57 protein-coding genes, 2 tRNA genes and 1 riboswitch (2 of these 60 cut by a window edge) are annotated in these 55408 nt (G+C 54.1%); of the genes, 30 read left to right on the top strand and 29 right to left on the bottom strand.

The features are described from left to right. The 7 genes in view from AAHF05_RS07735 to AAHF05_RS07705 are tightly spaced (at most 12 nt apart) and all read right to left on the bottom strand, a layout consistent with a single transcriptional unit that may run on beyond the window. Positions 1 to 569: the 5' portion of a cobalt-precorrin-4 methyltransferase gene (locus tag AAHF05_RS07735; RefSeq protein WP_129324437.1), read on the bottom strand. It extends 205 nt beyond the left edge of the window; 569 of the gene's 774 nt are visible here — the first part of the coding sequence; the start codon lies at positions 567 to 569; its stop codon lies off the left edge, out of view. Next, entirely contained in the window at positions 562 to 1131 is a 570-nt protein-coding gene (locus tag AAHF05_RS07730; RefSeq protein ID WP_129324436.1) for a decarboxylating cobalt-precorrin-6B (C(15))-methyltransferase, read from the bottom strand. The genes AAHF05_RS07735 and AAHF05_RS07730 overlap by 8 nt, the downstream gene beginning before the upstream one ends. Beyond that, positions 1121 to 1726: a cobalt-precorrin-7 (C(5))-methyltransferase gene (locus tag AAHF05_RS07725; RefSeq protein ID WP_129324435.1), complete on the bottom strand. Its 606-nt coding sequence runs from the start codon at positions 1724 to 1726 to the stop codon at positions 1121 to 1123. Before AAHF05_RS07725 ends, AAHF05_RS07730 begins: the two co-directional genes overlap by 11 nt. After that, the gene (gene cbiD / locus AAHF05_RS07720; RefSeq protein ID WP_129324434.1) at positions 1720 to 2859 is read right to left on the bottom strand and encodes a cobalt-precorrin-5B (C(1))-methyltransferase CbiD; all 1140 of its coding nucleotides are present in this window, start codon (positions 2857 to 2859) and stop codon (positions 1720 to 1722) included. Before cbiD ends, AAHF05_RS07725 begins: the two co-directional genes overlap by 7 nt. Beyond that, positions 2856 to 3488, bottom strand: a complete 633-nt coding sequence (locus AAHF05_RS07715; RefSeq protein ID WP_049008368.1) for a cobalt-precorrin-8 methylmutase — start codon at positions 3486 to 3488, stop codon at positions 2856 to 2858. The genes cbiD and AAHF05_RS07715 overlap by 4 nt, the downstream gene beginning before the upstream one ends. 12 nt (positions 3489 to 3500) lie before the next feature. Continuing rightward, a complete protein-coding gene (gene cbiB / locus AAHF05_RS07710) occupies positions 3501 to 4460 on the bottom strand; it encodes an adenosylcobinamide-phosphate synthase CbiB (protein WP_129324433.1) in 960 nt (319 codons plus the stop codon). Beyond that, positions 4457 to 5836, bottom strand: coding sequence for a cobyrinate a,c-diamide synthase (locus AAHF05_RS07705; protein WP_129324432.1), 1380 nt, complete (start codon positions 5834 to 5836; stop codon positions 4457 to 4459). Before AAHF05_RS07705 ends, cbiB begins: the two co-directional genes overlap by 4 nt. A 99-nt stretch (positions 5837 to 5935) precedes the next feature. Beyond that, positions 5936 to 6111, bottom strand: a riboswitch (cobalamin riboswitch). Positions 6112 to 6563: 452 nt separating this feature from the next. Between AAHF05_RS07705 and AAHF05_RS07700 the strand changes: the two genes are divergently transcribed. Further along, positions 6564 to 7430 (top strand): L-threonine kinase, encoded by an 867-nt coding sequence (locus tag AAHF05_RS07700; RefSeq protein ID WP_129324431.1) that lies wholly within the window; start codon positions 6564 to 6566, stop codon positions 7428 to 7430. Here the strand turns inward: AAHF05_RS07700 and AAHF05_RS07695 are convergent. From AAHF05_RS07695 to AAHF05_RS07680, 4 genes are all read right to left on the bottom strand, one after another. Further along, positions 7422 to 8069, bottom strand: a complete 648-nt coding sequence (locus tag AAHF05_RS07695) for a bifunctional precorrin-2 dehydrogenase/sirohydrochlorin ferrochelatase (RefSeq protein ID WP_129324430.1) — start codon at positions 8067 to 8069, stop codon at positions 7422 to 7424. The two genes, AAHF05_RS07700 and AAHF05_RS07695, sit on opposite strands and share 9 nt — an antisense overlap. A gap of 3 nt (positions 8070 to 8072) precedes the next feature. After that, complete coding sequence (cobD, locus tag AAHF05_RS07690) at positions 8073 to 9143, bottom strand: threonine-phosphate decarboxylase CobD (RefSeq protein WP_028019182.1); 1071 nt, start codon at positions 9141 to 9143, stop codon at positions 8073 to 8075. Positions 9144 to 9181: 38 nt separating this feature from the next. Then, positions 9182 to 9952 (bottom strand): uroporphyrinogen-III C-methyltransferase, encoded by a 771-nt coding sequence (cobA, locus tag AAHF05_RS07685; protein ID WP_129324429.1) that lies wholly within the window; start codon positions 9950 to 9952, stop codon positions 9182 to 9184. Between the two features lie 232 nt (positions 9953 to 10184). Next, positions 10185 to 10385 carry a hypothetical protein gene (locus AAHF05_RS07680; RefSeq protein WP_129324428.1) on the bottom strand — a complete coding sequence of 67 codons (201 nt, stop codon included), beginning with the start codon at positions 10383 to 10385 and terminating at the stop codon, positions 10185 to 10187. 85 nt (positions 10386 to 10470) lie between these two features. On the opposite strand from AAHF05_RS07680, the gene glmS reads away from it, so the two are divergent. The 10 genes from glmS to cobO all read left to right on the top strand — a co-directional run bounded on the left by glmS (position 10471) and on the right by cobO (position 21561). Further along, complete coding sequence (glmS, locus tag AAHF05_RS07675) at positions 10471 to 10920, top strand: methylaspartate mutase subunit S (RefSeq protein WP_028019184.1); 450 nt, start codon at positions 10471 to 10473, stop codon at positions 10918 to 10920. Further along, positions 10920 to 12308 (top strand): methylaspartate mutase accessory protein GlmL, encoded by a 1389-nt coding sequence (gene glmL, locus AAHF05_RS07670; protein WP_129324427.1) that lies wholly within the window; start codon positions 10920 to 10922, stop codon positions 12306 to 12308. The genes glmS and glmL overlap by 1 nt, the downstream gene beginning before the upstream one ends. A gap of 18 nt (positions 12309 to 12326) precedes the next feature. Next, complete coding sequence (locus AAHF05_RS07665; protein WP_129324426.1) at positions 12327 to 13772, top strand: methylaspartate mutase subunit E; 1446 nt, start codon at positions 12327 to 12329, stop codon at positions 13770 to 13772. Next, positions 13772 to 15013, top strand: coding sequence for a methylaspartate ammonia-lyase (locus tag AAHF05_RS07660; protein WP_028019187.1), 1242 nt, complete (start codon positions 13772 to 13774; stop codon positions 15011 to 15013). Before AAHF05_RS07665 ends, AAHF05_RS07660 begins: the two co-directional genes overlap by 1 nt. 3 nt (positions 15014 to 15016) lie before the next feature. After that, the gene (locus AAHF05_RS07655) at positions 15017 to 16387 is read left to right on the top strand and encodes an acyclic terpene utilization AtuA family protein (protein WP_129324425.1); all 1371 of its coding nucleotides are present in this window, start codon (positions 15017 to 15019) and stop codon (positions 16385 to 16387) included. After that, positions 16384 to 16701: a DUF4387 domain-containing protein gene (locus tag AAHF05_RS07650; RefSeq protein ID WP_129324424.1), complete on the top strand. Its 318-nt coding sequence runs from the start codon at positions 16384 to 16386 to the stop codon at positions 16699 to 16701. Before AAHF05_RS07655 ends, AAHF05_RS07650 begins: the two co-directional genes overlap by 4 nt. A gap of 165 nt (positions 16702 to 16866) precedes the next feature. After that, positions 16867 to 18159, top strand: coding sequence for a dicarboxylate/amino acid:cation symporter (locus AAHF05_RS07645; protein ID WP_049008338.1), 1293 nt, complete (start codon positions 16867 to 16869; stop codon positions 18157 to 18159). Positions 18160 to 18213: 54 nt separating this feature from the next. Then, complete coding sequence (glsA, locus tag AAHF05_RS07640; protein WP_129324423.1) at positions 18214 to 19215, top strand: glutaminase A; 1002 nt, start codon at positions 18214 to 18216, stop codon at positions 19213 to 19215. Between the two features lie 81 nt (positions 19216 to 19296). Then, complete coding sequence (locus tag AAHF05_RS07635) at positions 19297 to 20949, top strand: class I fumarate hydratase (RefSeq protein WP_129324422.1); 1653 nt, start codon at positions 19297 to 19299, stop codon at positions 20947 to 20949. Positions 20950 to 20958: 9 nt separating this feature from the next. Further along, positions 20959 to 21561, top strand: coding sequence for a cob(I)yrinic acid a,c-diamide adenosyltransferase (gene cobO / locus AAHF05_RS07630; RefSeq protein WP_129324421.1), 603 nt, complete (start codon positions 20959 to 20961; stop codon positions 21559 to 21561). A 47-nt stretch (positions 21562 to 21608) separates the two neighbouring features. On the opposite strand, the gene AAHF05_RS07625 is transcribed toward cobO, so the two are convergent. Further along, positions 21609 to 22514: a LysR substrate-binding domain-containing protein gene (locus AAHF05_RS07625; protein ID WP_129324477.1), complete on the bottom strand. Its 906-nt coding sequence runs from the start codon at positions 22512 to 22514 to the stop codon at positions 21609 to 21611. Positions 22515 to 22759: 245 nt separating this feature from the next. On the opposite strand from AAHF05_RS07625, the gene AAHF05_RS07620 reads away from it, so the two are divergent. Continuing rightward, positions 22760 to 22954, top strand: a complete 195-nt coding sequence (locus AAHF05_RS07620; protein WP_129324420.1) for a hypothetical protein — start codon at positions 22760 to 22762, stop codon at positions 22952 to 22954. 41 nt (positions 22955 to 22995) lie between these two features. Here AAHF05_RS07620 and AAHF05_RS07615 read toward each other — a convergent pair. Further along, positions 22996 to 23083 (bottom strand) — tRNA-Ser (locus AAHF05_RS07615). A 279-nt stretch (positions 23084 to 23362) separates the two neighbouring features. Here AAHF05_RS07615 and AAHF05_RS07610 point away from each other — a divergent pair. The 6 genes from AAHF05_RS07610 to AAHF05_RS07585 all read left to right on the top strand — a co-directional run bounded on the left by AAHF05_RS07610 (position 23363) and on the right by AAHF05_RS07585 (position 28498). Beyond that, positions 23363 to 24499: a D-alanyl-lipoteichoic acid biosynthesis protein DltD gene (locus AAHF05_RS07610; protein WP_028019195.1), complete on the top strand. Its 1137-nt coding sequence runs from the start codon at positions 23363 to 23365 to the stop codon at positions 24497 to 24499. Further along, positions 24496 to 24618, top strand: a complete 123-nt coding sequence (locus tag AAHF05_RS07605) for a hypothetical protein (protein WP_256371422.1) — start codon at positions 24496 to 24498, stop codon at positions 24616 to 24618. The genes AAHF05_RS07610 and AAHF05_RS07605 overlap by 4 nt, the downstream gene beginning before the upstream one ends. Before the next feature lie 9 nt (positions 24619 to 24627). Next, positions 24628 to 25746: an MBOAT family O-acyltransferase gene (locus tag AAHF05_RS07600; protein WP_049008462.1), complete on the top strand. Its 1119-nt coding sequence runs from the start codon at positions 24628 to 24630 to the stop codon at positions 25744 to 25746. After that, the gene (locus tag AAHF05_RS07595; protein ID WP_129324419.1) at positions 25743 to 27176 is read left to right on the top strand and encodes an AMP-binding protein; all 1434 of its coding nucleotides are present in this window, start codon (positions 25743 to 25745) and stop codon (positions 27174 to 27176) included. The genes AAHF05_RS07600 and AAHF05_RS07595 overlap by 4 nt, the downstream gene beginning before the upstream one ends. Before the next feature lie 17 nt (positions 27177 to 27193). Further along, on the top strand, positions 27194 to 27412 hold the full coding sequence (locus AAHF05_RS07590) for an acyl carrier protein (RefSeq protein ID WP_008499867.1): 219 nt from the start codon (positions 27194 to 27196) through the stop codon (positions 27410 to 27412). Between the two features lie 249 nt (positions 27413 to 27661). Continuing rightward, entirely contained in the window at positions 27662 to 28498 is an 837-nt protein-coding gene (locus AAHF05_RS07585; RefSeq protein WP_129324418.1) for an alpha/beta fold hydrolase, read from the top strand. A gap of 44 nt (positions 28499 to 28542) precedes the next feature. On the opposite strand, the gene AAHF05_RS07580 is transcribed toward AAHF05_RS07585, so the two are convergent. The 3 genes from AAHF05_RS07580 to AAHF05_RS07570 form a co-directional block, all read right to left on the bottom strand. Next, complete coding sequence (locus tag AAHF05_RS07580) at positions 28543 to 28800, bottom strand: YjhX family toxin (RefSeq protein WP_028019199.1); 258 nt, start codon at positions 28798 to 28800, stop codon at positions 28543 to 28545. Between the two features lie 289 nt (positions 28801 to 29089). Next, positions 29090 to 29177 (bottom strand) — tRNA-Ser (locus tag AAHF05_RS07575). Positions 29178 to 29307: 130 nt separating this feature from the next. Beyond that, a complete protein-coding gene (locus tag AAHF05_RS07570; protein WP_129324417.1) occupies positions 29308 to 30936 on the bottom strand; it encodes an ABC transporter substrate-binding protein in 1629 nt (542 codons plus the stop codon). A 268-nt stretch (positions 30937 to 31204) separates the two neighbouring features. Between AAHF05_RS07570 and yccA the strand changes: the two genes are divergently transcribed. Next, a complete protein-coding gene (yccA, locus tag AAHF05_RS07565; RefSeq protein WP_023335168.1) occupies positions 31205 to 31864 on the top strand; it encodes an FtsH protease modulator YccA in 660 nt (219 codons plus the stop codon). 87 nt (positions 31865 to 31951) lie between these two features. After that, on the top strand, positions 31952 to 32281 hold the full coding sequence (gene tusE / locus AAHF05_RS07560; protein WP_028019201.1) for a sulfurtransferase TusE: 330 nt from the start codon (positions 31952 to 31954) through the stop codon (positions 32279 to 32281). Here tusE and yccX read toward each other — a convergent pair. From yccX to AAHF05_RS07545, 3 genes are read right to left on the bottom strand one after another with little or no spacing between them, the layout of a single operon-like run. Then, entirely contained in the window at positions 32278 to 32559 is a 282-nt protein-coding gene (gene yccX, locus AAHF05_RS07555) for an acylphosphatase (protein WP_049006717.1), read from the bottom strand. The genes tusE and yccX overlap by 4 nt on opposite strands. An 11-nt stretch (positions 32560 to 32570) precedes the next feature. Then, complete coding sequence (locus AAHF05_RS07550; protein WP_049006715.1) at positions 32571 to 33359, bottom strand: AraC family transcriptional regulator; 789 nt, start codon at positions 33357 to 33359, stop codon at positions 32571 to 32573. A 10-nt stretch (positions 33360 to 33369) separates the two neighbouring features. Continuing rightward, the gene (locus AAHF05_RS07545) at positions 33370 to 33927 is read right to left on the bottom strand and encodes a kinase inhibitor (RefSeq protein ID WP_129324416.1); all 558 of its coding nucleotides are present in this window, start codon (positions 33925 to 33927) and stop codon (positions 33370 to 33372) included. Positions 33928 to 34100: 173 nt separating this feature from the next. Between AAHF05_RS07545 and rlmI the strand changes: the two genes are divergently transcribed. Next, entirely contained in the window at positions 34101 to 35291 is a 1191-nt protein-coding gene (rlmI, locus tag AAHF05_RS07540; protein WP_129324415.1) for a 23S rRNA (cytosine(1962)-C(5))-methyltransferase RlmI, read from the top strand. A gap of 60 nt (positions 35292 to 35351) precedes the next feature. Then, positions 35352 to 35669, top strand: coding sequence for a heat shock protein HspQ (gene hspQ, locus AAHF05_RS07535; RefSeq protein WP_008499919.1), 318 nt, complete (start codon positions 35352 to 35354; stop codon positions 35667 to 35669). 36 nt (positions 35670 to 35705) lie between these two features. Here the strand turns inward: hspQ and AAHF05_RS07530 are convergent, their stop codons facing one another. Next, on the bottom strand, positions 35706 to 36119 hold the full coding sequence (locus AAHF05_RS07530; protein WP_032666992.1) for a CoA-binding protein: 414 nt from the start codon (positions 36117 to 36119) through the stop codon (positions 35706 to 35708). 173 nt (positions 36120 to 36292) lie between these two features. On the opposite strand from AAHF05_RS07530, the gene AAHF05_RS07525 reads away from it, so the two are divergent. Both AAHF05_RS07525 and mgsA read left to right on the top strand, forming a co-directional pair. Further along, complete coding sequence (locus AAHF05_RS07525) at positions 36293 to 36955, top strand: DUF2057 family protein (protein WP_028019207.1); 663 nt, start codon at positions 36293 to 36295, stop codon at positions 36953 to 36955. An 80-nt stretch (positions 36956 to 37035) separates the two neighbouring features. Continuing rightward, positions 37036 to 37494: a methylglyoxal synthase gene (gene mgsA, locus AAHF05_RS07520; protein ID WP_049006707.1), complete on the top strand. Its 459-nt coding sequence runs from the start codon at positions 37036 to 37038 to the stop codon at positions 37492 to 37494. Positions 37495 to 37552: 58 nt separating this feature from the next. Here mgsA and helD read toward each other — a convergent pair whose 3' ends face one another. Beyond that, on the bottom strand, positions 37553 to 39607 hold the full coding sequence (gene helD, locus AAHF05_RS07515; RefSeq protein ID WP_129324414.1) for a DNA helicase IV: 2055 nt from the start codon (positions 39605 to 39607) through the stop codon (positions 37553 to 37555). 123 nt (positions 39608 to 39730) lie between these two features. On the opposite strand from helD, the gene AAHF05_RS07510 reads away from it, so the two are divergent. Together AAHF05_RS07510 and yccS are read left to right on the top strand one after the other, a co-directional pair. Then, complete coding sequence (locus AAHF05_RS07510) at positions 39731 to 40177, top strand: YccF domain-containing protein (RefSeq protein ID WP_023335159.1); 447 nt, start codon at positions 39731 to 39733, stop codon at positions 40175 to 40177. A 19-nt stretch (positions 40178 to 40196) separates the two neighbouring features. Next, positions 40197 to 42359 carry a YccS family putative transporter gene (gene yccS / locus AAHF05_RS07505; RefSeq protein ID WP_028019210.1) on the top strand — a complete coding sequence of 721 codons (2163 nt, stop codon included), beginning with the start codon at positions 40197 to 40199 and terminating at the stop codon, positions 42357 to 42359. On the opposite strand, the gene AAHF05_RS07500 is transcribed toward yccS, so the two are convergent. Next, positions 42316 to 42942, bottom strand: a complete 627-nt coding sequence (locus tag AAHF05_RS07500) for a TfoX/Sxy family DNA transformation protein (RefSeq protein WP_028019211.1) — start codon at positions 42940 to 42942, stop codon at positions 42316 to 42318. The genes yccS and AAHF05_RS07500 overlap by 44 nt on opposite strands. A 216-nt stretch (positions 42943 to 43158) precedes the next feature. On the opposite strand from AAHF05_RS07500, the gene sulA reads away from it, so the two are divergent. Then, positions 43159 to 43668, top strand: a complete 510-nt coding sequence (gene sulA, locus AAHF05_RS07495; RefSeq protein WP_028019212.1) for an SOS-induced cell division inhibitor SulA — start codon at positions 43159 to 43161, stop codon at positions 43666 to 43668. A gap of 355 nt (positions 43669 to 44023) precedes the next feature. Next, entirely contained in the window at positions 44024 to 45079 is a 1056-nt protein-coding gene (gene ompA / locus AAHF05_RS07490; protein WP_108090330.1) for a porin OmpA, read from the top strand. A gap of 63 nt (positions 45080 to 45142) precedes the next feature. Here ompA and matP read toward each other — a convergent pair whose 3' ends face one another. Beyond that, a complete protein-coding gene (gene matP / locus AAHF05_RS07485; RefSeq protein WP_008499929.1) occupies positions 45143 to 45595 on the bottom strand; it encodes a macrodomain Ter protein MatP in 453 nt (150 codons plus the stop codon). Positions 45596 to 45780: 185 nt separating this feature from the next. On the opposite strand from matP, the gene AAHF05_RS07480 reads away from it, so the two are divergent. After that, positions 45781 to 47541 (top strand): Lon protease family protein, encoded by a 1761-nt coding sequence (locus AAHF05_RS07480; protein WP_129324413.1) that lies wholly within the window; start codon positions 45781 to 45783, stop codon positions 47539 to 47541. Positions 47542 to 47609: 68 nt separating this feature from the next. Further along, positions 47610 to 48128: a 3-hydroxyacyl-[acyl-carrier-protein] dehydratase FabA gene (gene fabA / locus AAHF05_RS07475; RefSeq protein ID WP_008499931.1), complete on the top strand. Its 519-nt coding sequence runs from the start codon at positions 47610 to 47612 to the stop codon at positions 48126 to 48128. 71 nt (positions 48129 to 48199) lie between these two features. Here fabA and rmf read toward each other — a convergent pair whose 3' ends face one another. From rmf to rlmKL, 6 genes are all read right to left on the bottom strand, one after another. Then, a complete protein-coding gene (gene rmf, locus AAHF05_RS07470; protein WP_013097261.1) occupies positions 48200 to 48367 on the bottom strand; it encodes a ribosome modulation factor in 168 nt (55 codons plus the stop codon). 255 nt (positions 48368 to 48622) lie between these two features. Continuing rightward, positions 48623 to 49189, bottom strand: a complete 567-nt coding sequence (gene pqiC / locus AAHF05_RS07465; protein WP_028019216.1) for a membrane integrity-associated transporter subunit PqiC — start codon at positions 49187 to 49189, stop codon at positions 48623 to 48625. Further along, a complete protein-coding gene (gene pqiB / locus AAHF05_RS07460; RefSeq protein ID WP_129324412.1) occupies positions 49186 to 50826 on the bottom strand; it encodes an intermembrane transport protein PqiB in 1641 nt (546 codons plus the stop codon). The genes pqiC and pqiB overlap by 4 nt, the downstream gene beginning before the upstream one ends. A 4-nt stretch (positions 50827 to 50830) precedes the next feature. Continuing rightward, entirely contained in the window at positions 50831 to 52084 is a 1254-nt protein-coding gene (gene pqiA, locus AAHF05_RS07455) for a membrane integrity-associated transporter subunit PqiA (RefSeq protein WP_129324411.1), read from the bottom strand. Between the two features lie 13 nt (positions 52085 to 52097). After that, positions 52098 to 54005: an ABC transporter ATP-binding protein gene (locus AAHF05_RS07450; protein WP_028019219.1), complete on the bottom strand. Its 1908-nt coding sequence runs from the start codon at positions 54003 to 54005 to the stop codon at positions 52098 to 52100. A gap of 12 nt (positions 54006 to 54017) precedes the next feature. Beyond that, positions 54018 to 55408, bottom strand: the 3' portion of a protein-coding gene (gene rlmKL / locus AAHF05_RS07445; protein WP_028019220.1) for a bifunctional 23S rRNA (guanine(2069)-N(7))-methyltransferase RlmK/23S rRNA (guanine(2445)-N(2))-methyltransferase RlmL. The gene runs 718 nt beyond the window's last position; only the last 1391 of its 2109 coding nucleotides appear in the window; the start codon falls outside the window, past its right edge — the gene reads right to left on this strand; it ends in the stop codon at positions 54018 to 54020.

Below are 55408 nucleotides of genomic sequence, written 5' to 3'. Positions count from 1 at the left end.
TCTGGATAACCGCCTTCAATCAGACGTTCCGCCACCCGATGAATACGCTGGACCGAAAGATAAATCGCCATTGAGGTCTGATGGCTGGCAAATGACTCCAGCTGTTCACGCTCCGGCACCGGCGTACGACCTTCGAGGCGGGTAATAATCAGGCTCTGCGAGACTTCAGGCACGGTGTACTCCACCCCAAGCTCCGCCACGGCGCCGAGGAAAGCGCTGACGCCGGGCACCACCTGCCAGGCGATTCCGCGTTTGGTCAACTCTTCACCCTGTTCCCGGACGGAGCCGTAGAGGGAGACATCACCGGTCTGTAAACGCACCACCGTTTTTCCGGCCATTACGCCCGCCGCCATCAGGTCGATTATCTGTTCTAAATGGAGTTCCGCGCTGTCGTGGCATTCGGCTCCCTGTGGGCAATAGGCCAACAGTTCGGTATTGATAAGCGAGCCGGCATAGATGACCACCTGCGCCTGCTGCAGCAGCCGGTATCCCTTGAGCGTAATGAGCTCTCGATCGCCGGGACCAGCACCGACAAACCACACGCAACGGGAATCAAACGTCTCAGACATGGTGTTCTTCCTTCTGACAGGCGATAACAAAAACGGGATTGTTCGGTTTGAAATAGTGGCCGCTGCCAAGCGGGGCCAGTGCGGAGACCTGCATTTGCAGGCAATCAATGTCCTGCGCGCCGATCTGCTGCAGATGGGCCAGCGCGGTTGTGAGGTTTTCCATCAGGATAAACGTCATCACCAGACGTCCGCCTGGATGTAACTGGCGCATGGACCAGTCAATAAGCGATGTCAGATGGCCACCGCTGCCGCCCATAAATACCGCATCGGCCTTATCCGCCACCGGCAACGGCGCTACGCCCGGCAAAATAGCGATATTGCGACAGGCAAAATGCTGGCGATTTTCTGCAAGCAGCTGCAGAGCCGCAGGGTTACGTTCAATGGCCGTCACGCGCAGCGAGGGAAACTGCAGCGCCGCCTCTATCGACACGCTCCCTGTCCCCGCGCCGACATCAATCAGGTGGCTGGCGCGGTGCAGCGCAAGCTTTGCGATGGCCAGGGCGCGTACCGCCTCTTTGGTCATCGGCACCGTTTCGCCGCGCAAAAACAGTTCATCTTTCATCGAGGATCACCACTGCATTCATTTCATAGTCGGCACTGACCTCACTGACGGGCAGCCAGTGGATCCGTTCGTTTTCCATTGCCAGGTTTTCACCAATCACCATCCAGCGATGGCCCTTACCGCGTGCCACCAGCTGAGCGGCAATCTCTTTCGGCCCGTACTGGCTATCGGTGACCATCGCCACTTTGCGATGCCGTGCCAGTTCGTCCACATTCACGCTGCGACCATGGCTGCTGGTGAGCCACATCTCATTCATATCAATGCCCGCCTGCGCACACAGGTACTGCACCGCGCTAATGCCGGGAATAATCTGCACGCGCGCAATACCGAAATGCGCCACCATTCGCGATCCGATGCCGTAAAACAGCGGATCGCCGGAGGCGACAATCACCACCTTTTTCGCCTGACGCGCCTCTATCCAGGCCAGCAGCGCCGGAATGTTAGCGCCCAGGACAAACGTCTCGCCGCAAAACGCCGGGAACTGCAGCAGATGACGTTTTCCGCCGACCAGCGCATCGGCACACTCAATGGCTTCACGCGCAGCGGGAGTCATCAGATGCAATCCCGCAGGCCCCATTCCCACGACCGTTAGCATTGCAGCTCCCGGGCAATCGCCTCGACCGGGCGGTTGCTACCCAGCACCTGGTTATCAAAGGAAAACAGAATGGCATCACAGGTCGGCGGAGTTTTGGTAAAGCGCAGCATCTGCATCACACGCAGGCAGATACGTTTGGCGAGGTGGCTGTAAATAGGCTGAAAACCCCAGGTTTCGATATGCTCCATCGCCGCCTCGGTGGTATCGCAATCGCTGACGAGGGTCAGTAACTCCAGCGGCGCGCCGAGCAGCGCCAGATGCGCCACCAGCGTTTCCATGCGCGCATCGGCGATATGGCTGTGGGTGTGGAAAATCCCGGCGGCAATTTTGATGAGCTTGCCGGGATGGCCGACCAGCACTATCTGGCGAAATCCCAGCCGCACCGCCTCTTCGATCATGTAGCCGACAAAGTTGCTCATGGTGACCACGACATCTTCATCAATGCCCATCTGCTCGCGCACAAAACGCTCGCCATGATTGCCCGGCACCAGCACGACCCGTTCCAGCCCCGCCGCACGTTTAATCTCCAGCTCAAGAGAGAGCGAGCGTTTCCAGCTCTCCTCTGACATCGGTGTGACAATACCGGTGGTCCCGATGATCGAAATCCCGCCCAGGATCCCGAGGCGTGAGTTGTAGGTTTTCTGCGCCCGCGCTTCACCTTCAGGCGCAAAGATCTCAACGTCAGCCCCGCGCGTCGGGCCAATCGCCTCGCGCACTGCGGACTCAATGGTGTGACGCGGCGTGCGGTTGATCGCCGCACTGCCGATGGGCAGGCCAATTCCTTTACGCGTGACGGTCCCCACGCCTTCGCCACCCGAAAGCGTAATCTCGCCGCTGTCGTTGAGCATCACGCGGGCGAAAATCAGCATGCCGTGTGTGGCGTCGACGTCATCACCCCCGTCTTTGCGGATGGCCGCAATCGCCTGCTGACCTTCAATGTGCGGCGACTCCACGTTCAGACATAGCGTGACGCCGGAAGGGGTCACAATGGAGATCTGATGAATAAGATGCTGGCGCAGCACCATCAGTGCGGCGACTTTCGCTGCCGCGGTCGCGCAGGAACCGGTGGTGTAGCCTTTACGTAACGCCTTCCCGTTATGCCATACCGGGGCATCGAAGGTTGAATCGCTCATCGCGCCCCCTGCAGGTAATAGAGCATGGCGTTCACAATCGCCGCCGCCACATTGCTGCCGCCTTTGCGCCCAAGGGCCGCAATCGCGGGCAAATTGCTGTGCGTCAGCGCCTCTTTCGATTCCGCCGCCCCTACAAAACCCACCGGAACACCCACCACGCCGCTGACAGCAACATCATGCTCAAGCAGGCGAAACAGCGCCGTTGGCGCATTGCCAAAGACGAAGACCTTCTCGCTCTCTTCCGTCACCGCGATATCCACCGCCGCCATCGAGCGGGTTATTCCCTGCGCTTTCGCCTGCGCCACCACCCGCGGATCGCTGATATAGCAGCGACATTCACCCCCGAATGTCGCCAGCAGCGTTTTGTTGATCCCGGAGAGCGCCATCGTGGTATCGGTATAGATAACTGACGGGCGACGGAGCGCCGCGCAAAGCTGTTCCAGCGCATCATCTGAAAACCAGAGAATATCCAGCCAGTCAAAATCTGCGGTGGTATGGATCACCCGCTTGACGATCGCCTCATGCAGCGGGCTGGCAAACCGGTATTCCGGCCGCGTTTCGCGAATGATTTCGCCAATGATGTCGAAACTTTTGGCTTCAATCGCCTGGGGTTGCTGGATGTATTGCATTGTCTCTTGTCCTCAGGCCACGCCAACCATCAACCAGCGTGCTGCGATAAACAGCGCCAGCGCCAGGGTGGAGGAAACCCACATCAGTCGAATCGTTCGGGAAATGTCGTCTACCGCAATCGGGCGCTGCGCGTCGCCAATCCACGGCTTTTCTACGCGCTGACCAAAATAGTCGTTGGGTCCGCCAAGCCGGATGCCCAGCGCGCCGGCGACCGTCGCTTCTGCCCACGCGCAGTTGGGGCTGCTGTGGTTGTAGCGGTCGCGCCAGCCGACGCGCAGCGCGCGGGAGAAATCGTCACGGCATAGCCACGCCGCGATGCTCAGCAGAAGCCAGCTCAGACGAGCGGGGATATAGTTCGCCAGGTCATCCATACGGGCGCTGACCATGCCGATCGCACGGTATTTTTCGTGCTTGTAGCCCACCATTGAATCGAGGGTATTCACCGCCTTATAGGCCATCGCCAGTGGCGCACCGCCCAGCATGAGGAAAAACAGTGGGGCGATAACGCCATCGACCGTGTTCTCCGCGACGGTCTCCACCACCGCCCGGTTGATCTGTTCCGGCTGAAGTTGAGACGTATCGCGTCCCACTATCCAGGAGAGTTTTTCGCGGCTTTCATCAAGGTCGCCCGCTCGCAGAGGACGTTCAACGTCCCGTGCAGCGTTTGCCAGGCAGCGCCCGGCCAGCACGGTAAACATCATCCACACTTCAATCGCCCAGCCCAGCCAGGGATGAACCATCCGTCCGAGCGCCAGTACGCCCCAGGATATGCCCCAGGTCAGCCCCACTACCGCCAGCCACATGACGCCGCCGCCAACGCGTAGCGCCGTGTCGCTATGACAGCAGCGGCGAATACTCCGCTGCATCGCATTGATCAGGTTGCCTATCCAGCGCACCGGATGCGGCCAGTTTTGCGGGTCGCCGATAGTGACATCGAGCAGCCACGCGACGCACCAGGCCAGCAGGGTCATAGCGCCCCCCTCGCCGCCGTCAGCCAGCGGTTGAGCATCATGGGGCGTTGGGCAAAGTGGAGGTGCAGGTAGCTTGCGAACGTGTTGCCAACCTGCCAACCGCCCGCCCACTCCTGCATCGTTACGCCATCGCGTACTTTGCGACACGCCAGTACCGCGGGGGTTTGGGGAGAGAAGTCGGAATAGTGAAACTCATGCCCACGCAGCACCTCTCCGCTATCGGCCAGCAGCGTGGGCTGGCGCGCCTGCGCCTCACAATAGCCAAAACGGGTCAGCCGTTTACCCATCCTGCTGTGGCCAGGGATAACATTGGCCATCCGGTGGATGACCCCCTCGCTATCTTCGAGCGTGCTGCCGAGATACATCAGCCCACCACATTCGGCGTAAATCGCTACGCCTCGCCGGTGCGCCTCCCGCAGGCTGGCAAGCATCGTGGTGTTTTCCGCAAGCCGTGCCGCGTACAGCTCCGGGTAACCGCCCCCAAGCCAGACCATCTGGCAGTCAGGTAAATGGGTATCGCGCAGCGGGCTAAAGCGGATAATGTCGACCCCGGTACGTTCGAGCAGCGTGATGTTATCCGCGTAATAGAAGTTGAAGGCCTCGTCATCGGCCATCGCGAGCGTCAACCCGCGCCCGGCGTCCCCGTCAGGGAGCGCGGGCCAGGAGCCCTGCGGCAGCGACGCCATCTGGCTGAGCGCGAGAAGTTGCCCGATGTCCAGCGTACGTTCGAGAATGGCGGAAAAATTCTGCCAGGTCTGCAGGTCCGCGACCGACTCCCGGGCGGTGACCAGTCCCAGATGGCGCTCGGGCAAACCGACGCCTTCAACGCGGGGTACATAACCCAGGACGGGTACCGTGCAGTAGTGTTCAATTGCCGTTTTGAGCAACTGATAATGTGGTTCGCTGTTGACGCGATTGACAATCACCCCAGCAATATTGAGGGTGGGATCAAATCGCTGAAAGCCCATCACCGTGGCGGCAATTGAGGTCGAGACCGCCTTGCCATCCACCAGCAGAATCACCGGGCAGCCCAGCTGTTTTGCCATCGCGGCGGTGCTGCAATAGTTCGGGTCGGTGCCGTAGCCGTCATACAGCCCCATCACACCTTCAATCACCGCGATATCCGCCTGCTGCATATGCTCGCAGAACAGCGCGTTGAGTATCGGCTCAGGAAGCATGAAGCTGTCGAGGTTGCGGGAGGACGTACCGCTGACTTTGGTATGCCAGCCGGTATCAAGGTAGTCAGGGCCCACTTTATATGGCTGGACGCGTAACCCACGCTGTTTTAACAGACTCAACAGGCCTAGCGTCACCGTGGTTTTACCACAACCGCTTCCGGTACCTGCAAGAACAAACGCGTACTGCTTTGCCGCCATGGCCCTGATCCTGTCCAGGGTGGTCGGGAGGTATAGATACACGTAACCCCAGTCTTTCGACTGTATGATGCATCAGTACAACCCACTTCCCACCGAAGTTGTTGAACGTTCCCGACAGGCAGGTCTTCTGGCTTAGCGTCTTCCTCGCCCGTCCTTCCCAATCTCACGATCAGTGGTCATTACGGGGTCGTCAGCATCACAGCAGCGGGGGCTGCGGGGGATTATCACCCCCTTCCCTACCACAAATGTGGCAAACCGGTCGGCTTACATAATGAGAAAATAGCGCGTTATAAAACAGCAATGCTATTTACGGCGTTTCACTTCACCTTAGGCAAATACTTAACCGTAATGAAATACACGCTAAGTAAAATGTGGCGCCAGAATAATTGACGCCTTCCTCAATAACTCAACGTTTTATCACAAAAAATTAAAAGCAAAGATAATTACGCTTAAAATCTCAATATTTATTGCGCTATGACAAGTTATTGCACCACTTGATATTTTTTCATTTTATCGTGATCAAAATTCATTAAGGCATTAAAACCTGGCTATCACATAATATTGCTATTCAACGTAAGTTCGTGTGGCTTTATTGATGCGTTACGTATTCAGCAGAATCGCAGAATAATATGTAGATTATCCAGGCGGGAATTTGCGGTATATCAAGGTACGAGGGATATCCTCATGACACTATGCTTCAGAATTTGCAGACCAGAAAGGTGGAAACGTGGCTGTTGCGCAATGCCCCGCGTCATGCGGTGAGCTTATCCAGGGCTGGATTTTGGGCAGTGAGAAACTGGTCTCCTGCCCTGTCGAATGGTACAGCACGGTTGAGGTGAGCTACGGCTCAGCCCTGGCGGATGAACGCCCGCTGTCGCGCGCGATGGTCGAGCGGTTATTGCAGCACTGGCACTACCCGGCGCAGTTGAGCCAGGATATCCGCATTGATGTGCATTCGACCATCCCGATTGCCAAAGGGATGGCCAGCAGCACCGCAGATATTGCCGCCACCGCCGTCGCCACCGCCCACCATCTGGGGCATCAGCTTGACGAAAGCACACTGGCAACGCTTTGCGTTTCGCTCGAACCCACCGACAGTACCGTGTTTCGCCAGTTGACCCTTTTCGATCATAACGACGCCTCCACGCAGATTGCCTGCGACGCCCAGCCCAATCTCGATCTGCTTGTTCTCGAAAGTCCGCAAACGCTGCGCACGGCAGATTACCACCGCATCCCGCGTCAGGCGGGGTTATATGTCGGTGCGCCAGCGCTGAAACGCGCATGGGAGAAAGTACAGGAATCCTGTATGACGCAAAACCCTTACCGGATGGGAGAAGCGGCAACCCTCAGCGCCATCGCCAGCCAGACGCTGTTGCCTAAACCGGATTTTGACGCACTGCTCTCACTGGTGGAGGAGTGCGGTATCTACGGGGTGAACGTGGCGCACAGCGGCAGCGTCGTGGGGCTGATGCTGGACAGAAATAAAGACGATGTCGATTATGTGAAATGGCTGTTAGCGAAAAAACAGCTCACCCGCCACTGGCCTGAACAACACCTGCTGCGGATGGTAAAAGGCGGCGTGACGCTACTCTGACAGCAACTTGTGCTGAATGAGCCACTCGACCTGCTGCTTAACCTCTTGCTCGTGTTCCTGCGCTAAAGCCTCTTGCAGCGGAACATGCCGGAAAAACGCGTCCCAAAATGCACGCTTGCGCTCCCGATCACTGCACGCGCTATTTACCCTTTCACGCAGCGCCCCCGCCAGCCGCACGCTTTCCCGCATGCCAGGGGGAAGATGGGCTGCGACATGCGCTTTGAGGATCTTGCTGTACACCGGCGCATTGCCCCCGCAGCTCAGCGCAATAATGATCGGCGAATGGTCAATAATGGCCGGCGAGATAAAGGTGGCAGCAGAAGGGTCGTCTGCGACATTGCAAAACAGACGCTCCGCGCTGGCGTCCCTGGCGACCTGACGGTTCACCTGCGGATCGCTGGTTGCGGCAATAACCAGCCAGCATGATTGCAGATACTGCGGCGCAAACGTCGCCGGGACCCACTCGATGTCACCGCACGCGTGCAGGCTGGCGAGTTCCGGCGTCAGGGTAGGCGCAACCAGACGCAGCTCTGCCCCGGCAGCCAGTAGCCCCTTTGCCTTATGCGTCGCCACCTGCCCACCACCGACGATCAGGCAGCGTTTACCCTTCAGATTGCAAAAAATCGGGAAATAGTCCATCGCCTAGCCTTGTAAAACGTCAGTCAGCGCGGCAATAAACCGACGGTTCTCCGCTTCAGTACGCACGGCAATCCGATAGTAGTCGCGATCGAGCCCGGGATAGTTTTCGCAGTGGCGAATAAGGATATGATGACCAAGCAGTGCCGCTTTCAGGTCGAAACCCTGACGCAGGCAGCGGAAGAAAATAAAGTTGGCCTGCGGCTCCCAGACCACCAGCGATGAAAAACGCGTCATCGCCTGCCACAGGAAATCCCGCTCCCGGGCGATAAAGGCGTGGCTGCGAGCAATATAGTCTTCATCCAACAGCAAATGTTGCCCCACAAGCGCCGAGAAGGCATTCACGGACCAGGGCTCGCGGGTGCGTTTCAGCTGGCGAATAGTCTGCGTATTTCCGCTCAGCAGATACCCAAGGCGCAGCCCTGGAATAGCAAAAAACTTGGTCAGAGAACGCAGCAGGTAAAGATAACGTGAGTCAGCCAGCCGTGGCGCCAGCGTGGAGCCCTGCGGCAGAAAATCGATGAACGCTTCATCCACAATCAGCGAAATCTCCAGCGTTTCGCACAGCGAGGCCAGCCGGGCGAGAAGATCGGCATCAGGCATGAGTCCGGTAGGGTTATTCGGCGTTGCGATAAACAGGCAATCGGGCCTGTGCGCACGAACGGCGTCCAGTATGGAAGCATCCACCTGGAACCCGTTCTGCTCACTCAGCGCATAGTCGATTATCTCGCAACCCTGCTGCTGTAATGCCCGGCGATATTCAGCGAAGCCCGGCACCAGCAGCATCGCCCTGCGAGGGGCAAGCGTTCGCACCAGGCCATAGATCAACTCCGTTTCGCCATTTCCGGCAATCGTCTGGTCGTAGTCACACCGACTGGCGCTGGCCAGCGCCAGATGAAGATGGCGGTATTCAACGTCCGGGTACTGCGTAATGATATCCAGATGGGACACAATGAGCGACCTGACGCGCTGGGGCAGGCCTAACGGATTGATGTTCGCGCTAAAATCCAACAGCAACTCGGGAGCGATCCCCAACTGCAGCCCCGTTTCCAGGACATTACCACCATGCTCACTCATTCGTTTCACTCGGCCATTTCGAAAATGTCAGAATAACATCAGACAACAACCTGATTCAGCGCGATATGCGATGCAGAAAACGCCAGTATCTCCTGCAGGTTGACCACCTCACCGACGACAATCAGCGCAGGAGCATGCAGTTGTTGACGCTCAACCTCGAGGTGGATATCGGTCAGCGTACCTTTGGCAATCTGCTGACGAGACTGGCTGGCATACATCACTACCGCCACCGGCGTCTCAGTGGACATGCCTCCCTCAATGAGCTGCTGGCAGATTTCCGTCAGCCGGGTCATTCCCATCAGAACGATCAGCGTTCCGTTGATTTGCGCCAGCGCATGCCAGTTTTGCGGGTCGTTCCCCTGGCACATATGACCGGTCACAATATGAAAACTGGAGGCGTAATGACGGTGCGTGACCGGGATCCCGGCATAGGCCAATCCGCCAATCGCGGAGCTGATCCCCGGCACGACTTCGAACGCCAGGCCGTCTTTTGCCAGCTGCTCGGCCTCTTCACCCCCGCGGCCAAAAACGTAGGGGTCACCACCTTTCAGACGCACCACCTGCCGCCCTTCCCCGGCATGCTTAACCAGCAAGGCATTGATTTGTTCCTGAGGTACCGGATGATGACTTGGGGTTTTACCAACATCAATAATCAGACAGCTTGCCGGAGCCTGAGCCAGAAGCTCAGGGTTAACCAGGCGATCGTGGACAATCACCTCCGCGTGGCGGATACAGTGCAGACCTTTTACCGTTATCAGAGACGCATCACCAGGCCCTGCCCCTACAAGCCAAACCTTCCCTTTACTCATCGTTATATCCTCAGATTAAATATTCAAAGATGCAAGAAAACGGGTAATTAAAATTAGCGCTGAATTATACCCACCTCCACATGCCAAAAATTTGATGTATTTATCACTCTCCCTTAATTGTACGAATGGCGTTTATGACCAATATCAATAAAACAGTAAATACCCTCTCACCAATGTCTGCATGGCAATAGCCCTCCACTTATAAAAGTCAAAAAAAATATATTTTCTACTCTCAACAATAAAACAGGCGCTCGATCACAAATATCACAATGCTTTTGTCACCAACGTTTACAGATAAATACCAAACCCAAAACAAACCCCACCCAACAGATTGAATTAAAATGATTTTCCATGATGCATCATTACCATCATCATTTTGGGAAGGATTTTTTGAAAATAGATCAATTGCTTCCTTTTCGTCTTCAAAAGACACTCCAATACTATTAACAGACCGAATATCCATTAACTATTTTTAATACCCATAATATTTTTACAATCAGCCCTACAGAGGATTACCCATGAAGAAATCAACACTTGTTATTGGCGTCATTGGTGCTGACTGCCATGCGGTAGGCAATAAAGTTCTGGACCGTGTTTTTACTTCCCATAATTTTCACGTAATCAATCTTGGTGTGATGGTGAGCCAGGATGAATATATTGATGCGGCCATCGAAACCGGGGCTGATGCTATTGTCGTTTCATCCATCTACGGCCATGGCGACATCGACTGCCTGGGGCTGCGTGAGCGCTGCATCGAACGCGGTATTGGCGACATCCTGCTTTTTGTTGGCGGTAATCTGGTCGTGGGTAAGCACGATTTTGCCGATGTCGAAGCCAAATTCAAAGAGATGGGTTTCAACCGCGTTTTCGCCCCAAGCCACGACCTGGAAGACGTCTGTCAGCTGATGGCGAACGATATACAGCAGCGTCAGCGCGTTGAAGAGCTTTGTCTTGAAGAGGGTTTCTGATGCAAATCGTCTCAGTCGACATAGGTTCGACGTGGACCAAAGCAGCGCTCTTCACACCAGAGGGTGATGCGCTAACGTTGGTCAACCACGTTCTGACCCCGACGACGACCCACCATCTGGCGGAGGGGTTCTTTACCAGCCTGAACCAGGTGCTAAACGTTGCCGATGCGCGACCTTTGCTGAACAGCGGGGACGTTACGCTGAAATACTCCTCGTCGGCAAAAGGTGGGCTCGCCGTTGCCGCAATGGGTCTGGTGCCGTCGATAACCCTGGAATCGGCCAAAGTCACCGCCCATTCGGCAGGTGCCAAAATCGCCCAGTACTACTCCTACAAACTGAACCGCCACGATATTCGGGCGCTGGAGGATTCTCCACCGGACATTCTGCTGTTCACAGGCGGTACGGATGGCGGAGAAGAGAGCTACGGTCTTGCCAATGCTCGCGCGCTGGCAGCGTCAAAGCTGGATTGCGCCATTATCTACGCTGGAAACCGCGATATTCAGGACGACGTGCAGGCTATTCTTGGCCACAAAGATCTGATTACGGTCGACAACGTTTTGCCTGACCTCGATCACCCGAATCCGTATGCCGCCCGCAAGGCCATCTGCGATGTCTTTCTGTCCCGCATTGTGAAGGGGAAAGGACTGGACGTTATCGTCGGGGAAACCGGCGAGGAGCCGATGCCAACACCGTGGACCGTCTACGAACTGGTGAAAGCGATCAGCGACGTCGACAGCTCGTGGAAAGAATTCATGCTGATCGACATGGGCGGTGCCACCACCGACGTCTATTCCGCCAGCGCCAACATGCTCTCCCCGGATACCGTTCTGCACGGTGTGCCTGAGCCATTTGTTAAACGCACCGTAGAGGGAGACCTCGGTATGCGTGTCTCAGCGGTGGTTGTCGGCGAAAGTACCCAGGAACTGGTGAACGCGGTGTTCGCCCATCAGCCTCAGCGCAAGGAAGCGTTTTATCGCTATCTGCGCCATCTGGTCGCCCACCCGGATTATCTGCCGGTCACCGAAGAAGAAAAACATTTCGACACGCTGCTGGCCGGGCTGTGCGTTGGGTACGCCAGCGAGCGCCATGCCGGCACTAAAAAACAGGTCTGTACCTGCGTAGGTAACGTCGATTTGCAGGTGGGGCGCGATCTGACCACCGTGCGCAAAGTGGTGGGCTCCGGGGGATGGCTCTCCCGCGCCAGCCAGTTTGATGTTCACCGCTGGCTGAAGTACCGCGAGCTGGACGACAGCAGCAGACGTGTGCTTTTACCCGGGCAGTTTGACTATTACCGCGATGCAAAAGGTCTGCTTCCTCTGCTGGCGAATGTCGCCAGGCTGGACCCGCAGGCGGCGGCTCGCACCAGTATTCATTGTTTAACCCTATAAAACCTAAGGCAGCAACGAATGGAACTTCGAAATAAAAAGCTAACCCATGACGAATTCATGACTGAGCGGCAACAGGTCTTACAAACCTGGCATACCGGCAAGGACGTTGAGAACTTCGAAGATAGCGTGAAGTACCAGCAAACCATTCCTGAGCAAAAACGCTTTTCTCACGCTCTACTGAAGGCGGACCAGGAAGGTAAAACCCTGAGCCAGCCGCGCGCTGGCGTAGCGCTCATGGATGAACATATCGCCCTGCTCAAAACGCTGCAGGAAGAGTGCGATTTGCTGCCCAGTACCATTGATGCCTACACCCGTCTGAATCGCTATGAAGAGGCAGCGGTAGGGATCCAAAAATCCATCGAAGCGGGCACCTCCAAGCTTAACGGCTTACCGGTCGTTAACCACGGCGTCGCCGCCTGCCGTCGCATGACTGAAGCGCTGGAGAAACCGATTCAGGTACGTCACGGCACGCCGGATGCGCGCCTGCTGGCAGAGATCGCAATGGCCAGCGGCTTTACCAGCTACGAAGGCGGCGGTATCTCGTACAACATCCCGTACGCTAAGCGCGTCACTCTGGAAAAATCCATCCGCGACTGGCAGTACTGCGACCGCCTGATGGGCCTGTACGAAGAGAACGGCATCCGTATCAATCGCGAACCGTTTGGCCCGCTGACGGGCACCCTGATCCCGCCGTTTGTGTCCCACTCGGTGGCGATTATCGAAGGTCTGCTGGCGCTGGAACAGGGCGTGAAGTCAATCACCGTCGGCTACGGCCAGGTTGGTAGCCTGACGCAGGATATCGCCGCCATTCAGGCTCTGCGCGAACTCTCCCACGAATATTTCCATAACCACGGCTTTGACGATTACGAGCTGAGTACCGTCTTCCACCAGTGGATGGGCGGCTTCCCGGAAGATGAGTCAAAAGCATTTGCCATTATCTCCTGGGGTGCAGCGGTTGCCGGTATGTCCGGAGCGACCAAAGTGATCACCAAGAGCCCGCACGAAGCGTTCGGTATTCCGACCGCTGCCGCAAACGCCCAGGGGCTGAAGGCCTCGCGTCAGATGCTCAACATGGTCAGCGATCAGAAATTCCCACCGTGTGCCGCCGTCGAGCAGGAAGTCGAGCTCATTAAGAGCGAAGTCCGCGCCGTGCTGAAGAAAGTCTTCGAGCTGGGCAACGGCGATGTCGCGCGCGGAACGGTGCTGGCGTTTGAAGCTGGCGTGCTGGACGTACCGTTCGCGCCCGCCTCCTGCAACGCGGGCAAAATCCTGCCGGTGCGTGATAACGCCGGTGCGATTCGCGTGCTGGAAGCCGGCGCGGTTCCGCTGCCGAAAGATATTCTCGCCCTGCATCACGATTACGTCGCCGAGCGCGCGCGTTTTGAAGGACGTAAGCCCTCATTCCAGATGGTTGTTGATGACATCAACGCTGTATCCCACAGTAAATTAATAGGAAGACCATAATGAAAATTAAACAGGCCCTTTTCACCGCAGGCTACTCCTCATTCTATTTCGACGATCAGCAGGCCATCAAAAACGGTGCCGGGCATGACGGGTTTATCTATACCGGCGCTCCGGTAACGCCTGGATTTACGTCCGTTCGTCAGGCGGGTGAATGCGTATCCGTACAGCTGATTCTGGAAAACGGCGCGGTGGCGGTGGGCGATTGTGCAGCGGTGCAATATTCAGGTGCAGGCGGTCGCGATCCGCTGTTCCTGGCTGAACACTTCATTCCATTCCTTAACGATCACATCAAACCGCTGCTGGAGGGCCGTGACGTTGACCGGTTCCTGACGAACGCCCGCTTCTTTGACGAACTGCGTATAGATGGCCATCTGCTGCATACCGCCGTGCGTTATGGCCTGTCGCAGGCGCTGCTCGACGCGGCAGCCCTGGCGACCGGTCGTCTGAAAACGGAAGTCGTTTGTGACGAGTGGCAACTGCCGTGCGTCCCGGAAGCCATTCCATTATTTGGTCAGAGCGGTGACGACCGCTATATCGCCGTCGACAAAATGATCCTCAAAGGCGTTGATGTACTGCCGCATGCGCTTATCAACAACGTGGAAGAGAAGCTGGGCCTGAAAGGTGAAAAACTGCGTGAGTATGTACGCTGGTTATCCGACCGCATCTTAAGCCTGCGTACCAGCCCGCGCTATCGCCCGACGCTGCACATTGACGTGTACGGCACTATCGGTCTGATTTTCGATATGGACCCGGTCCGTTGCGCCGCGTATATCGCCAGCCTCGAAAAAGAGGCCCAGGGCCTGCCGCTGTACATTGAAGGGCCGGTGGATGCGGGTAACAAGCCGGACCAAATCCGCCTGCTGACCGCCATCACCCACGAGCTGATGCGTCTGGGTTCCGGCGTGAAAATCGTTGCCGATGAGTGGTGTAACACCTATCAGGACATTGTGGATTTCACCGATGCGGGCAGCTGCCACATGGTGCAGATCAAAACCCCGGATCTGGGCGGTATTCACAACATCGTTGATGCGGTGCTGTATTGCAACAAACACGGCATGGAAGCCTATCAGGGCGGTACCTGTAACGAAACGGAAATCAGCGCCCGCACCTGCGTGCACGTGGCCCTCGCCGCTCGCCCGATGCGCATGCTGATCAAGCCGGGCATGGGCTTCGATGAAGGTCTTAACATCGTGTTTAACGAAATGAACCGCACCATCGCACTGTTGCAAACTAAGGATTAAAAGATGGCACGTACATTTAAGATCTTATCGCCAACGGCAATCCTGGGCTATGGCTTCCCGGAAGAGAGTTTTCGTAAAGCTATGGAAGAATCGCCGGATCTTATTGCTGTTGACGCGGGCTCTTCCGACCCTGGCCCCCACTACCTGGGGGCAGGTAAGCCTTTCACCGACCGGGCGGGGGTAAAACGCGATCTGCGCTATATGATCGTGGCTGGCGTGAAGCACAATATTCCGGTGGTGATCGGTACCGCGGGTGGCTCCGGTGCCGCGCCGCATCTGGAGTGGTGCCGGCAGATAATCCTCGAGATTGCTCAGGAAGAGAAACTCTCATTCTCTATGGCGCTGATCCCGTCGGATGTCGATAAAGCCACTGTGCATCAGGCGCTGGACAACGGGAAAATCACTGCCCTGGATTTCGTCCCGGAGCTGACCCACGAGGCCATCGAGGAGAGCACCTATATTGTCGCGCAGATGGGTATCGAGCCTTTCCAGCGGGCTCTTGCGGCCGGGGCGCAGGTGGTGCTGGGCGGACGGGCATACGATCCGGCCTGCTTTGCCGCACTGCCTGTCATGCAGGGCTTCGATGAAGGTCTGGCGCTGCATTGCGGTAAGATCCTTGAGTGCGCGGCGATTGCTGCTACGCCGGGATCTGGCTCCGACTGCGCGATGGGCATCATTGACGATAACGGCTTTACGCTGAAAACGTTTAATCCGAAGCGTAAATTCACCGAAACGTCGGCCGCGGCGCACACCCTGTATGAGAAATCCGACCCGTATTTCCTGCCGGGACCGGGCGGCGTTCTGAACCTGAAAGGGTGCAGCTTCAAAGCGGTCAACGAGGGCGAAGTGTACGTCAGCGGTTCCCGTCACGAAGAAACGCCGTATGCGCTGAAGCTGGAAGGTGCCCGCCGGGTCGGCTTCCGCTGTCTGACCATTGCCGGTACGCGTGACCCGATCATGATTGCCGGGATCGATAATATCCTCGAAGAAGTGCAGGTCAGCGTGAAGCGCAACCTCTCGCTGAATGACGACAGCATCCGCATGACGTTCCACCTGTACGGAAAGAACGGCGTGATGGGCAACCATGAGCCGATGCAGTCTGCCGGGCACGAACTGGGAATTTTGCTGGACGTGGTGGCCCCCACCCAGGATATCGCCAACAGCGTCTGTTCGCTGGTGCGCTCTACCCTGCTGCACTACGGCTATGAAAAACGGATCGCCACAGCGGGCAACCTCGCGTTCCCGTTCTCCCCTTCCGATATTCAGAGCGGCCCGGTGTATGAGTTCTCAATCTATCACCTGATTGAAGCGAGTGACGCGCTACGGTTTGATTTCCACATCGAGCAGGTCACGCCAGAAGGAGTTCAGTTATGAAACACGGTATTTGCTCACTGGCGCAGGTCATTCGTTCTAAAAATGCGGGGCCGTATGAGCTGGTTCTTGATATTTTATTTAAAACGCGTGAAGACTATCAGCGGGTAAAAGCCTCGGAGCAATTAACGCCACAGCTTATTGCCCGTTTATATAACGTTAAGCCTGACTTTATACATCGCATTATCTGGTTCGACCCGGCCAATGCGGTCAAAATTGTCATGCCTCGCGATATTATCTCCGGCAACGTCGGTGACAATGATGTTTATGGTGCCCAGCAGCATGCGCCGTTATTAAGTATTGAGTTTGAGCTGTAACACTACAAATACAACAACGTCCATTGGGATATAGATATTTGCTGTATCACTGTATTCCAGATAATTCATGCGGTTGGTCACAACAAACGTGCGTCTGAGCGGTTCGTCATGGCTCAGACGCACGCGACCCTACACATTAACCAACCTTTATCCGATGGAGTAAACATGAAAAAAATAAGCTTAACGAAAATGATCATATTAGGTTTGATACTCGGCATGATAGCCGGGGTGGTCATTAATAATATGGCATCAGCAGATACAGCAAAATCGTATTCACAAGATATTTCTATTTTCACCACTATATTCTTACGTATGGTGAAAATGATTATCGCCCCACTGGTCATTTCAACCCTGGTGGTCGGCATAGCCAAAATGGGTGATGCTAAAACACTCGGCCGTATATTCTCCAAAACCTTTTTCCTTTTTATTTGTGCCTCGCTGCTGTCGATCGCGCTGGGGCTGGTTATCGTCAATATCTTCCAGCCTGGCGCAGGCATTAACTTTGTCGCCCATGACGCCGGGGCCGTTGCGGCCGTTCAGTCCGAGCCGTTCACGCTGAAAGTGTTTATCTCTCACGCGGTACCGACCAGCATCGTTGATGCTATGGCCCGCAACGAGATCCTGCAAATCGTGGTGTTCTCGATTTTCCTCGGCTGCAGCCTGGCGGCCATTGGCGAGAAAGCCGAGCCCATCATTAAGGTGCTCGACTCTCTGGTGCATGTGATGCTGAAGCTGACGGGCTACGTCATGCTGTTTGCACCGCTGACCGTGTTTGCCGCGATCTCCGGACTGATTGCCGAACGCGGTCTGGGTGTGATGGTCAGCGCAGGTATTTTCATGGGCGAGTTCTACATGACGCTCGGCCTGCTGTGGGCGATTCTGATTGGCCTGTCCACGATGATTGTCGGTCCGTGCATCAGTCGTCTGACAAAAGCGATCCTCGAACCTGCGCTGCTGGCCTTTACGACCTCAAGTTCAGAAGCGGCTTTCCCGGGCACGCTGAACAAACTGGAAAAATTCGGCGTCTCCTCCAGGATTGCCAGCTTTGTCCTGCCCATCGGCTACTCCTTTAACCTGGTCGGCTCAATGGCCTACTGTTCGTTTGCTACCGTGTTTATCGCCCAGGCGTGCAACATCGAACTGAGCATTGGCGAGCAGATTACCATGCTGCTGATCCTGATGCTGACCTCGAAAGGGATGGCGGGCGTGCCGCGTGCATCGATGGTGGTTATTGCCGCCACGCTCAACCAGTTCAACATTCCGGAAGCGGGCCTGATTTTGCTGATGGGCGTCGATCCGTTCCTCGACATGGGCCGTTCCGCCACCAACGTGATGAGTAACGCGATGGGTGCCGCTATCGTCGGGCGCTGGGAAGGCGAACACTTCGGCGTCGGCTGCCGCGGCAAGGTTCCGGCCAAAGAAAGTACCACTTCAGACACAGAAATCGCCATGTATTGATTACAAAGGCCAACCGTCGTTGGCCTTTTATCTTCCGATTTACAGGATAGCCCCATGAAGATAAATATTTTCGGCGTCAGCCTCTTATCCGTCAGCCTGTTATTTAGCGCCGCCGCGCTGGCGCAACCCGCCCCGGACTACGCGCAGTTGCTTGAGCAGGCTCACCAAAAATTTAAAGGTAATCATGAGGGGAAAGTCGCCGATTACATCCCTGCCCTGGCGACCTATAGCCCCAACAATTTCGCCATCACCCTTGCCACGGTCGACGGCAACATTTACCAGGTTGGCGATGTCAAAAAAGCGTTCCCAATGGAGTCGCTGAGTAAAGTGTTCACCCTGGCGCTGGCGATGGAGCAACGTGGCCCGCAGGAGGTGCTGGATAAACTCGGTGCCAGTGCGACCGGTCTGCCCTTCAACTCCGGCTTAGCGATTGAGCTGACCAAAGGTGCGCCGGAAAACCCGCTGGTAAATGCGGGGGCGATGAGCACGGTAAGCCTGATTGAGGCGAAAGATAAGACCGACCGCTGGAACAAAATCCTCAATAACCTGAATGCGTGGGCCGATGCCTCGCTGACCGTCAACGAACCGGTGTTCAAATCTGAAATGGAGACCAATCAGCATAACCAGGCGCTGGCGATGCTGATGGCGTCCTACAACAGCTTTTATGGCGATACCCGGGAAGCTGTCGAAATCTATACCCGCCAGTGTTCCGTAGATATCACCGTTGAGCAGCTCGCCAAAATGGGCGCAGTGCTGGCGAACAAAGGCAAATCACCTTTCAACGGTAAGCAATTGCTGAATGAACGCTACGTACCGCAGGTTCTGGCGGAAATGGCGATTGCCGGGCTGTACGACGGTAGTGGCAAATGGCTGTACACCGTTGGGATCCCGGCGAAGAGCGGTGTCGGCGGCGGCATGGTTGCCATCGTGCCCGGGCAATACGCCATCGCGGTCTATTCGCCACCGCTGGATGCCGCCGGGAATAGCGTCCGCGCCCAGCAGACGATTGCGTACGTCGCTGAGGCGACGCAGGCCAATCTCTTTTTAGCCCATTGACCCAACCGGCTGTGATTTTGTAAGCCGGGCGTGGCAGCTGCGCCAGCGCCCGGCAAAAACGACCACAAAGTGAGAAGTATTATGTCTAAACCATTTGTCTGGCAGGAATTGTTTGTTCAAAGTAACGATACGACGGAATATGAACTCCTCAGCACGCAACACGTTACGGTGACGGAGTTAGAGGGCGAGGAGGTCATTAAGGTGGCGCCTGAGGCATTGACCCTGCTGGCCCAGCAGGCCTTTTATGAAGCCTCATTTTTCCTGCGCGCCGGACATTTAACGCAGATAGCCAGCATCCTGCACGACCCGCAGGCCAGCAGTAACGATAAGTATGTCGCCCTGCAGCTGCTGCGTAACGCCGAGGTATCGGCAAAAGGCGTTCTGCCAAACTGTCAGGATACCGGCACGGCCACCGTTGTGGCGAGCAAAGGCCAGCACGTCTGGACCGGCGGTGATGACGCCGAAGCGCTGAGCAAAGGGGTTTATGCCACCTTTAGCGAGTGTAACCTGCGCTACTCGCAAAACGCACCGCTGGACATGTATACCGAGGTCAACACCCAAACCAACCTGCCGGCGCAGATAGACATCAGCGCCACGCCGGGGAGCGAATATCGCTTCCTGTTCGTCAATAAAGGCGGCGGTTCGGCTAACAAAGCCGCGCTTTTCCAGGAAACGAAATCCATTCTGCAGCCGGAGAAGCTCACCGCGTTCCTGATCGAGAAGATGAAGTCGCTCGGTACCGCGGCCTGCCCACCGTATCACATTGCCTTTGTGGTCGGCGGCCTCTCTGCAGACCAGGCGCTGAAGGTGGCGAAGCTGGCCTCAACAAAATATTATGACAACCTGCCCACCAGCGGGAACGAGCTGGGCCAGGCGTTCCGCGATACGGCGCTGGAAGCCACGCTGCTCAACGCCAGCCGCGAATTCGGCATCGGCGCCCAGTTTGGCGGCAAGTACTTCGCGCACGATATCCGCGTCATCCGTCTGCCGCGCCACGGCGGTTCCTGCCCTGTCGCCATGGCACTCTCCTGCTCCGCCGACCGCAATATCAAAGCGAAAATCAACAAACACGGTATCTGGCTGGAGAAGCTGGAACATAACCCAGGGAAATATATCCCGGAGGCCAGCCGTGATGAAAACGACGCCCGTGCCGTACAGATCAACCTGAACCGCCCGCTGCGTGAGATCCTGCGCGATATGTCCGCCCTGCCGATCGGCACCCGGCTGTCGTTAAGCGGCCCGATTGTGGTCGCCCGCGATATCGCACACGCAAAAATCAAAGCGCGGCTGGATAACGGCGAGCCGATGCCGGAGTACATGAAAAACCATATTGTCTATTACGCCGGGCCGGCGAAAACACCGGAGAATCAGGCCTGCGGCTCCCTCGGTCCAACCACCGGCGGGCGCATGGACGGCTATGTCGATACGTTCCAGGCCGCGGGCGGAAGCCTGATCATGCTTTCCAAAGGTAACCGCAGCCAGCAGGTCACCAATGCCTGCCATAAACACGGTGGCTTCAACCTCGGCAGTATCGGGGGTGCGGCGGCTCTGCTGGCACAGCAGTTCGTTAAAAGCCTGCGCTGCCTGGAGTATCCCGAACTGGGCATGGAGGCGGTGTGGATGATGGAGGTCGAAAATCTGCCCGCCTTTGTGCTGGTTGACGACAAAGGGAATAATTTCTTCAGCCAGTTTGAGCAGCTGCATCGCTGCGCATCCTGCCCTGCCGGACATTAAGGAGCCATTATGGAAGCGCGAGCTAACGCAGACAGACACCGCCAACGGCAGCAAAAGCGTAAAGAGCAGGTTGATACCCTCGTAGCGGCGGCGACAGAGAAGAGAGGAATTCTGATCGTCTTCACTGGCAACGGAAAAGGCAAGTCCACTGCTGCCTTCGGCACGGCAACGCGTGCCGTCGGACACGGTAAAACCGTTGGCGTCGCGCAGTTTATTAAAGGTCAGTGGGATAATGGCGAATACAACACCCTGCATCCGCTCGGCGTCGAGTTTCACATTATGGGCACCGGCTTTACCTGGGAGACACAAAACCGGGAGACGGATATTCAGGCCGCAACGGCTGTGTGGCAGGAGAGTAAACGCATGCTGGCTGACCCGAGTTACGACCTGGTGGTCCTGGATGAGCTCACCTATATGCTGGCTTATCACTATCTGGATGCTCAGGAAGTGATCGCGGCGGTTGAGAACCGTCCGGTGCAGCAGACCGTGATCGTCACCGGACGCGGCTGCCACTCGCAATTACTGGCGCTTGCCGACACAGTTAGCGAAATGCGCCCGGTAAAGCACGCATTTGACAGCGGTATTCAGGCACAGGAAGGCATTGACTGGTAAGCATGCCGGTACAGGATGGCGCGCTATGCTGCCGCCATCCGGTATTTTTACTCCACCGGAGACACTACTGATTTTTGAAGTAGCCACTCGCGGAAGGTCTGTAACGGCAGGGACTGAGCCTTTTCCTCCCGCCATGTCATGATGAAGCGGTTACCGGTGCGGATAGGAACATCACAGGGGATAACCATCTCGCCACAGTCCAGGTCATGCTGGATGGCGAAGCGGGGAAGCAGCGCGACACCAAGGTTCGATCGTACTGCGGCAATCAGCATCGAAAGGAGGTCAAAACGCGGGCCAAGATTCACTTCCGGACTGGTAATACCGGAAAGCGCAAACCACTCCTGCCAGCCATTGATGCGAGTGCTTTGGTGTAACAGTGGAAATTCCCTTAGCAGCTCCTCAACCCCCAGTTTCTGCTCCGCACTGGGGAGCAAGCTTCGGCTGCAGACCGGCAGGATCTCCTCTTCAAATAAATAATCGACCTCCGACCACGGAGGACAAAAATCTGCGCGCATAATAGCCGCATCGTACTCACGATTTAAAAAATCGCCGATATTAGCCAGCGAGTGAATGTTAACAATAATATCAGGATTTAATTTATTAAACTCCCATAAATTAGGGATCAGCCAGTGCGTACTGAAGGTAGGATTTACCGCTAACTCCACCACCTGAACGGCAGGCTGCCAGCTCATTATCATATTTGTATCGCGCTCCAGCCTATTAAGCGTCTCTTTCACGATATTCAGATAATGCTTTCCAGCTGCATTTAGAAAAATCCGTTTTTTGGCATGGTTAAATAATGAGGTGTGTAAAAACTCCTCCAGGGCCGTCACCTGTCTGAACACTGCACTCTGCGTTAACGCCAGTTCTTCTGCCGCGCGGGTATAGCTTTCGTGACGCGCCACAACTTCGAACGTCACCAGCAACTCGCTCTTGGGGATTTTTCCTCTCATCATGTCTTCCATTCATGGTGGATAATAGTAATTTTTTGAAGCGAATAAACCCTGCTTCAGAACGATACCGCCATTATATTTTAGTTATGTTCTGTCGGCAGTGATCCACACCATGATTTAATCAGTTTTGCGTGTCAGACCAAACTATTTGCAGAAAATTAAATGAAACATGAAAAATTATTAAGAACCTGTTCACTTTTATGTCTCACGTAATGGAGACAGCGTCTTATTATACGAAAAACCGTATGGGCATTAAAAATAGTAATAGCCAGGGCTGGACGTTAAAAAATATAAAACAAAACATTATGCTAAAAATTGAGCAGGTTTTTTGTCCTGTTGACAACACGCTGCGCGCCCTGCAGCTGATACACACTGTGTATGGAAGAACACCGTTCCAGCGCCACATCAGCATGACTGAATCGCATGCTGAAACCGGCTAAAACAAAAAACCCAGGTCGCATAACGACCTGGGTTTCGAATTTGGCGGAAGCGTAGAGATTCGAACTCTAGAACCCTTTCGGGTCGCCGGTTTTCAAGACCGGTGCCTTCAACCGCTCGGCCACGCTTCCAAAGTGAGGCGCACTATAAACATCTATTAGCGCCTTGTAAAGCAGGAATTTTTCTATTTTTACCCGCAGGCGTTTAACTGCGCAAAAAGTCACCCAGCTGCTTACCTCACATCAGTCTCTGCGCCCTTGTACATACCGTAACACAGCAACGCTCATCTGTTTAAATCGCTCTGGTATAGAATGCCACATAAACAGACGGCCTTTTGTTGTGTAATTGTTATAAATCGAAATGACAACAGACTTCAAAAAATTACTGTCATGTAATCTTACTGGTTGATGATGAAAATCAAAAATACGCTTTGCTTACACATCCTGATGGCGACACTGGCCATTTTGTTCCTGTGTGTTCACCCGTTGGTGACAAGCTTCGATCCGCCCCTCGCCTTTCAGCCACTGATTAAATCAATGGCGGGCACACCTAAAGAACAAGCGGAAAAAATAGCCACCATTTCCCATGCCTTAGAAGGGAATGCTATTTTCTTCATCGGTGCATCAGAGGTCGCCACCTCTGAAGATGAACATTACGCTGTATATAATTACTTTAATAAGCAATTGCACAAGCCCGTCGTGGCGTATGGCGATGCATTTGTCGATGACGAAACGCAATTCTTACTGTTCTCACGTTTTAAAAATAGCCTTAACGCAAACAGTAAAGTTGTGTTGCTTCTGGCACCTGACAGTTTTTACTCAAAAGGTCTGCCTCCTGCTATCTATGCCGATAATTTCCCCGGTTCTATTTTTAATCCGCTGATGAAAGATCCGCAGGCGCGACCGCTGCTGGTTAATTATTTAAAGCATATTGATAGTAAAGACATAAGCCATTTAACCTTTGGCCAAATGCGTGTCTTTGGCTGGCACCCCGATCTGATGTGGGACGAGCTGAGCTTCCAGTTTGCGAACGTCTGCACCCTGATAAAAAACGACTGGCTGGCGCTGCTCAACATCACGCCCCAGACGGTACAGCCCTGGCCGCAGCAGCCAACCACCCACATCGCCCCAGACTGGGATAAAGAGCTGGCGAACGCGCGCGAGTTAAATAAAAAACGCCAGCAGAGCGCGGCCACGCTGTGGATGGACAAAACGATTTACGAAGAGGACGGTAAACCGCAACAGTGGGATGACACGCCGGTCGTGCCTGCGCAAATCGCCGCGTTCAGTAAAACCGTTCAGCTGCTGAAAGAACGTCACGTGCAGGTGATTGCTATCGTCGACCCGGTTAATCCCTGGGCACTTTACAATACCGATACCTTCCGCCCGGTTGATAAGCAAATTAAAACCATTCTGGAAAAGAACCAGATCCCTTATTTAGATATGTACGCCATGCCTTATCAGAATGGCTGGAACTGGGATCGTTTGCACCCTTCCGAACTGGCCTGGGTTCCTATGATTCGCTTTATTGCACAGAGTTTTAAATGATGAAAATCGCGATCCGTCTTTTTTTCCTTTATCTCCTGTTGGCAATCACCGTTGTCGCATGGACCTCTGTTGATGACAGCATGAGCATGCAGCTGCATTTTGAATATCAAAAGTTCTGAGGCCGAATGATGTATAGCTCAGGAATGTTTTTTGTCTATTTGTTTTCATCCGCCCTGGTGTTTGCGGCGGTTAACCGCGTATTACGCCATCGTCTGACCTGGTTATCAGCATTCTCCATACTGACAGCATTAGGTTGGGGCTATATTTTTCAGGGTGATTACCTTGTTCCCGTAGCCGTTTTTTTCAGTTTTTATGTTTTCGCCACGTTAAAAGCCAAAGGATGGTTAAAAACGTGGCAGGCGGTCGTTTTAACATTATTGCCGTTGTTCCTGGTGAAATTACACTTAAATAACCACTGGGGCATGATTGGCCTCTCTTTTATGACGTTCCGCGCAATTGATGTATTGCTCTATCGCAGTAAAAAAGAAGGCCAGAATTTCCTGCATTATTTCTGCTATCTCTTTATGCCTTTTATTATCCTGGCTGGCCCTATGTACCGCTGGCGGACATGGATGAATGATGTCAGCAAGCCCGTGTTTGCTCTTAACCGTGAACAGTTTTTAGTGGCCTTAGAGCAAATCATTACCGGCATTATCCAGAAGTTCCTGTTTGCCATGCTGATCGATTCGCTTGTCGTACAGCCCTGGAGCCATAAGCCGTTTACGCTGACCGTGGGCGTGGTGATGTCGATTGCCTATAGCGCCTACCTCTACTTTGATTTTGCGGGTTACAGCAATATGGCCATCGGCGCAGGCCGCCTGTTCGGGCTGAATATTCCGGCAAACTTCAATATGCCGCTTCTTGCGAAAAACCCGCAGGATTTCTGGCGTCGCTTCCACATCAGCCTGTCTGAATGGCTGCGTGATGTGGTCTTTATGCCCGTCTATATGAACCTGATGAAGGTCAATTTTTTCCGCCAGAACAAAACGCTGGCGCAAAATATCGGTATTTTTTGCACCCTGTTCTGTATGGGGGCATGGAATGGCCTGGAACGCCATTACGTCATTAGCGGCGCGCTGTTTGGCGCAATTTCTGTTGCTCATAACATGCTGCTGTGGTCAGCCAAACGCAGCCCGGCATTGAACCGCGGCTTGCAGTATCCGGCTGTTGCGTTTTTGGGGCGAATTCTGACGCTGGGAAGCGCCGCGGGCTCCCTTTACATCTTTAGTGGAATGTCACCTCTATGAAAAATCACTCTGATCTTCAGGAACTGCAGGATTTCTTACGTGCAGCATTGTTCGATCCTGCCTCTCCGCAGCAGCTGGCCATCACCGGCAGCGACGAAGCCTTAAGCTGGTTGCAACTTTCCTCCGCCGTGGCGGACTGGGCGCAGCGTTATCGACGCTGCCAGCCTGGCGACGGCACACCGGTGGTATTGTACGGTCATCAGCAGGCTGAGTTCGCGGTGGCTATTTATAGCTGCCTGCTGCACAACATTCCGTACATCCCGGTGGACTGTATTTATCCGCAGGAACGACTGCGTGAGATCTGCCATCTGGCCAGTGCCCCATACTACTATGACGTGGCAACAAAGCAGTTCATTGCCACCGGCGAGGCGGGCAAGGTTCTGGAGGAGCAGGATCTGGCCTATATCATGTTTACCTCAGGCAGCACCGGCAAGCCTAAAGGGGTGCAGATTGGGCGTGAAAGCGTGTGGCACTTCATGAAGTGGGTCAGCCAGGACTTTTCACTGCCGGAAAAACCGGTCCTGATGAACCACGCGGTGTTCAGCTTTGATCTCTCCCTGATCCCTTTGCTGGCAAATCTGGCAATGGGCGGACATATCGTGCTGAACGCCAAAGACGATATTCAGAAAGAGAACTGGCTGGAGCGACTGAAAATCAACGCCGTTTCAGCCTGGATTTCCACCCCCTCTTTTGCATACCAGCAGCTGCTTTCACCGCAGTTCAACAGTGAGTATTTGCCTGCACTGAACGTCTTTATCTTTATTGGTGAAGTGTTAAATAAAGCGCTGGTTAAACAGTTACGCCGCCGTTTCCCGCAGGCCAAAATCATTAACTCCTATGGCCCAACGGAAGCGACCATCGCGACAACCGTGGTCGAGATAACGGATGAGATCCTCAACAGCGACAGCGCCGTGCTGCCGGTTGGGGTCATGATGCCCGACAGCAGAATGGAAATTTCCGCCGAGGGCGAGCTGATTATCTGGGGTAAAAACGTCATGCGCGGCTACCTCGGTCTCCCTCAGGAGAACGCAGCAAAATTATTGCGTCGGGAGAGTGAAATGTTCCGCGGTTACCGGACAGGCGATCTGGGCTATGAAGATGGGCTCATCTATTGCCAGGGCCGCAACGATAGCCAGGTCAAGCTGAATGGCTACCGTATTGAAATCAACGAGATTGAAAACCGCCTGCTGGCTATGTCCGGCATCAACGAAGCCGTGGTGCTGCCGCTGATGAAATCCTGCGGCAGCGTGCTGCGCATTGCCGCATTCTGCGTGACGGATATGGCGCCGGAGGCGATCAAAACCTCGCTGTCGAAGGTAGTTCCACCCTATATGGTGCCTTCACAAATTATCGTAAAAGACGCTTTGCCGCTGAATCCTAACGGCAAAATTGACCGCAAGTTGCTGGACGCTTACGCCCGCACAAATTAATAACTCCAGGAAAAATTATGGAACAAGAAATTCTCGCCCTGTTCGAAAAAGTGTTATCCCGCAAGGTGGGCTTTCACGATGAACTGATTGAATCCGACATTCTCGACTCCATTCTGGCGGTCGACATGGTACTGGAAGTGCAGGACGTTTACGGCTGTATGATCCCTCCAACAGACGTCGCAACGGTGCTGAAAACCCCGGCGGATCTGGCCCGCTATATTGAAGAAAACCGCTAAACGCCCCTGACGTTAACGTTGTTCTGAAGGCTCTGGAGGGTTGCTCCAGGGCCTTCATTTGCTCCCTCCTCTGGCCTCCAGGCAAAATGAATGCCTTTCACAGAAATGAAACCCACTGCTTTTATTTTCTCCTACACTTTAGGAGTACTGTCGGTACGGAAAACATAAAAAGCCAACTTAATTAAGAGATTATGATTCGCTTTGCACTCGGCATGCGATCGTGTTGTCTATAACAGAGGAATCTGCTGTATGGCATTCGTAACCACGAAAGACGGCGTCAACATTTACTACAAAGACTGGGGCCCAAAAGAGGCTCAACCCATTGTTTTCCACCACGGCTGGCCGTTGAGTGCCGATGACTGGGATAACCAGATGCTCTTCTTCCTTGCAGAAGGCTATCGCGTTATCGCTATCGATCGTCGTGGTCATGGGCGTTCGGACCAGGTGAGTGAAGGCCACGATATGGATCATTATGCGGCAGATGCGTCAGCCGTGGTTGAAAGCCTGGATCTGCACAATGCCGTGCACGTCGGTCACTCCACCGGCGGCGGCCAGGTCGCCCGCTATGTCGCCCGGTACGGTCAACCGCAGAGCCGCGTCGCCAAAGCGGTACTCGTCAGCGCCGTGCCACCTCTGATGGTAAAAACGGAGACGAACCCCGGCGGAACGCCCATCGAGGTTTTCGACGGCTTCCGCAAAGCGCTGGCGGCTAACCGAGCTCAGTTTTACCTCGACGTCGCCAGCGGTCCTTTCTACGGTTTTAATCGGGACGGGGCAGACGTTTCACAGGGTACGATCCAGAACTGGTGGCGTCAGGGAATGATCGGAAGCGCCAGGGCCCACTATGAGGGAATTAAGGCGTTTTCTGAGACCGACCAGACGGAAGATTTAAAAACCATCACGGTCCCCGTTCTGGTGATGCAGGGCGACGACGATCAGGTCGTGCCCTATAAAAATGCAGCCCTTCTGCAGGACAAGCTGCTGGCGAACAGCGTGCTGAAAATTTATCCGGGCTTCCCGCACGGGATGCATACCACCCATGCGGACACCATCAACGCTGATATTCTGGCCTTTATTCGCTCTTAAACGTCACGTTCAACGCCACCCAAAGGTGGCGTTGTTTATTTCGCTTAGCGATTATCCAACTCGGCGCGGACGTTGTTCAGCCCGGTGGTATTGATGCGGTAAGGCTGCCCGTTCACGGAACGGATCAGCTTTTTAGTGCGAAGTTTTTTAAAGACGTTAAGCGTGCAGTCGCTCAGCACCAGTCCTTCACGGGTATAGCACTCAACGGAAGTAACGCGGCCTGAACTGTCGCGGACGTGCACAATACGTCCACCTTTGGCGAGAACGTGTAAGGTACGTTGTTCCTGACGGGATAAATTCATACTGGAAAACCTGTGTAATCATCATGCGTAAAAACGAGCCCACACCCACAGGTGCGTGCGTAAGGTTTAAGCGCAGCGATAATCAGTCCGTCCTGAGAAGGGCGGGAAACTGATTATCTGATGAACACATTCTCCAGCATCAAAGCCTCGGTAAGAGATGAAAAATATTTACGGGATGAATGATAACGTCTGGTTTTTACCGGGAAATAACGAGGTTTTAAAAGTGTGAGCAGGATCGTTCAATCAAAAAGAAAAACCCCAGGTCAACGAGTAACCTGGGGTTTATATCTGGCGGAAGCGCAGAGATTCGAACTCTGGAACCCTTTCGGGTCGCCGGTTTTCAAGACCGGTGCCTTCAACCGCTCGGCCACACTTCCTAAGTGAGGCGAACTATAAACACCTCACCGTGTGCTGTAAAGAGTACAGCCATTCGTTCGCTGTAAAAATAGTCAAAATGTGTTTAATCGGTTGAACTGACGACACATCGACGATTTTATCAGCACTGGCTTAATGTTTTTTGATGTACATGTCTTTAGTGAAATAGTACCCCAGCTTATCCGGCGTAAATCCCCCTACCCAGGGTTTCACCAGGTGCGTACGGACGTAGTGATAAACCGGAATAGCCGGCACATCGCGTCCCAGTAAATCTTCCGCCTGCTGGTAGAATTTGCCGCGCTCAGCCGTGGTTTTGGCTTTTGCAGCGTTAACCAGGGCCTGATCGTATTCCAGGTTGCTGTACTGACTGGTGTTTTCACTGTCACCGGTACGGAAGTTGTTCAGGAACGTCGCCGCATCGTCGTAATCGGCAATCCACGCGTAGCGCACCGCATCAAAGTTGTGGGTGTGCATGGTATCCAGCATGGTTTTCCACTCCTGATTTTGCAGCTTCGCGTCCACGCCGAGATTTTTCTTCCACATGGAGCTGGCCGCAATGGCGATACGCTGGTGCGATTCAGAGGTGTTGTAGAGCAGGTTGAAGCTCAGCGGATGGCTGGCGTTATACCCGGCCTCGTTCAGCAGTTTTTTCGCCTCAGCGATGCGCTTGTCCAGCGGCCAACTGGCGTAATCCGGATTCTGTAGCTTAACACCGCCAATATCGGGCTGGCTGATGAGCCACGCCGGGCGCTGCCCCTGCCCTAATACTTTCCCGGCAATAATGTCTTTATCCAGCGCCATGTTCAGCGCCTTACGCACGCGTGCGTCGTTGAACGGCGGCCGGGTGGTATTGAATTCATAGTAATAGGTCGCCAACTGCGGAGAGACATCCAGTTGAGTGCCCAGGGTTTTCTTGAGCTGAGCGAACTGGTTGATCGGCACCGTATATACAATATCAATTTCGCCCGCTTTATAGCGGTTTACATCTGAGGCCTCAGACGTGATGGGCAGATAGGTTACTTTGTTGATGACGGTGTGTGCGTTATCCCAGTAGCGCGGGTTGCGCTCCGCCACGATGCGTTCATTGACCACCCACTGCGACAGCTTATACGCCCCGCTGCTGACGAAATGCTCCGGTTTGGTCCACTTGTCGCCGAACTGACCAATCAGCACTTTATCCACCGGCACCAGCGACGGGTGCGCCAGCATCGCGAGGAAAGCCGCGTTTGGCTGCGTGAGCGTCACCTCCAGCGTCGTGTCATTGATTGCTTTTACGCCCAGCGTATCCGGTGCTTTTTTCCCCTGTGCGATATCGGCCGCGTTAGCGATATGCATGTTGCCCGGATAGCTGGCATACGGTGAAGCGGTTTTCGGGTCGATCAGGCGCTGCCAGCTCCAGACCACATCTTCTGCGGTAATGGCCGTGCCATCGCTCCAGGTGATGCCCGGGCGCAAATGGAACGTCCAGACGGTATTGTCCTTGTTCTCCCATTTTTCCGCCAGTCGGGGCTGGACTTCGCCTGTCGGGGAGACGCTTACCAGTCCTTCGAATAAATCACTGATAATATTGAATTCGACATCGCTTTCGACTTTGTGGGGATCGAGCGAAGCCGGTTCGCTGCCATTATTCCTGACCAGTTCCTGTTTCTCTGCCAGTTGGGTTCCTGCTGGCACGTTAGCCGCCCAGGATGCCGTGCTGGCGCACAGAATCCCGGCGGTTAGCAAAGAGAGCGTAAAGTGAGTGCGTGTTTGTGGTTTCATGTCCTTCGCCTTATTGTCTGTTTATGACGATCCGGAGATAACTCTTAGCGTTCTAATGGTAATAACGCAATATTTTTCAGTAACCTATAAGAGGTTGATCTGATAAATACTTGCAAACCGCTGTTCATACTGGTGAAACGGACTTCTGCAGATGAAATAACCACCTCAAGCGCTAACGTACTGAGTAAAGATGGGTAAAACCACTTTGAGACTGGCGCGCCGTTTCCTATTCTTTCCGTTAATTACATCTGTCATAAGAGAGTGACTCATGGATCGTATAATTACTTCCTCACGCGACCGCACATCGCTACTCAGCACCCACAAGGTGCTGCGCAATACCTATTTCATGCTTAGCCTGACGCTGGCGTTTTCAGCGATCACTGCAACCGCCAGCACCGTGCTGATGCTGCCGTCTCCGGGGCTGATCCTGACGCTGGTGGGCATGTATGGTCTGATGTTCCTGACCTACAAAACCGCTGACAAACCCGTCGGTATTCTGTCCGCGTTTGCCTTCACAGGCTTCCTGGGCTACATCCTGGGGCCGATGCTGAACGCGTATCTGTCTGCCGGAATGGGCGACCTTATCGGCATGGCGCTGGGCGGTACCGCGCTGGTGTTCTTCTGCTGCTCGGCCTACGTGCTGACCACCCGTAAGGATATGTCCTTCCTCGGCGGCATGCTGATGGCGGGTGTTGTAGTGGTGCTGGTGGGTATGGTGGCAAACATCTTCCTGCAGCTGCCGGCCCTGCATCTGGCGATTAGCGCCGTGTTTATTCTGATTTCTTCAGGCGCGATCCTGTTTGAAACCAGCAACATCATTCGCGGCGGTGAGACGAACTACATCCGCGCTACCGTGAGCCTGTATGTGTCGCTGTACAACATCTTCGTCAGCCTGCTGAGCATCCTGGGCTTCGCCAGCCGCGATTAAGCCACAGCGCTGTGAACCTGGCCCCGCTTATGCGGGGCTTTGTTTTTTGGTACACTGTTGCGGTTTTTGACTGACGTGTGAATGATAATGTTGAGTTTTGAAGGCAAAGAGATTGAGACCGATAACGACGGTTATCTGAAAGAGAGCAGCCAGTGGAGCGAAGCGCTGGCGGAAGTGATTGCAGAGAAAGAAGCCATCACCCTCTCCCCCGAACACTGGGAAGTGGTGCGTTTTGTCCGCGAGTTCTATCTTGAATTCAACACCTCTCCGGCTATCCGCATGCTGGTCAAAGCCATGGCCAATAAGTTCGGCGAAGAGAAAGGCAACAGCCGCTATCTCTATCGCCTGTTCCCTAAAGGCCCGGCAAAGCAGGCCACCAAAATTGCCGGCCTGCCAAAACCGGTGAAGTGTATTTAGTAGCGAATACCGAAATTAACGTATTCCCGACCGGGTTGATGCGGTTCTGTTAACACCTTATCAACCCGCGCGCTGCGCGGACCGCCCGCTTTCAGCCACGCCACCAGCTTATCGACCTGCTCCGCTTCGCCGCAGGCCACCACCTCAACGCTACCGTCATCCATGTTTCGCGCGTATCCCGTTAGCCCAAGCTCAATCGCTTCGCGCTGGGTGCTGTAGCGGAAGCCGACGCCCTGAACGACACCGTGAACCCAGGCGATGGTGCAGACTTTTGCCATTTTGCTTCTCCTTAACGTAGCGTTTTCGGTAAACAGCCATAGTGTTGCCGGAAACGGGCGGTGAAACGAGAACTGGAAAGATACCCACATTGTAATGCGATTTCGCCAATCGGTAATCGGGTTGACTGTAACTGTGACAGCGCAACGGCCATCCTCACCTCCTCCACAATCTGGCGAAAGCTCTGCGACTCTTCACGTAACCTTCTGCGAAGCGTCGGCACGCTCAAGGCCAGACGGCTGGCGATGTCCTGCGCGGTCCAGGCTCTGGCGGGCGACAGCATAATGAACTGCCGCACCTGTTCGGTCAGGTTAATATTTCGCTCAATAAGCAGCGGACCTGCCACGCCATCATGCAGCAAGGCCAGTAAAAGACCGAAGGCCTGATGCTTTTGTAGCGCCTCTGGTAAATCCTGACGCACGGCATGCAGCAGGTTATCCCACATAAACGCCAGCCCCTCGCTCAGTGGGGCACAGAGCGAATGTAATGTCGTGCGCGGCCAGGATTTCAGATAATGCGCTTTAAACTCGGCAACGATCTCCGGGGACAACATCAGCAAGTCCGATCGAAACATGCCGTTCGCGGGCTGATTGATAATCTCCATCACCGTATTAGCAGGGATAATGATGAGCTCGTCCCGTGTCGCCACCAGCCGGTTGTCATCCTGAACAATTACCTTACTGCCGTGCGTGATATGACAAATAGCCGGAAAAAAGAGTTTGACCTGATGCAGGCGATGCATTTTGCTGGCACTCACTTCACCCGCCGTGAGATGTTTATGTCGAAAATGGAACTCCTGCACTCCGCCATCCTTATCTACTGTAGGTCGCTGTTAACTGAGCTTTTGCCAGAACGTGACTATTGATCATAAAGCCGACCAGCGCGCCGCTGGCATTTTTGTCGACGGGCAGTTTATCCACGTCCAGGGCCCAGACGGTAATCTGATAACGGTGAGGTTTGTCCCCTGCGGGTGGACATGCACCGCCGAAACCAGAATAGCCGAAATCATTACGTCCCTGCACAACGCCGGCAGGTAATTTCTCGCCGTTCGGGTTACCGGCATCAGCGGGCAGCGTCATTGTCTTCGCCGGTATATTGGCTACGGTCCAGTGCCACCAGCCGCTACCGGTGGGCGCATCCGGATCATATACCGTGACGGCAAAGCTTTTCGTCGCGGCGGGCGGATTTTTCCATGCCAGCTGTGGAGAGCTATTTCCACCGTGGCAGCCAAATCCCTCAAACACCTGCTGTTGCGCCAACCGGCGTTCGCCAGAGATATCCTGGCTGGTAATGCGGAAAGGCGTTGCTGCTAAAACCTGAAAACTCATTGCCGCCAGAACGGTTATTGCGATTGCACTGCGCTTTTTCATGGGGGTTTCCTTTGCTGAACCGGAAGCCCTAAGGTAAAGCATGCGACAATGCCGTAATGTGCTTAAGCGATTTGATTTTGTGCCGAAACGCTCAACGGTATCCGCAGATGATTGCGCCTTGCTGAATGTGCTACTCTACGCGCCATTTCCTGAAATCGACAGAACAGCAAATTATGAGTGTACGTTTAGTGTTAGCCAAAGGGCGCGAGAAGTCATTACTGCGCCGTCATCCCTGGGTCTTTTCCGGCGCGGTTGCCCGTATGGAAGGTAAAGCCAGCCTCGGTGAAACCATTGATATCGTTGACCATCAGGGGAAATGGTTAGCGCGAGGTGCTTACTCGCCTGCGTCCCAGATCCGTGCCCGCGTCTGGACCTTCGATAAAGATGAAACCATCGACATCGACTTCTTCGTTCGCCGTCTGCAGCAGGCGCAGCAGTGGCGCGACTGGCTGGCAAAACGCGACGGACTGGACAGCTACCGCCTGATTGCCGGCGAGTCCGACGGCCTGCCGGGCGTCACCATTGACCGCTTTGGTCACTTCCTGGTGTTGCAACTTCTGAGTGCTGGTGCTGAATATCAACGTGCGGCGTTGATTAGCGCGCTGCAAACGCTGTTCCCGGAATGCGCCATTTACGACCGCAGCGATGTGGCGGTGCGCAAAAAAGAGGGCATGGAGCTGACCCAGGGTCCAGTGACAGGCGAGTTGCCGCCTGCCCTGCTGCCGATTGAAGAGCACGGCATGAAGCTGCTGGTGGATATTCAGGGCGGCCACAAAACGGGTTACTACCTCGACCAGCGCGACAGTCGTCTGGCGACGCGTCAGTACGTTGCCGACAAACGCGTGCTGAACTGCTTCTCCTATACCGGTGGTTTTGCCGTTTCAGCGTTAATGGGCGGCTGTGCTCAGGTGGTGAGCGTGGACACTTCGCAGGAAGCGCTGGACGTGGCAAAGCAGAACGTTGAGCTGAACAAGCTGGATGTGAGCAAAGCTGAATTTATTCGCGATGATGTCTTCAAACTGCTGCGTAAGTATCGCGATCAGGGCGAGAAATTCGACGTTATCGTCATGGATCCCCCTAAGTTTGTGGAAAACAAAAGCCAGCTGATGGGTGCCTGCCGTGGCTATAAGGACATCAACATGCTGGCCATTCAGCTACTGAACCCGGGCGGCGTGCTGCTTACGTTCTCCTGCTCCGGCCTGATGACCACAGATTTATTTCAGAAAATCATCGCCGATGCCGCAATAGATGCTGGCCGTGATGTACAATTTATAGAGCAGTTCCGTCAGGCAGCCGATCACCCGGTGATTGCTACCTACCCGGAAGGGCTCTATCTGAAAGGGTTTGCCTGTCGCGTCATGTAACTTGAAAAGAGAAATATTGCCCGCACATAACGTGTAAGTCGTATTTCCCGGGAGGTGACTATGATTGCCAGCAAATTCGGTATCGGCCAGCAGGTCCGCCACACTTTGCTAGGGTATTTGGGTGTGGTCGTGGATATCGACCCGGAGTATTCTCTTGATGAACCGTCTGCAGACGAGCTGGCGGTAAACGCCGAGCTTCGCGCTGCGCCCTGGTATCATGTGGTGATGGAAGGTGACGATGGACAACCCGTTCACACCTATCTTGCTGAAGCGCAGCTGAGTAGCGAACTACAGGAAGAACATCCGGAGCAACCCACGATGGATGAACTTGCTCAGACTATCCGCAAACAGTTACAGGCTCCACGCCTGCGGAACTAAGCGTGTAAGAAAGCCCGATTATCGGGCTTTTTTTTATTACTTCGCCAGCCCCAGACGGGGGATTTCAATCGCCGGGCAGCGGTCCATCACCACGTTCAAACCAGCCTCGCGAGCCAGCACAGCAGCTTGCTCGTTAATAACCCCTAACTGCATCCACAGCGTTTTCGCGCCGATAGCGATGGCCTCTTGCGCCACTTCCCACGCCGCCTCAGAATTGCGGAAAACATCAACCATATCCACTTTCTCAGGTACGTCGTTTAGGGTGGCGTATCCTTGCTGGCCCAGTAAGCTTTTACCGGCCACCTTCGGTGACACCGGGATAACGTGATAACCCTGATCGAGAAGGTATTTCATGACCCGATAGCTTGGACGATCCGGTTTATCGCTCGCGCCCACCAGCGCAATGGTGCGCGTGGAGGTCAAAATCTCGGCAATATCGTTCTCTCTCATGGTTTGTCTCCTGGTTTTTTTCAAAGTGTACGCCAAAGCGCACATCTCAACCATCCATCCCATACAGATGTATGAGGGCAAAACCGTGAAATATGTCTATATGTTAGTAAAGATGATTTTCGAAAGATTTAGATACATTAATGCAACATCAGTATTTCTGACAGGAGCCTTCTATGAAAACCGGAATTGCCACTGCTGTGATTGCATTAGTGATGCCGGTTTGCGTCTTTGCGACCACGCTCCGGCTCTCTACCGACATTGATCTGCTGGTTCTGGACGGAAAAAAAGTCTCCAGCTCATTATTACGCGGCGCAGACAGCATCGAGCTAGATAACGGGCCTCATCAGCTGGTCTTCCGGGTAGAAAAGTCGATCGGCCTTGCTAATCATGAACAACGGATGTACATCTCCCCGCCGCTGATCGTCAGTTTTAATACCCGGCAAATCAGTCAGGTGAACATCACCCTGCCCCGCCTTGAAACGGAGAAAGAGTCTGCGGCCTTTGACACCTCACCACGCGTTGAGCTGCTGGATGGCGATGCGATGCCTATTCCGGTGAAGCTTGATATTCTGGCGTTGACCACATCCCCTAAAGGGCCGGATTATGAGGCCGCAACCCAGACCTATAACAAAGCAGGTAAACGCGCATCGCTTCCCCAGTTTGCCACTATGATGGCAGACGACAGTACGCTGTTATCCGGTGTATCTGAACTGGATGTCATTCCTCCTCAGTCCCAAACCCTGACGGAACAACGCCTTAAATTCTGGTTCCAGCAGGCCGATCCGGATACGCGAGCCCGCTTTTTACAATGGGCGAAGCAACAACCTTCATCATAAGCCACATTTTTTTCGCCTTTCTCTTGCAGCGTCAGACAGTTCCCGTCATCGTGTAGCCAGTTAACCTGATGGATACGATTATGGAACTGACAACACGCACGCTACCTGAACGCAAACACATTGCGCTGGTTGCGCACGACCACTGTAAACAAATGCTGCTTAACTGGGTTCGCCGCCATCAGTCTTTGCTGGAAAAGCACACCCTCTCGGCGACCGGTACAACCGGTAACCTGATCCAGCGCGAAACGGGTCTTGAGGTCAATGCCATGCTGAGCGGCCCGATGGGTGGCGATCAGCAGGTAGGTGCCCAGATTTCTGAGGGGAAAATTGATGTGCTGATTTTCTTCTGGGATCCGCTGAATGCGGTTCCGCATGACCCGGACGTGAAAGCGTTGCTGCGCCTTGCCACCGTCTGGAATATTCCAGTGGCGACTAACCTTTCAACGGCGGATTTTATCATCGAATCGCCGCAGTTTAACTCGCCGGTTGATATCCTTATTCCGGACTACCAGCGTTATCTGTCTGAAAGATTAAAGTAAATTTTAAGCCGGGTGGCGGCTACGCCTTACCCGGCTCACAAAAACAAGCCTGACGACGTTACGGCTTGCGCACTACCGGCACATCAATATTCTTCAGAATATCAACAAACACCGACGGCTCTTCTTTATTGAACAGCAGCCACACGCGGTGACGCGCGCGGGTGATGGCCACATACAGCAAACGCCGCTCTTCGGCATCCGGGAAATCTTCCGGCATCGGCAGTAAAGCCTGCTCCATGACTGACTCACGAACCGGAGCCGGAAAACCGTCGCTACCGTCTTTCAGCCCTATCACAATCACATAGTCGGCCTGCTGGCCTTTACTGGCGTGGATCGTCATAAATTCAAGCTGCAGTTTCGGCCAGCGCGTGGCCGCTTTCTCCAGCGCTGCGGGTTTCAGATGATGGTAGCGGGCCAGCACCAGAATACGTTCATCGGGCTTCGCATAGCCGCTGAGCTTGTCCAGCAGCGGTTCAAGTTGGTCATCCGCCAGCAGGGTGACCGCTTTTTTATCTCCTGGCCGCAGGCTATTAAGCGGCTTGGCCAGCTGATGCGGGTTCTGCTGGATAAAGCGATTGGCGATTTCACCAATACGGGAATTGAAGCGGTAGGTGGTATCCAGATCGCTACGATCGCCTTCACCAAAATAGTGATGAAACGCGGTGGTCAGCGAAAGCTGCGCGCCGCTAAAGCGGTAGATGGCCTGCCAGTCATCCCCTACGGCAAACAGAGAGGTATGTTTATTTTGCGCCCGTAACGCCGAAAGCAATGCTGCGCGTTGCGGTGAGATATCCTGGAATTCATCCACCAGAATATGTTTCCACGGGCTGACAAAGCGCCCCTTCTCAAGAATGATAATGGCCTGATGGATAAGGCCAGAGAAATCGACAGCATTTTCCGCCTTCAGAGCAGTTTTCCAGGCTTTTAGCATCGGAGCCATCAGTTTAACCCGCTTTGAAAACAGATCGCGGATCTCCTCCGGCGCACTTTCAATCATTTCAGCCTGCGATCCGCCGTGCATTCGCATCAGGCTTACCCAGCGGTCAAGTCTCGAGCCCAGTCGACGCGCCAGTTTTTCATCCTGCCAGAAACTGCCCTCAGGCACCTCCCAGTTGAGTTCTTCCTCCAGCCACTGACGCCATCCTTTCGCCTGCGCCTTTTTCTCACTGCACTGCTGGCGCCATGTTTTGATAAACAAAGCCTGACGCGCCTGCGTGTCGTTTTCGAGTTTACTCACTGCAGGCACTTTTTTGCTGCCCTGCTGAATGATGTACAACGCCAGAGCATGGAAGGTTCTGGCCGTAATATCCCGGGTGTGCAGGCGTTCCTGGATACGCTCGTCCATCTCCTCGGCAGCTTTGCGCCCAAAAGCCAGAAGCAGAATTTGTTCAGCGACGGCTTCCCCGGTTGTCAGCAGCCAGCCCGCGCGCGCCACCAGCACCGATGTTTTACCGCTCCCGGCCCCTGCGAGCACCAGCAAGGACTGCTCACCGTTAACCACCGCACGTGCCTGGGCGGGATTGAGTGGTGAAGATTCAACCGTACTGAAAAAATCGGCGTATCGGGTGAGCATGGTGTCAGTCCAGGCCTGGTTATGGGCGAACCGGCTCTTATCCATATCGCTTAGCCAGGCCTGACACTGACGCCAGGCATCGCGGCAATTGTCGAACTCATCGAGACGCGTCACGGATACCGGCAGCGCGGAGAGCGCCTGCCTGATTTTTTGCTGTAACCCGGCGGTCTGCTGGCGGGTAAGCCATGTTTGCTGCGCGTTGCTTTGCGCGATATCATCCAGCACCTGCTGCAGTACCTGGGCGGCAATCACGCTCATGTCCTGGCTCCACTGTTGCCAGAGCGCATTCAGATGATGATGGAAACGCTGGGTCTCCACCCACTCGGTGCCGTGAAGACGCACGACTTTATCATCAGGCAGAACGAACTCCAGTTCCCCCCACACCAGCCCACGTTTGCAGTGGATAGCCAGAAGTTGATTAAACGGAATAAGGTATTCATGGCGTTCTCCGGAGACTTTCACCCCGGCATTGAGGAGAACAACCCTGTCATAGGGGTGTTGCGCCAGGCGTTTGCCTAATGAAGTTGCTTTAAGTTCCATGTCCCGCCAAATCCACGAAGAGATAATTTACCTGACAGTTTAACTGCCAGTTTTAAGGTGCTCCAGCCTAAAAAAACGTTACAATCATCAGGCGTTAATTTTATCGAAAGGAAGTGAGGATTTATGCGTACCGTTCTGAATGTGTTGAATTTTGTACTGGGGGGTTTTGCCACCACCCTTTCCTGGCTTTTTGCCACGCTGGTGAGCATCGTCCTGATTTTCACACTCCCTCTGACCCGCTCATGCTGGGAAATCACCAAACTCTCCTTCATCCCGTATGGAAATGAAGCCATCCACGTTGACGAGCTGAATCCCGAGAGCAAAAACGCGTTGATGAACACGGGCGGCACCCTGCTCAACATTCTGTGGCTGATATTCTTCGGCTGGTGGCTGTGCATCATGCATATTTTTGCGGGTATTGCCCAGTGCATCACGATTATTGGTATTCCGGTCGGGATCGCGAACTTTAAAATCGCCGCGATCGCCCTTTGGCCCGTCGGGCGCAGGGTTGTTCCGGTTGAAGTGGCTCAGGCAGCACGTGAAGCAAATGCTCGTCGTCGTTTTCAGTAAATAAGGACTGGCCGCGCTTATGCTAAGCCCACTGCTTCGCCGTTATACCTGGAACAGCACCTGGCTTTATAACGTCAGGATTTTTATCGCGCTTTGCGGCACGGTAGCTCTGCCGTGGTGGTTGAATGATGTCAAGCTCACCATTCCGCTCACGCTGGGGGTGGTTGCGGGGGCGCTGGCGGATCTGGACGATCGTCTGGCCGGACGTTTGCGTAACCTGGTGATTACGCTGGTCTGTTTTTTTATTGCGTCCGCTTCCGTTGAGTTGCTCTTTCCGTGGCCCTGGCTGTTTGCCCTGGGTCTTACGCTCTCAACCAGTGGCTTTATTTTGCTGGGCGGCCTTGGGCAGCGCTATGCCACCATCGCGTTTGGTGCATTGCTGATCGCCATTTACACCATGCTGGGCGTTTCCCTGTACGACCAGTGGTACCAGCAGCCGGTTCTGCTGTTGCTGGGTGCCATCTGGTATAACCTGCTGACGCTAACCGGTCATCTGATCTTCCCGGTACGCCCTCTGCAGGATAACCTTGCCCGCAGCTATGAACAGTTAGCTCACTATCTGGAGCTAAAATCCCGGCTTTTCGACCCGGATATCGAGGAAGAAAGCCAGGCCCCGCTCTACGATCTGGCTCTGGCAAACGGCCAACTGGTTGCCACCCTTAACCAGACCAAAGCGTCACTGCTTACCCGTCTGCGCGGCGATCGCGGCCAGCGTGGGACGCGAAGAACCTTACACTACTACTTTGCCGCCCAGGATATACATGAGCGTGCCAGCTCCTCGCATGTTCAGTATGCCGCCCTGCGAGAAAAGTTTCGCTACAGCGACGTGATGTTCCGCTTCCAGCGTCTGCTGTCCATGCAGTCCCAGGCATGCCAGCAGCTCGCACGCTCTATTCTGCTGCGCACGCCTTATCAACATGACCCCCGTTTTGAACGTGTGTTTAGCCATCTTGATGCAGCCATTGACCGCGTTCAGGCCAGCGGAACATCACCGGAACATATTAAAGCTCTGGGATATCTGCTGAATAACCTGCGGGCGATAGATGCTCAGCTGGCGACCATTGAGTCAGAACAGGCGATGGCGCTACCCGGTAGTGATGCGGAAAATCAGCTTGCGGATGACAGCGTCCACAGTTTTAGCGATATGTGGCTGCGGCTGAGCCGCAACTTTACGCCGGAGTCGGCTCTCTTTCGCCACGCGGTGAGAATGTCGCTGGTATTGTGCGTCGGTTATGCCTTTATCCAGATAACCGGGTTGCAACATGGCTACTGGATCCTGCTGACCAGCCTGTTCGTTTGCCAGCCGAACTACAATGCCACCCGACACCGCCTTGCGCTGCGTATTCTCGGCACGCTGGTCGGTGTCGCCATTGGACTGCCGGTCCTCTATTTCGTGCCGTCCGTTGAAGGCCAACTGATCCTGATCGTGATCACCGGTGTGTTGTTCTTCGCCTTTCGCAATGTGCAGTACGCCCATGCCACCATGTTCATCACGCTGCTGGTTCTGCTCTGCTTTAACCTGCTGGGTGAAGGGTTTGAAGTCGCCCTGCCCCGCGTGATTGACACCCTGATTGGCTGTGCGATCGCCTGGGCGGCTGTCAGCTTTATCTGGCCAGACTGGCGATTCCGTAATTTGCCACGCGTGTTAGACCGGGCTATGAATGCCAACTGCCGATATCTTGATGCCATCCTTGAACAGTACCATCAGGGCCGCGATAACCGTCTGGCTTACCGGATCGCACGCCGGGATGCGCACAACAGCGATGCAGAACTGGCCTCGGTTGTCTCTAACATGTCAACAGAGCCTCGTGCCACCGCAGAAATTCGTGAGACGGCATTCCGCCTGCTCTGTCTGAATCATACCTTTACCAGCTATATTTCTACGCTGGGTGCCCACCGTGAGAAACTCACCAACCCGGGTATCCTCGCCTTGCTGGATGACGCAGTCTGTTATGTCGATGACGCACTTCATCACCGGCCAGCTGATGAACCGCGTGTTCAACAGGCTCTGGATGAACTGGCTCAACGCATTGCCCATCTTGATCCAGGAAACGACAGCAAAGCGCCACTGGTTCTTCAGCAAATTGGTCTGCTTATCGCTCTGCTGCCAGAAATTTGCCGACTGCAACAGCAAATCGCTACCTGGAGGAGTGATTCTCCTGTGGCTCAGGCAGCGCATTAAACCACTCCGTCAGCTCCCGGCGTATTCCCGCCGGGAGTGCCGCTTCATGAAGTCCCTCAATGGCACCTTCCAGCGCGAAAAGCACTTTAATACTGAGTGCTTTATTTCTTGCCCGCATCTTCAGCCAGCTCGCTTTCGCACCAAGCGTCCGAAGCGTTTCTTCATCGGTAATACCCGCTTCAAAAAGCAAGACTTCAAGCTGAAACGTCAGGTTCGGGAGATCCTTAAGCCGGTTTCGTTGATGACGCTGAGAGCGCTCTTTTCTTGCCGCTCTCAGTGCGAACGAGGAGAGCTGAAGCAACCGCTCTCTGTCCTGCCACAATCCGTCATCCACGCGATAATAGTTCAGAAGCACCGGACGCCCCCGTTTCATGAGTGTCAAAAACGAGGCGGCATTCTTTACACAGTATTTCGCACTTTCCTCACAGGCGCGGAGGTAGAGTTCTCCCTCTGACACCATGGCAAAGACTGCATCATCCACTGCCAGGGTATAGCCCCCGAACAGTGCCCGATGTTGAATGTCCCCCAGCGGAGACAGATATTCTTGGGATTTATAGATCCGTTCATAAGATATCTTTTTCATGATATTTCCTTATAAATCAAAAATTAACAACGATGTTTCTTACTAGCGGATCCGTTAGCAGGAAAATAGGCAACTTATCGCTGTTGGGCAAGATGATTTTTCAAGGGGCATCAATATTGAATGAATTTTGCGAGTCGCTTTCCGAAAATGAGGTTGATCTTTATGCATACAGGAGTTACTGTATATTCATACAGTAACTACAGGGCTGGAATGAATATGCACACTTCAAGCTATGCAAATCGCTCAACCTTTATCACTTCTACCGCTGGCAACGTAGCGCAGAACACCGTCGGCAGTGTTTCGACAGGGCTTATCAGCGAAGTGGTTTATCGTGAGGATCAGCCTCTGTTAACTCAACTACTGCTGCTGCCGTTATTACAGCAGCTTGGCCAGCAGTCTCGCTGGCAGCTTTGGCTGACGCCACAGCAAAAACTGAGCCGGGAATGGGTTCAGTCCGCAGGCCTTCCGCTGGCAAAGGTCATGCAAATTAATCAACTTTCTCCTTGCGATACTGTTGAGTCGATGATCCGGGCTTTACGCACCGGAAATTACAGTGTAGTGATTGGATGGTTACCAGAGGAATTGACGGAAGAGGAACACTTTCGTCTGACTGAAGCGGCTGAAGAAGGGAATGCGATCGGGTTTATAATGCGCCCGGTTCGTCCAGATTCTTACCGCAGAGGACAACTTTCTGGGCTAAAAATTCACTCAAATTTGTATCATTGAGTGAAATTAAGATTTTTCCTGGAATTTTTTTTGACCACAAGATGTGCTTTTAGTTCCCGACCACAAAATTGCGGCAAGGCTTGTCTGGTGCGGGTTCTCCTTAATTTTATTGCACAAAATTCGCGCGAAAAATGTTAAATAATAGGTATACGGAACTTTTTTTTTCATATGCCTGACGGACTTCACACTTGTAAGTTTTCAGCTACGTTGTAGACTTTACATCGCCAGGGGTGCTCGGCCTAAGCCGAAGATATCGGTAGATTTATATTTGACCACGCCCCCCGGTGAAGGATTTAACCGTGATTCTCTTTTGAGACTATCATGGCGAATTTTGGATGATAACGAGGCGCAAAAAATGAAAAAGACAGCTATCGCGATTGCAGTGGCACTGGCTGGCTTCGCTACCGTAGCGCAGGCCGCTCCGAAAGATAATACCTGGTATGCAGGTGGTAAACTGGGTTGGTCTCAGTTCCACGACACCGGCTGGTACAACAGCAAACTGAACAACGATGGCCCGACTCACGAGAGCCAGCTTGGTGCAGGTGCGTTCGGTGGCTATCAGGTTAACCCGTATGTTGGTTTTGAAATGGGTTACGACTGGTTAGGTCGTATGCCATACAAAGGCGACACCGTAAACGGCGCTTTCAAAGCGCAGGGCGTTCAGCTGACCGCTAAACTGGGTTACCCAGTAACTGACGATCTGGACGTGTACACCCGTCTGGGCGGCATGGTATGGCGCGCTGACTCCAGCAACAACCAGACTGGCAGCGACCATGACACCGGTGTTTCCCCAGTATTCGCTGGTGGCGTTGAGTGGGCTATGACCCGTGACATCGCTACCCGTCTGGAATACCAGTGGGTTAACAACATCGGCGACGCTGGCACCGTTGGTGTTCGTCCTGACAACGGCATGCTGAGCGTAGGTGTTTCCTACCGTTTCGGCCAGCAGGAAGAAGCAGCACCAGTTGTTGCTCCAGCGCCGGCTCCAGCTCCAGAAGTACAGACCAAGCACTTCACTCTGAAGTCTGACGTTCTGTTCAACTTCAACAAGGCAACTCTGAAACCAGAAGGCCAGCAGGCACTGGATCAGCTGTACTCTCAGCTGAGCAACCTGGATCCTAAAGACGGTTCTGTAGTGGTTCTGGGCTTCACCGACCGTATCGGTTCTGACGCTTACAACCAGAAACTGTCTGAGAAACGTGCTCAGTCTGTTGTTGATTACCTGATCTCTAAAGGTATCCCAGCTAACAAGATCTCCCCACGTGGTATGGGCGAATCTAACCCAGTTACTGGCAACACCTGTGACAACGTGAAAGCTCGCGCTGCACTGATCGACTGCCTGGCTCCAGATCGTCGCGTTGAGATCGAAGTTAAAGGCATCAAAGACGTTGTAACTCAGCCAGCGGCATAAGTTATCGTCTTATAAAAAAACCCCGCAATGCGGGGTTTTTTATTATCTGAAGAAAACAAAAGTCTATTTTTTGCCCAACAATGCCTGAAGGTCGTTCTTCAGCGTCGACATCTGGTTAGCGTACTTCTCTTTATGCTCCGCATCCTCAATCAACTGCACAATCGTTTCCGACAGCGTTTTACCACGCCGTTGTGCCAGCCCCGCCAGGCGCTGCCAGACCACGAACTCAAGGTCGATTGATTTTTTGCGAGTATGTTGATGCTCCGCATTAAAATGTCGTTTGCGTCGCGCGCGGATAGTTTGCTTCATTCGGTTCAACAACGCAGGATTGATGTGCTTCTCAATCCAGCCGTTAACCTGTACCGGTTCATTTTCGAGGGTCAGCAAAATATCCACGGCTTCTTGCGCAGCGCTGGCTTCGATGTAGCAGGTGATCAACTCCCCTTCACGGTGCTTTTTGACCAGGTACTTCCATTTCCAGCCGCTTTCGAGATTTTCCAGTTGTTGATATTTCATTGCGATCTCAGTGTTACCACGTAACTCTGTTCAGAATATCAGTTTTTTAGCAATCTGCTGAAAAGAAATCATATATGTGAGTGAATGCAGGCAATCCCCCTGTCGAAATCCCCAATCCTGCTTGGGTAGTCCCCCTCGCTTACGGTATACTCCACGCTTTTACATCTGACTAAAAAACATCAACTTTGACCATTACGAAACTTGCATGGCGTGACCTTGTTCCGGATACCGAGAGCTATCAGGAACTGTTTGCACAGCCAGATCTCGCAAAAGAACACGAATTCATCCTTAGCGATACGCAACCACGTTTGCATTATGCGCTGGAGCAGGTGTTAAGCCCATGGGCAACGGCGCCTTTCATGTTGCTTAAAGCCCCGGAAGAAACGGAGTACCTGACGCTTGTCGGGGACGCCATGCGCCAGTTGCAGCCGGAAACGAATGCCCTCTTTGGCGGCGAATATCGTATCGCGGGACATGATGTCACTTTCGAACCGGCAGTTCAGACGGATGGCCGTTTTGCCGCTAAAGGCGAAGTGATTACCGCTAACTGGGTCGAGGCGGAACAACTCTTTGGTTGTCTGCGCCAGTTTAATGGTGAACTTTCGCTGCAACCGGGGTTGGTGCATCGCGCCAATGGCGGTGTACTTATCATCTCACTGCGTACCCTACTCTCGCAGCCGCTGTTGTGGATGCGTCTGAAAACGATTGTGAACCAGCAACGTTTTGACTGGGTCGGCTACGATGAGTCCCGTCCTCTGCCTGTCTCTGTTCCCTCTATGCCTCTGTCGTTGACCGTCGTGCTGACGGGTGACCGCGAATCTCTGGCAGACTTCCAGGAGATGGAACCGGAACTGGCTGAGCAGGCGGTCTACAGCGAGTACGAAGACAACATCCAGATTGCCGATGCCGACGATATGGCGCAGTGGTGCCAGTGGGTAATGGCTGTAGCTGAACGCTTTTCGCTGCCAACACCTGCGGCTGACGCGTGGCCAGGCTTGATTCGCGAAGCGGTGCGCTATACCGGTGACCAGGAAACGCTGCCCCTCTGTCCGCTCTGGATCGGCAAACAGCTGCGTGAAGTGGGGGTGATCAGCGGTAACGGTGCGTTCACCGGAGAACAGCTCACACAGATGCTGGCTCAGCGTGAGTGGCGAGAAGGCTATCTTGCTGACCGTATGCAGGATGAAATTCTGCTGGAACAAATTCTGGTCGAGACAGAAGGCGAACGCGTCGGACAGATTAACGCCCTGTCGGTGATTGAATTTCCGGGCCATCCTCGCGCAATCGGCGAACCGTCCCGTATCAGCTGCGTTGTCCATATTGGCGATGGTGAGTTCACCGATATCGAACGGAAAGCCGAGCTGGGTGGTAACATTCACGCGAAAGGCATGATGATCATGCAGGCGTTTTTGATGTCAGAGCTGCAGCTCGAGCAACAGATCCCCTTCTCCGCCTCGCTGACGTTTGAGCAGTCCTACAGCGAAGTCGATGGTGATAGCGCCTCTATGGCAGAACTGTGCGCCCTAATCAGCGCCCTGGCCGAAGTGCCCATCAATCAGAACATCGCGATCACCGGCTCGGTGGACCAATTCGGTCGTGCCCAGCCAGTGGGAGGCCTCAATGAAAAAATTGAAGGCTTCTTCTCTATCTGTCAGCAGCGCGGTTTAAATGGCAAACAGGGTGTGATTATTCCTGCTCCCAATGCACGCCATTTGAGCCTCAGTCAGGATATTCTGGATGCGGTGGAGCAAGAGCAATTCGCCATCTGGGCCATCGAAGGGATTGAGGATGCACTACCCTTACTGACAAACCTGATATGGGATGGCGAAGGGCAAACCAACCTGATGCAGACTATTCAGGAGCGTATTGCTCAGGCGACACAGCAGGATGCTCGTCATCGTTATCCATGGCCGTTACGCTGGTTAGGCTGGTTTGGTTCGAACTGATCGGACTTGTTCAGCGTACACGTGTTAGCTATCCTGCGTCCTTCACTAAAATAAGGCTTACTGAGAACATGGTAGATAAACGCGAATCCTATACAAAAGAAGATCTTCTTGCCTCTGGTCGCGGTGAACTGTTTGGTGCGAAAGGCCCACAGTTACCGGCCCCGAACATGCTGATGATGGACCGTGTCGTGAAAATGACCGAAACCGGCGGCAACTTCGATAAGGGTTACGTAGAAGCAGAACTCGATATCAACCCGGATCTGTGGTTCTTCGGTTGCCACTTTATTGGCGATCCGGTAATGCCTGGCTGTCTGGGCCTGGATGCAATGTGGCAGCTGGTTGGCTTCTATCTGGGCTGGCTGGGTGGCGAAGGTAAAGGCCGTGCACTGGGTGTTGGCGAAGTGAAATTCACCGGTCAGGTTCTGCCTACTGCGAAGAAAGTGACCTATCGTATTCACTTCAAACGCATTGTTAACCGTCGCCTGATTATGGGCCTGGCGGATGGCGAAGTGCTGGTCGATGGTCGCCTGATCTATAGCGCGAGCGACCTGAAGGTGGGTCTGTTCCAGGACACTTCCGCGTTCTGATATTGCATTTCGCAATCTCAAAAAGGCGAAACCTCCGCATTGCGGAGGTTTCTTTTTTTAAAGAGACGTTATCAGGCTATGAGTGCCCTGTCGCCGATGGCTTCTCGCCAGCCTCCAAGCCATTGTGACCTTTGGTTTATCGTCTGATAAGGACACATTTCTTTAGAACGTCCAGCGATGCCGGCCTGATAACCACGTTGATGAGCCCGTTCCAGGCGATCTCGTTTCTGTCTCTTCATGCCTCGTTTCCCTCATTCTTTTGTCTGGTGGAAAGAAAACAGTGTCTGCACAAATGCACAGGCACAGATAACGAATACCCCGAATTAGTCGCAGCGTCAATGTTCAAAATTCATACGGGTGTCATATTTGTGAGCTAGCTGGAAGATCATTTGTACAAAAATTGTGACCCGGCACAAGTAACAACCTGAAGTGAAAACGAAAAAAAAACCGCAATCAGTGGCAGACCGATTGCGGTTTTTGACGATGAATTTTACTTATGGCAGCCGGGAAATTTCCCTGGCGATACTGGCCGACTCCTGTGCCCAACCCTGAGCCAGGACTTTCACCATTTCGTCATAGCCATCTTTCTGCTGCTTCAGCTCCAGATGGAAAGGACGCTTAATCAGCTGCCCCTGATGATTCAGCAGCCACTCACCGCTGATCACCACCGCACCGTCATAACGGCCGTGGAAGCCTGTTACGGTGACGTTCAGCGTATCTTGATCGTTACCCAGCGGCTGCGAAGCGACAACCCAGCCCGGAAGCTGGCTGCCCAGATTGGCCACCAGCGTGTTGCGCAGTTGCTGATCCAGCGGGCTGGCCCACAGGTTGTTTGTCGCAATCACGTATTTCACATCGCTGGTTTGGTAGACCACACCGTTACCTGCCAGATAATCTGGCACGGCAACCTGCTCAACCCAGAGCTGACGATTTCCCTGACTGGCCGTACTTTGCCCGCTATTCTGCGTACTAACAGGCAACTGGTAGTAGCTTTTATTCTCTACACCTGAACTGCACGCCGTTAATAGCAGAGCGCCAACCATCAATAGCCACTTATTCATTCTTTTGCCCTCTTAGGCTCAGGATCCTTTTTATCTTTCGCTTCGAACACCAGCGCGTTGCTCTTCTCATTGAGCGTCTTCAGAACAGGCTGCAGTTCACGTAAGACCTGATCAAGGCGCTGCATATCAGCCACCATCTTGTTGTAAGCCGCAGAACCAGGCTGGAAGCCCTGCATACTGCGGTTCAGCTCACGCAACGTTTTCTGCATATCCTGCGGCAGTTGCTGCATGCTCTGGCTCGCTGTGATCTTGTTGATGTTATCCAGCGTGGTTTGCAGACGGCGCATCGTTGCCTGGCTCTCGCTCAGAGAGTTTGTCGCGGCTTCAATCATCGGATTCAGTGGCAGATTGTTAATCTTATCCAGCGTTTCCATCAGGCGCTGCTGGATCTGCGCCAGGCCGCTGCTCACCGTTGGGATAATCTTGTAGCCACCGAATTCACGGATACCGGTAATCGGCGGAGCTTTCGGGTAGAAGTCCATATCCACATACAGAGCACCTGTCACCAGGTTACCGGTTTTCAGCGACCCGCGCAGACCGCGTTCCATCAGTTGAGAGATGTGCGTGCCAATATCCTGATTTTCGCCAATCTGATTGACCAGACGCTCTGGCTCAATGCGGATCAGCACCGGGATGCGGTAATCATCATCCAGCACCTGCTGAAGTCCCGGAACGAAGAACGGAACTTGCCCAACCGTACCAAGACGAATGCCGCGGAACTCAACCGGTGCACCCGGCTGCAGGCCGCGGACGGAATCTTTGAAGAACATCAGGAAATCAACGTGGCTGGTATACAGCGCATCCTGGATGCTTTTTTGATCGTCAAAGAGTCTGAAAGCCGTGTTTTCTGTAACCGGCTGCCCCAAATCCAGGCCTTCCGGTACGTCAAAACTCACGCCACCGCCAAACAGCGTGGTCAGAGACCCCATTTCAACGCGCATACCCGCAGAGGTCAGATCCACCGCGATCCCGCTGTCTTTCCAGAAACGGACGTTACTGGTGACCAGCCGATCGTTCGGTGCATTGATAAACAGTTGATAGCTGATCGCGCGTTTCTGCGGATCAAAGGTACTTTTCTCAACCGACCCGACGCGATAACCGCGGAACAGCACGGGATCGCCCGCCGTAAGCTGACCCGCTTTTTTACTGTCGAGGATCACGCGGATACCCTTGGCATCAGGCGGCGCAAGCGGTGGTGAATCCAGAAGCTGGTATTTTCCCGGCTGGCTACCCTTCGTGCCGGGCTGCAGTTCAATATAGGCCCCGGAGAGCAGCGTCCCTAAACCGCTAATCCCTTCACGTCCTACCTGAGGCTTAACCACCCAGAAAACGGAATCGCCATGCAGCAGTTTTTCCATGCCAGCATTAAGGCGCGCCTTAATTTCCACATGGGTTAAATCATCGGTCAGGGTTGCGCTTTCAACCACGCCTACGTCCACGCTGCGGCTCTTGATGGTCGTTTTACCGCCCTCAATCCCCTCGGCATTGGTGGTAATCAGCGTCACTTCCGGTCCCTGATGGCTGTAGTGATAAAACAGGATCCATGCCCCGATCAGCGCCGTCACGATGGGGAAAATCCACACCGGTGACCAGTTCTTGACCTTCTGCACTTTCGCCTCTCCACTCTTATTTTCCATGCTCTTACTCTTCCTCATGGCTTGATTCAGGCTCACGATCCCACGATAAACGAGGGTCGAAGGTCATGGCCGCAAACATAGTCATAATCACGACCAGTGCAAACATTAATGCCCCCATCGCGGGATAAATACTCATCAATCCGCCCATCCGCACCAGTGCAGAGAGAACGGCAATAACAAACACGTCAATCATTGACCAGCGTCCAACAAACTCGACCACTTCATAAATCAGATGCATGCGTTCGCTGTCGCGTCTACCGTGGCCTTTCGCATCCCAACAGAGCCAGGCGATCGCGATCATTTTCAGGGTTGGCACCATGATACTGGCGATAAAGATGACACCAGCGACCGGATAAGAACCTTCACCCCACAGCAATATCACCCCGGCCAGGATCGTCGAGGGCATTTTGTCGCCGAGCAAATCGGTGATCATAATCGGCAAGATATTGGCTGGCAGATACAGCATGATGGAAGTCACCAGCAGCGCCATCGTCCACTGCAGGCTGTTTTTACGCCGCACGTGCCCTTTGGTTTTGCAGCGCGGACAAACGTCGAGATCGGCGGGCAGCACGGCGGTACAGCACGGACACGAGCGTAGCCCCTGACGAATACCGGGCACCCCGACCTTCACCGTCTGCGCAAGCGTCGGCGCTGGCGCGATATCGTCCCACGCCCAGCGCCTGTCCACACACTGGAAGGCGCGCAGCTGCAGGACGCAGTACAGACACCAGGGGATAAAGCTGCTGCCAATCCCCACGTCGCCATACGCCATCAGCTTCACGAAACTGACCAGAATCCCCGCCAGAAAGATCTCGGCCATTCCCCAGCTTTTAAGCTGAAAAAGGATACGCGCGAGTTTGATTTTCAGTGACGACGGCATCCTGACGCGGTTCACCAGCAGCAGGATAACGACCAGGCAAAAAGCCGGGACTATCTGGACGAAGAGCAGAAAAAAGGTGCCGAGGCTGGCGTAATCTTCTGAGAACATCACGCCCGGGATTTCGAGCAAATCGACCTGGCTGGTAATTCCGCCCACCTTCATATAGATGAACGGGAAGAGATTGGAGAGCAGCAGCATGAATAATGCTGCCAGAGCGTAAGCAGTGGGACGCTGCCGCGGTGCGTCCCACTCGGTTGTCAACGTTGCGCCGCAACGTGGACACAGCGCTTTATGTCCGTGACCAAGCTCTGGCAACGCCACGAGCATGTCGCATTGCGAGCATAATATATGCCTGTCGGCATGGTGCTGGTCACACATATGTTATCCCTGTTTATGCGCCGTTTTTCAGAGACTCAAGGTACTCCCAGCGCTCAAATGCTTCTTCCAGGGCCTTTTCAGCCGCGGACAGTTCAGCCAGTATTTTCTGAGTATAGTCGTGCGATTGGGTAAAGAATGTCGCATCAGCAACCTGAGCTTGTAGATCTTCAAGCGTGGCCTCCAGCTCTTCCAGACGCTGAGGTAGCCCCTCCAGTTCGCGCTGCAGGTTATAGCTTAGTTTAGCCGAGCTTTTCTTGACAGTTTCTGCTTTTGTTACAGCAGGTTCAGAACTTATTTTGGACTTTGACTGTTTCTGCGCCAGAGACTGCGACTGCTGCCCTTTTGCATCGTGATAACCGCCGACATACTGACCAATTCGCCCTTCACCTTCGAAGATCCAGCACTCGGTCACGGTGTTATCCACGAATTGACGATCGTGGCTAACCAGCATCACCGTCCCCTGATAACCGTCGATCAGTTCCTCCAGCAATTCCAGGGTTTCGACATCCAGGTCGTTCGTAGGTTCATCGAGAATCAACAGGTTACTTGGCTTCAGGAACAGACGTGCCAGCAGAAGACGATTGCGCTCACCGCCTGACAGCGCGCGTACCGGCGTCATCGCACGTTTCGGATGGAACAGGAAGTCCTGCAGGTAGCCCAGCACATGGCGCGGCTTGCCGTTTACCATCACCTCTTGCTTACCTTCAGCGAGGTTATCCATCACCGTTCTGTCCGGATCCAGCTCTGCGCGGTGCTGATCGAAGTAGGCCACTTCAAGCTTGGTGCCGCAGTGGATACGACCGCTGTCAGCCTGCAATTGACCCAGCATCAGTTTCAACAGCGTGGTTTTGCCGCAACCGTTCGGACCAATCAGTGCAATTTTGTCCCCACGCTGAACCTGCGCCGAGAAGTCTTTCACCAGCACTTTACCGTCGACCTGATAGTTAACGTTTTCCATTTCGAAGACAATCTTGCCGGAACGGGACGCCTCTTCCACCTGCATTTTGGCGCTGCCCATCACTTCGCGGCGCTCGCTACGCTCACGGCGCATCGCCTTCAGCGCACGAACGCGACCTTCGTTACGTGTACGACGGGCTTTGATGCCCTGACGGATCCAGACTTCTTCCTGTGCCAGCTTGCGGTCAAACTCCGCATTCTGCAGCTCTTCCACGCGCAGGTTTTCTTCTTTTTCCAGCAGATAGGTATCGTAATCGCCAGGATAGGTAACCAGCTTGCCACGATCGAGATCGACGATGCGCGTCGCCATATTGCGAATAAACGAACGGTCGTGAGAGATAAAGATGATGGTGCCGCTGAAGGTTTTCAGGAACCCTTCCAGCCAGTCAATCGCTTCGATATCCAGGTGGTTCGTCGGTTCGTCTAGCAGCAGCACCTTCGGTCCGCTGACCAGCGCACGGCCCAGTGCCGCTTTACGCAGCCAGCCGCCGGAGAGTGCTGACAGCTCCATATCGGCTTCAAGACCGAGCTGTGCCAGCACTTCATTAATACGGTTTTCCAGCTGCCACAGACCGTGGTGATCGAGCATCTCCTGCACTTTCGCCAATTCGTTGAGATTCTTATCGCTCGGGTCAGTCATCACCAGATGTGAAATCTCGTGATAACGCTTCAGGTATTCAGCCTGCTCAGAAATACCTTCAGCCACGAAATCGTAAACGCTGCCGGTCACATGACGCGGCGGGTCCTGCTGCAGGCGAGAAACGATAAGATCCTGCTCGTAAACAATACGCCCGTCATCCAGACCCTGTTCACGGTTGAGGATTTTCATCAACGTGGATTTGCCCGCGCCATTACGGCCCACCAGACAGACACGCTCGTTATCTTCGATATGCAGCTCTGCATTATCGAGAAGCGGTGAGTCGCTGAAAGAGAGCCACGCGCCGTGCATACTAATTAAAGACATTTATTTTTCCTTTCAGGCCGCGGTAATCAACCAGCAGTTATGGATTTGACGGTTACGGGCGAAATCCTGAGACAGCGTTTTTTGGCTGATTTCTTGTGCTTTTAGCCCCAGGGCTGCTAAACCGTCATGATCCATACGGAAGCCGCGTTTGTTGTTCGAGAACATAATCGTGCCGCCTCTACGCAGCAGGCGCTTCAGGTCGGTCATCAGGCGCAGGTGATCGCGCTGCACATCAAAGCTATCTTCCATACGCTTGGAGTTAGAGAAGGTCGGCGGATCGATAAAGATCAGATCGAACTGCTCGTCGGTATCACGCAGCCAACCCAGCACGTCGGCCTGCATCAGGCGATGCTGACGCCCAGTTAAACCGTTAAGGCGCAGGTTGCGCTCCGCCCACTCCAGATAGGTGCGGGACATATCCACCGTGGTGGTGCTCCGCGCGCCGCCCAGACCCGCATGCACGCTGGCGCTGCCGGTATAGGAGAACAGGTTGAGGAAATCTTTGCCCTTGCTCATCTGTCCGAGCATGCGGCGGGCGATACGGTGGTCAAGGAACAGACCGGTATCAAGGTAGTCAGTCAGGTTAACCCACAGACGAGCGTTGTACTCGCCCACTTCAATGAAGTCGCCCTTTTCACCCATTTTCTGATACTGGTTTTTGCCTTTCTGACGTTCGCGGGTTTTCAGCACCAGCTTGTTTGGCGCAATACCCAGCACGGCGATGGTTGCCGCAATGACGTCCAGCATACGCTGACGCGCTTTTTGCGCATCAATGGTTTTCGGTGGCGCGTATTCCTGAATCACCACCCAGTCCGCATAGCGGTCTACCGCCACGTTGTATTCCGGCAGATCGGCATCGTACAGGCGGTAGCATTCAATACCTTCCTGCTTCGCCCATTTCTCGAATTTCTTCAGATTCTTGCGCAGACGGTTGGCGTAATCTTCCGCCACGCCCGACGGTTTGCTGTCCGCCGCTTTCTCAGCCAGATGGTAGTTCTTCTGCACGCAGTCCAGCGGGCCGTTTTTCGCCTTAAACTGGCGATCGGCACGCAGCTGCAGGCAACTCAGCAATTCAGGTGAAGCACTGAACAGGGAGAGATTCCAGCCGCCAAAGTAATCTTTCATATTGCGGCCCAACAGGCTGTGCAGGGCAATCAGCGCCGGTTCGCTGTCCAGACGCTCACCGTATGGCGGGTTACTGATAACGGTACCGTACGGACCTTTTGGCAACGGGTTGGTCAGGTTCGCCACGTCTTTCACCTCGAAGGTGACCAGCTCGCCGATACCGGCGCGACGGGCGTTGCTGCGGGCACGTTCAATAACGCGCGGGTCGCTGTCCGAACCATAGAAATGGGAGGTGTATTCCGCCAGGCCCTTACGCGCACGGGTCTGCGCATCATCTT

The sequence above is a fragment of the Enterobacter adelaidei genome, from assembly GCF_041937165.1.
GTDB lineage: Bacteria > Pseudomonadota > Gammaproteobacteria > Enterobacterales > Enterobacteriaceae > Enterobacter > Enterobacter adelaidei.
Note: the sequence above shows the minus strand (reverse complement) of the source record. Positions and strands in the feature narration are given on the sequence as shown.

What these genes read in the sequence shown, in the direction of transcription:
- AAHF05_RS07530 (WP_032666992.1), bottom strand. Translation starts at nt 36,119, where the DNA reads ATGAGAGAGAACGATATTGCCGAGATTTTGACCTCCACGCGCACCATT.
- yccA (WP_023335168.1), top strand. Translation starts at nt 31,205, where the DNA reads ATGGATCGTATAATTACTTCCTCACGCGACCGCACATCGCTACTCAGC.
- sulA (WP_028019212.1), top strand. Translation starts at nt 43,159, where the DNA reads ATGCACACTTCAAGCTATGCAAATCGCTCAACCTTTATCACTTCTACC.
- AAHF05_RS07570 (WP_129324417.1), bottom strand. Translation starts at nt 30,936, where the DNA reads ATGAAACCACAAACACGCACTCACTTTACGCTCTCTTTGCTAACCGCC.
- helD (WP_129324414.1), bottom strand. Translation starts at nt 39,607, where the DNA reads ATGGAACTTAAAGCAACTTCATTAGGCAAACGCCTGGCGCAACACCCC.
- pqiB (WP_129324412.1), bottom strand. Translation starts at nt 50,826, where the DNA reads ATGGAAAATAAGAGTGGAGAGGCGAAAGTGCAGAAGGTCAAGAACTGG.
- glmL (WP_129324427.1), top strand. Translation starts at nt 10,920, where the DNA reads ATGCAAATCGTCTCAGTCGACATAGGTTCGACGTGGACCAAAGCAGCG.
- glsA (WP_129324423.1), top strand. Translation starts at nt 18,214, where the DNA reads ATGAAGATAAATATTTTCGGCGTCAGCCTCTTATCCGTCAGCCTGTTA.
- AAHF05_RS07695 (WP_129324430.1), bottom strand. Translation starts at nt 8,069, where the DNA reads ATGGACTATTTCCCGATTTTTTGCAATCTGAAGGGTAAACGCTGCCTG.
- AAHF05_RS07595 (WP_129324419.1), top strand. Translation starts at nt 25,743, where the DNA reads ATGAAAAATCACTCTGATCTTCAGGAACTGCAGGATTTCTTACGTGCA.
- tusE (WP_028019201.1), top strand. Translation starts at nt 31,952, where the DNA reads ATGTTGAGTTTTGAAGGCAAAGAGATTGAGACCGATAACGACGGTTAT.
- AAHF05_RS07500 (WP_028019211.1), bottom strand. Translation starts at nt 42,942, where the DNA reads ATGAAAAAGATATCTTATGAACGGATCTATAAATCCCAAGAATATCTG.
- AAHF05_RS07585 (WP_129324418.1), top strand. Translation starts at nt 27,662, where the DNA reads ATGGCATTCGTAACCACGAAAGACGGCGTCAACATTTACTACAAAGAC.
- cobA (WP_129324429.1), bottom strand. Translation starts at nt 9,952, where the DNA reads ATGAGTAAAGGGAAGGTTTGGCTTGTAGGGGCAGGGCCTGGTGATGCG.
- AAHF05_RS07580 (WP_028019199.1), bottom strand. Translation starts at nt 28,800, where the DNA reads ATGAATTTATCCCGTCAGGAACAACGTACCTTACACGTTCTCGCCAAA.
- glmS (WP_028019184.1), top strand. Translation starts at nt 10,471, where the DNA reads ATGAAGAAATCAACACTTGTTATTGGCGTCATTGGTGCTGACTGCCAT.
- pqiC (WP_028019216.1), bottom strand. Translation starts at nt 49,189, where the DNA reads ATGAATAAGTGGCTATTGATGGTTGGCGCTCTGCTATTAACGGCGTGC.
- hspQ (WP_008499919.1), top strand. Translation starts at nt 35,352, where the DNA reads ATGATTGCCAGCAAATTCGGTATCGGCCAGCAGGTCCGCCACACTTTG.
- AAHF05_RS07715 (WP_049008368.1), bottom strand. Translation starts at nt 3,488, where the DNA reads ATGCAATACATCCAGCAACCCCAGGCGATTGAAGCCAAAAGTTTCGAC.
- AAHF05_RS07605 (WP_256371422.1), top strand. Translation starts at nt 24,496, where the DNA reads ATGATGAAAATCGCGATCCGTCTTTTTTTCCTTTATCTCCTGTTGGCA.
- AAHF05_RS07730 (WP_129324436.1), bottom strand. Translation starts at nt 1,131, where the DNA reads ATGAAAGATGAACTGTTTTTGCGCGGCGAAACGGTGCCGATGACCAAA.
- AAHF05_RS07665 (WP_129324426.1), top strand. Translation starts at nt 12,327, where the DNA reads ATGGAACTTCGAAATAAAAAGCTAACCCATGACGAATTCATGACTGAG.
- cbiD (WP_129324434.1), bottom strand. Translation starts at nt 2,859, where the DNA reads ATGAGCGATTCAACCTTCGATGCCCCGGTATGGCATAACGGGAAGGCG.
- cobD (WP_028019182.1), bottom strand. Translation starts at nt 9,143, where the DNA reads ATGAGTGAGCATGGTGGTAATGTCCTGGAAACGGGGCTGCAGTTGGGG.
- pqiA (WP_129324411.1), bottom strand. Translation starts at nt 52,084, where the DNA reads ATGTGTGACCAGCACCATGCCGACAGGCATATATTATGCTCGCAATGC.
- cbiB (WP_129324433.1), bottom strand. Translation starts at nt 4,460, where the DNA reads ATGACCCTGCTGGCCTGGTGCGTCGCGTGGCTGCTCGATGTCACTATC.
- AAHF05_RS07600 (WP_049008462.1), top strand. Translation starts at nt 24,628, where the DNA reads ATGTATAGCTCAGGAATGTTTTTTGTCTATTTGTTTTCATCCGCCCTG.
- AAHF05_RS07450 (WP_028019219.1), bottom strand. Translation starts at nt 54,005, where the DNA reads ATGTCTTTAATTAGTATGCACGGCGCGTGGCTCTCTTTCAGCGACTCA.
- AAHF05_RS07650 (WP_129324424.1), top strand. Translation starts at nt 16,384, where the DNA reads ATGAAACACGGTATTTGCTCACTGGCGCAGGTCATTCGTTCTAAAAAT.
- AAHF05_RS07645 (WP_049008338.1), top strand. Translation starts at nt 16,867, where the DNA reads ATGAAAAAAATAAGCTTAACGAAAATGATCATATTAGGTTTGATACTC.
- AAHF05_RS07660 (WP_028019187.1), top strand. Translation starts at nt 13,772, where the DNA reads ATGAAAATTAAACAGGCCCTTTTCACCGCAGGCTACTCCTCATTCTAT.
- AAHF05_RS07590 (WP_008499867.1), top strand. Translation starts at nt 27,194, where the DNA reads ATGGAACAAGAAATTCTCGCCCTGTTCGAAAAAGTGTTATCCCGCAAG.
- yccS (WP_028019210.1), top strand. Translation starts at nt 40,197, where the DNA reads ATGCTAAGCCCACTGCTTCGCCGTTATACCTGGAACAGCACCTGGCTT.
- AAHF05_RS07705 (WP_129324432.1), bottom strand. Translation starts at nt 5,836, where the DNA reads ATGGCGGCAAAGCAGTACGCGTTTGTTCTTGCAGGTACCGGAAGCGGT.
- AAHF05_RS07625 (WP_129324477.1), bottom strand. Translation starts at nt 22,514, where the DNA reads ATGAGAGGAAAAATCCCCAAGAGCGAGTTGCTGGTGACGTTCGAAGTT.
- fabA (WP_008499931.1), top strand. Translation starts at nt 47,610, where the DNA reads ATGGTAGATAAACGCGAATCCTATACAAAAGAAGATCTTCTTGCCTCT.
- ompA (WP_108090330.1), top strand. Translation starts at nt 44,024, where the DNA reads ATGAAAAAGACAGCTATCGCGATTGCAGTGGCACTGGCTGGCTTCGCT.
- mgsA (WP_049006707.1), top strand. Translation starts at nt 37,036, where the DNA reads ATGGAACTGACAACACGCACGCTACCTGAACGCAAACACATTGCGCTG.
- AAHF05_RS07620 (WP_129324420.1), top strand. Translation starts at nt 22,760, where the DNA reads ATGGGCATTAAAAATAGTAATAGCCAGGGCTGGACGTTAAAAAATATA.
- AAHF05_RS07525 (WP_028019207.1), top strand. Translation starts at nt 36,293, where the DNA reads ATGAAAACCGGAATTGCCACTGCTGTGATTGCATTAGTGATGCCGGTT.
- AAHF05_RS07610 (WP_028019195.1), top strand. Translation starts at nt 23,363, where the DNA reads ATGAAAATCAAAAATACGCTTTGCTTACACATCCTGATGGCGACACTG.
- rmf (WP_013097261.1), bottom strand. Translation starts at nt 48,367, where the DNA reads ATGAAGAGACAGAAACGAGATCGCCTGGAACGGGCTCATCAACGTGGT.
- rlmI (WP_129324415.1), top strand. Translation starts at nt 34,101, where the DNA reads ATGAGTGTACGTTTAGTGTTAGCCAAAGGGCGCGAGAAGTCATTACTG.
- matP (WP_008499929.1), bottom strand. Translation starts at nt 45,595, where the DNA reads ATGAAATATCAACAACTGGAAAATCTCGAAAGCGGCTGGAAATGGAAG.
- yccX (WP_049006717.1), bottom strand. Translation starts at nt 32,559, where the DNA reads ATGGCAAAAGTCTGCACCATCGCCTGGGTTCACGGTGTCGTTCAGGGC.
- AAHF05_RS07635 (WP_129324422.1), top strand. Translation starts at nt 19,297, where the DNA reads ATGTCTAAACCATTTGTCTGGCAGGAATTGTTTGTTCAAAGTAACGAT.
- AAHF05_RS07545 (WP_129324416.1), bottom strand. Translation starts at nt 33,927, where the DNA reads ATGAAAAAGCGCAGTGCAATCGCAATAACCGTTCTGGCGGCAATGAGT.
- AAHF05_RS07725 (WP_129324435.1), bottom strand. Translation starts at nt 1,726, where the DNA reads ATGCTAACGGTCGTGGGAATGGGGCCTGCGGGATTGCATCTGATGACT.
- cobO (WP_129324421.1), top strand. Translation starts at nt 20,959, where the DNA reads ATGGAAGCGCGAGCTAACGCAGACAGACACCGCCAACGGCAGCAAAAG.
- AAHF05_RS07655 (WP_129324425.1), top strand. Translation starts at nt 15,017, where the DNA reads ATGGCACGTACATTTAAGATCTTATCGCCAACGGCAATCCTGGGCTAT.
- AAHF05_RS07510 (WP_023335159.1), top strand. Translation starts at nt 39,731, where the DNA reads ATGCGTACCGTTCTGAATGTGTTGAATTTTGTACTGGGGGGTTTTGCC.